This window comes from Bacillus sp. UNC438CL73TsuS30 (genome assembly GCF_000482325.1).
In the GTDB taxonomy this organism is placed as follows: Bacteria; Bacillota; Bacilli; order Bacillales; family Cytobacillaceae; genus Neobacillus.
Genome location: NZ_KI535295.1, coordinates 1,273,145 through 1,330,815, shown reverse-complemented (window position 1 = coordinate 1,330,815; position 57,671 = coordinate 1,273,145). Strand labels below are relative to the sequence as shown.

Genomic DNA, 57,671 nt, shown 5'->3' with positions numbered 1-57,671 from the left:
ATTTATTTGAGTATCCGACCCTCAACTTATTTCATGGCTATAGATACAAACCGTCAATTATGAAAAAGCGTGTTTTTGATACAATCTTAGGAGGCATCTTCTCACAAGCGTTTTATGTACCCATTACAGCTACTTTTCTAACTCTACTCAACAAAAACTGGAAATGGAAAATCAATTTCAGCATTTTTTATTATAGTATTGAGAAATTATTTATCCGATTAAATATATATAAAGTAAATTGGTGGAAGCCTATCTACACTTTTGTTTTATTAAATGTGTATTTTTATATTAGTGATGGGTTTTATAAGGCACTTTCAGCAAAAAAAAGATGGGCAATGAACATTGCTCATTTCTTGGCTATTGAAGTAGTTTGGATTACTTTAATGTACATTTCTGCAATGAAACGTCTTATTCGATTTGGGCGTGGATATTTTCATACGTGGACTGAACATTTTAAAATAATCCCTTTATACAGTTTGATACTCTCTCTAATCGCTACCATTACTTCTTCAAACGCAGGGTTGTTTTATAGGATCCTATTACCTCTCATCCATATTATTATGGATCTCATTTTGGTAAAAATGGATATCATGAAAGTGAATATCAAACAATATTTCGTCACTTTTTCTCGATACTTCCTAATGACATTTATTTCAAGATTATTTTATAAAACCATTCACAAAAAAACCTAGTAACCATTTTCTTGAATGGTTGCACACTCTGAAAATCATGTTTGACCTTCTTATCACACAAAAAAGACCGCCTGTTGACGATCTCCTATAGCCTGTTTATTTGAGGGACAGGTATTCTGTCCCCTCGGTTCACTTATTTTTTCCTTGTCTTTCTTGGGATTTCAAGGCTACTTTTTCCAGTCCATTGTTTGCAAATTCTACATCTGTCTTAGGCATAGCATGATTATTTCTTAATTCCTTGTTCTTTTTTGTAGACATTTTTGCACCTTCCTTCAATTGAGTTTGTTATCTTATCAAGGATGCCTACACCTATTTCCTCATTCAAGCATCCACCATTTTAGTTTGCTTTCTTTTTTGTGTGCTATGCTTCCTGCTTTGATTTAACGGACTGGTGTTAACGTTGTCTCTTTAATCTTTAGGCATTCCGTATTGAATTTTTCCACTTCTTCGTAGTTTAAAAGATGCCCTGAATTTTCAAACCAGATCCATTTTTTATGTGGACATTCCAATGTGTGGAAATATTGTTCTGCTACTATAGATGGGACTTGGTAATCATGTCTGCCTGCGAAAAGATAGACGGGAACCTCAAGCTTTGGAGCCGTCTCGATGAAATTAATATCCATTAACTGTTCCCATAAAGAATCCAAAGAAAACTTGCCCCCTTTGATAAAAACGAACCAATCTTTCATGGTATATTCTGGTGCAAATAGAATATTTGAATAGACAAGATTATACATGGTTACGCCGATGAAGGATCCTCCAAGTTTGGCCAGCCATTTTCTTTGAACTCCTAAATATTTCATATCTAATGGATTATATTCGATCTCCGCTAATTTTTTTAGTGCCTTCTTATGATTAGATTCTTTCGCTTTATTGAGTGTATATTCATAAGAAATTTTTTCGCCTTCCTTCATATTCACTACCTGACCAATCCCTATGTATCCATAGATGAATTCTGGTGCTTTTTGGGACACTAATACTCCTAGCACCGATCCCCATGAATGTCCTACTAAAAACAGCTTTGGTTGGTTAAAGCGTTTTAACAGGTATTGGATTAATTCAACTGAATCATTTACCATATTTTCAATCGTCAGGTCTTCTTTTTTTAACTCCTTGGAGTACGATAACCCTGCCCCCCGTTGGTCCCAATTCACTACGGTAAAGTGTTTTTCTAAGTCCCTTTGAAATTTAGGAGCCAAGCCTATTTGGGCGGTTCCAGGTCCGCCATGTAAAAACAGCATTAACGGGTTTTTTGTGTTTTCTCCTCTAATGAGAATAGTCTGATTAAATCCGCCAATCTGGACTTCTTCTAGCGTTGTGATCGCTTCGAATTGACTATCAATCTCCTTTGTTTTTCTATAAAACATGATCCCACTTCCCCCTTTATTTTATTTAACAACATTACTGAGACATTGATTGAATAATGAAGAATAGTACATAGGTATGTGACTGTGGGAGCATATAGAATGTTCCAAAAATAAAGAAAACCATCTTTCTATGTATTCATACTAAAAAGATAGTTTTATATATTGGAGTTATTTTTATTGCTTTTTTACTGGAGTAACTACTGCAAATAAATTTTCGCTTGGATCCGATACATTGAATTCTATTACCTTATAACCATTTTTCCCATCTTTACATATGTTTTTCGCTGGTATTATTAATTGAGTGTTATTCATTGTTCACTCTTCCTTCCTAACATTTTACCCACAGAAGCTACTATATGGGCGGTTGTTAGAAAATGTGCATGCGTTTTTTTAAATTCACTATAAAGTTTTGATGAACTATAACTGTCATAAGCCGAATGAAGGAGAAAATTAGGGATATCCCTTTGAAATGCTCTTCATTAGCTCGATGAAAGACGAAAATTGGGAATACCCTTTGAAATGTTCTTCATAACGATGATGAAGGACAAAATTTAGGGATATCCCTTAAAAATGGTCTTCATCACCTCGATGAAGGACAAAATCTGTGATATCCCTTTGAAAATGGTCTTCACCAGCCCGATGAAGGACGTAAATCTAGGATATCCTTTGAAAATGGTCTTCATAACGGTGATGAAGGACAAAATTTAGGGATATCCCTTTGAAATTGTTCTTCATCAGCTCGATGAAGGACGAAAAACTAGGATATCCTTTGAAATTGTCCTTCATAACCTCGATGAAGGACAAAATTTAGGGATATCCCTTTGAAAATGGTCTTCATCAGCCCGATGAAGGACGAAAAACTAGGATATCCTTTGAAATTGTCCTTCATAACCTCGATGAAGGACAAAATTTAGGAGATCCCTTTGAAAATGGCCTTCATTACCTCGATGAAGGACAAAGCTCTAGGATCCACCTTTTAAAATGATCATCTTCTTATTTCGATGAAGGACAAAAATAGGGATCCCCCTTGGAAAATGGTCTAAATAAGCGAACCGATCAGTCCGAGCAGTGCTCATGTTAGACAACGACTCAACAGCACCTTGAAACCTTTCCGCCCTTCGCGTTGTACCGTGCTTCCTGTGCATCACAGAAAAACTCTTTCCTGGATTTAACCGGCATATCAGGATGGTGCAATTCCATTTGTTCGACATAGGTTTCATAGCTTGGAACTCCGACCAACAAACTGATGAATTGCTTCCTGTAGGTGTTGAATTCTCTTATTTTGTTAAGCATAATGTTGAAAATCCCCTCCCGTATCCCGTCCAACATAAGGTGATTCGTGCAACGGTAATTGGTGGTTGGTAAGTACTTTAAACCAAATCCGAAGTGCAGAAATTAACACCACAATGACGACGATCATGAAAATAGCTGTCAGAGTCGCATCCACATAATCGTTGATGATAACTTGCTTCATTTGTGCTGCAGTGGTTGCAGGTGCAAGGACTTTTCCCATAGCATTCGCTTCACTAAAAATATCCGCATGAGCAAGGAATCCGATTTTTGGATTTTCATGGAATAATTTTTGCCAGCCTGCCGTTAATGTGACAATTAGCAGCCATGTTGTTGGCAATAGAGTGACCCATACATAAGCTTTTTTCCCCATTTTGTAAAGAATCGTTGTACCAAGTAGCAAGGCAATTCCTGCCAACATTTGGTTGGCAATTCCAAAAAGTGGCCATAACGTATTAATTCCACCTAATGGGTCAATTACACCTTGATATAAGAAATACCCCCAGCAAGCAACGCACAATGCCGTTGCAATAATATTCGGAATGAAAGCCTCTGTTTTCGCCAATGGCTTATACACTGTCCCAAGTAAATCCTGGATCATGAAACGACCAACCCGTGTACCAGCATCAATGGTTGTTAAAATGAACAAGGCTTCGAAAAGGATGGCAAAATGGTACCAAAAAGCCATTAAGGCTTTCCCACCGATTATTTTTGAAAAAATCACTGCCATCCCGATTGCAAGAGTTGGTGCTCCACCGGTTCTAGATAAAATGGTTTGCTCCCCCACATCCTTGGCAAGTGTTTGCAAAACATCTGGAGTGATGGTAAATCCCCAACTTGAAACGGTGGACGCTGCTTGGACCACATCGGTTCCGATTAGGGCAGGAGGACTGTTAATCGCAAAATAAACTCCTGGCGTCAACACACATGCAGCAATCATCGCCATGATGGCCACAAATGATTCGGTCAGCATCGCTCCATAGCCAATGGGCCTTGCATGTGATTCACGCTCGATCATTTTAGGGGTTGTACCCGAGGAGACCAGGGCATGGAATCCGGAAACCGACCCGCAGGCGATGGTAATAAATAAGAATGGAAACAGATTTCCTGCGAATACAGGACCGGTCCCGTCAATGAATTTCGTTAGGCCTGGCATTTCCAGATTCGGTGCCACGATGATGATTCCTAAGGCCAGCGCAAGGATTGTTCCTACTTTTAAAAACGTGCTTAAATAATCGCGAGGTGCTAATAGAAGCCACACAGGTAAGACTGAAGCAACAAAACCATAGATCATCATCATGATGGCGATGGTTTCCCCTTTAAAGGTAAACATCCTAGCTAATTCTGGAGTTTCCGCAACCGTTTGGCCATAGTATAGTGAAAAGAGCAATAATACAATTCCTATTATAGATGCTTCTCCAACACGGCCTGGACGAATATAGCGCATGTATATTCCCATAAAAATGGCAATAGGTATGGTGGCTGCAATGGTGAACATTCCCCACGGACTGCCTGTCAATGCTTTCACGACCACCAAGGCCAATACCGCTAATAGAATAATCATAATTCCTAAAATACCTATCATAGAGATGATCCCTGTTACTCGGCCCATTTCATCTTTAATCATTTCACCAAGTGACTTTCCATTTCGCCGCATTGAGCCGAATAGAATGATGAAGTCTTGAACTGCACCAGCTAGCACCACACCTACAACAATCCAGATGGTTCCTGGCAAATACCCCATCTGTGCTGCTAAGATGGGACCGACTAATGGGCCTGCCCCGGCAATGGCCGCAAAGTGATGGCCAAAGAGAACCCATTTGTTTGTTGGTACATAATCTTTCCCGTCGTTATTGATTTCTGAAGGGGTTTTGCGTGTATCGTCTAGCTGAAATACCTTACGTGCTATAAACCTGCTGTAAAATCGATAAGAAATGGCATAAACACAAACGGCAGCTGTTAAAAGCCAAACAGCATTAATGCTTTCACCACTGTTTAAGGCCATCACAGCAAATCCGGCAGCACCAAGGGCTGCGATTACCCCCCAAATTAGAATTGATTTAAGCGCTTTCAAAATACATCGCCACCTTTTCTAAAATCTACCAATATTGTAATTTATTCTTCAGAAAATTAAAATAACTCCTTCGACCTATTCTGTTATTTCTATCGGTTTTTCAAATATAAATACAGAAACAGCCATATCCTCTTCTACTTTTACATCTGAAAATAGATGAAGCAACTTTGAACCGACGAGCTCCTCCATCCCTACAGGCACTTGCTCCTTATATAGATCTTGAATCATTTGAGTTCTGGCACTATGAATCACTTTTTTACCCTCTTTGGTTTGAGCGATAAATTTTTCAGTCGGAGTTTGAATTCCATACATGGTGGTGACAGCCATATTCTTTACGAAATGAGTAAAAATTCGCTCTGGCCCCTTACCAAAGATCTCTTTCCGCATTTTCCGCACCATATCATTAAACGCTGTTTCCTTTTTCCCCATCTACTTGCCTCCTAAATTTTTTCCTATAAGGAAATTCAACAAATCATAAAGCTGTATCATTTTGTCTTGTTTTTTTGAGTGAAAGGTGTATAATCACTGTTGGACATAATTTTGACAAATTTTTGAATGGAATACGAATAAAACATTTTGTTCGTTTTCTATTTACTTTTGCCGATGGAATGATTTATTAGTAGGGATTGCTAATTGATTACTCCACCACAAGCATACATCTATTTGGATGTGAACTTGTGGTGGAGTTTTTTTGTTTTAGAAAGGATCATTCATCATGTTTTCCACTATTAGGATAATAATTTATGGAGGTTTTTAGAAGTATGTCTTGGATCGTCTTACATTTTATTGGAATTATTTCTTATGCCGCAACAGGAGCTTTTGTCGCTCTTGAAGCGGAATATTCCTTTATTGGAGTTTTTGCATTGGGTTTAACAACTTCCTTTGGTGGCGGGGTCATTCGAAACTTGATTATCGGAGTCCCTGTTTCTGAGTTATGGGATCATTCCACCATTTTAACGGTTTTAACAACGCTTATATTTATCTTACTATTCCCCTTAAAATGGCTAAATCATTGGAAACGGCGGAATTTATTTTTTGATTCCATCGGGCTTGCTTCCTTTGCTCTACAAGGAGCCATGTCGGCGAAAGAGGTTTTTGATAATGATTTGGGCGTGATGATTTTGGCCGCGATGTTTACCGGTGTTGGCGGGGGAATGATTCGAGACATCTTGGCATCCCGTAAACCACTTGCTTTAAAAGAAGAAATTCATGCAATTTTAACGATTTTATGTGCTATATGTATTTGGTTGGGTTGGAGCGACCCACTTCAGTTGAGTCTCATTGTCCTTGTTGTTATGACATTAAGAATGACAGCCGTTCGCTATCATTGGAGGCTGAATCTCCCCTGCAATCTAAAAAAGGTTAGTAAAACACAGTCAAATTTAATGACCCCATTTCTAGGTAAGCAGTCTGAGATGGGAACTAGGTTCTTTGCTAGTGAAGAGTGTGATGTACCATTATCATATAAAGAAAAATGAATCGACAGCCCCCTTTTTTACTAATTTACTTTAATAATCCATTGCATTAATTCGTTGCAATATGATTAATATATTGGCTCTTCAACATGACTGATGATCTTCGCTCCAGGCGCTTCGCTTTCCTCGGGCTTGCGCACCTGGAGCGGAAATTAACAGGCAGATTAGCAAGAAGAAGCCGACGACTAGTCGAATTGTGTTTTTCAGTTGACATAATATTATTATGAAAACCTGCATATCCGTAAGAATATTATCCTTTAATTCTGGATCTATATGAGAGCCTTATAAGATAGAAAATGCTAGTTTATTGCAACTCAATGGGATAAGACGCCAGGTTTTCCATGTTATTGAGATAGCGATCATATTGCACTTGAATCGTATATTTTAAAAAAATTCAAAAACCTGAATTTTTTTTGTAGTCTTTTTGTAGATTTTTGTTTATTTTTGTAGTCCGCAATTTATAGTAAAAACAGAATTTATAGTAAAGACAAATCCCCATCCAGATAGAATGAAAGCGCTTTTTTCAAAATAGGGGAAACTCTTTTATCTACAAGAGTTTATATAAAGCTACTAAAATTTTAATATGAGGTGATGGAATGCAAGAATTACTGCAAAATCTGGTTGGTGTAACAAACGATTTCCTTTGGTCAAAATTACTCATTATTATGCTTGTTTTCTCCGGTCTATATTTTACATTCAAATCGAATTTTGTACAGTTTCGAATGTTAAAGGAAATGGTTCGCGTTTTAATGGAAGGAAGAACGAGTTCTAAAGATCACGTTTCTCCATTCCAAGCCTTCTGTATAGGCATGGCCGCCCGCGTCGGGACAGGCAATATCACCGGAATTGCGATTGCAATTGCTTTAGGCGGTCCTGGAGCGGTATTCTGGATGTGGATTATTTCGATTATTAGCTCAGCATCCAGCTTTATTGAAAGTACGTTAGCGCAAGTATATAAAGTAAAAGATAAAAATGGCTTCCGCGGCGGTCCTTCCTACTATATGGAAAAAGGATTAAACAAACGTTGGATGGGCGTATTTTTTTCCATTTTAATTACTCTTTCTTTCGGTCTTGTTTTCAATTCTGTACAATCCAATACGGTTTCCATTGCTTTTGAGAACTCTTTTGGTACAAATCGTTTAACATTAGGGATTATCATGGCCATCGCTTTCGCTGCGATTATATTTGGCGGTGTAAAGCGGATTGCAAAAATGGCTGAATATAAAGTTATGGTTCTAGCCGTATTATACATTGGTTGTGCCTTATTTGTGGTAATCACGAACATCACAAAAATGCCGGAAGTTATTTCTCTTATTGTCAAAAATGCGTTTGGCCTTCAACAAATCGCAGGCGGTTCCATCGGTGCCGCGCTCATGAATGGAGTTAAACGCGGTTTATTCTCGAATGAAGCTGGTATGGGGAGTGCACCAAACGTTGCCGCAACAGCCACAACCAGTCACCCGGTGAAACAAGGACTGATCCAAGCATTTGGCGTATTAACGGATACACTGATCGTTTGTACAAGCACTGCCTTTATTATTTTACTTTCTGATGCTTGGAAAAAACCAGGGTTAGAGGGAATTGCCCTTACACAAGCGGCATTAAGTGAACATGTCGGTTCCTGGGCATCCGGCTGTCTTGCGATTTTTATTTTCCTATTTGGATTCGGTGCATTAATTGGTAACTACTATTACGGAGAAACAAATATTCGATTCTTAAACACTAACAAAGTATGGCTGATGATATACCGAATAAGCGTGTTAGCCATGATTGTATTCGGTTCGGTGGCAAAGATCCAGGTTGTATGGGATATGGCAGATTTATTTATGGGCTTCATGGTTATTGTGAACTTAATCGCCATTCTTTTATTATCAAAAGTAGCCTTTGCTGCGTTACAGGATTACGTGAAACAGAAAAAAGCCGGCAAAGACCCTGTTTTTTATAAAGATAGTATTGAAGGTATTGAAAACGTTGAATGCTGGGAGTATTCCGAAGAGGATTCAACTTCAAAAATTGCAAATTAGATGTCTAAAAAAAAGATGTTCAGACTTGGTCTGAGCATCTTTTTTTACTAGAAACATAGAATATAGTTTTTGCAATTGGTAGAAAGTTGACCTCAACTGGCGGATAAGCTGCTCCAACTAGCGATAGCCCCCTCAACTGGCGGATAGGGGCACATAACTAGCGGATAGGGGCACATAACTAGCGGATAGCTGACCTCAACTGGCGGAAAAGATACTCCAACTAGCGGATAAGCTGCTCCAACTGGCGATAACCCCCTACCCATGTTTCACAACCTGTTAAAGTGATGATTCTCCTAGCATGGAATCCATTTCATTCATCATTTTTTGCAGCGCAATAATTTTCTTATTCAATTGTTGGCTGATTTTTCTTACTTCTGGATCAGAGATCCCCTTCTTCTGTAATGCATCATACATAATCCGGCGGTCTTCATTTATACTCTTGCTCAATTCCAGTGCATTCTTTAGAAGCATTATCCCTAGTTCCTTTCTATACATCTTCATTTTTTTTAAGGATTCTAAGCAGTTGCTGAAGCGAAGCAAGGTCATTAAATCGTGATAATCTAAAAAACATCTCCGATAAACTATAACTATTCCCTTTTTGCCAAAAAATTCCACAAGTTGCAGAGTCTTTCATTTTAGCAAACTGACCTATAAATTATGAGTTTGGTTGATCCCAGGGATGATTCATTGTAAAATTGGTGGCCAATTCTTTACTTTTTTGCTTTCTTTCTACACGCATTACTTAGACCGCTCTTCATTGACCATGGAACTGGTTTTTTTTGCTTGCCGCGGCACTGAGACCGCGGATATGAATTTTATACCCAGCCACGATATTGGGAAGCTTCTGCCATCTTTCTGATTCCCACCATATAGGCAGCCAAACGCATATTTATTTGGTAATTTTGTGCTGTAGAGAAAACTCTCTCAAAAGAATCGACTACCTTTTTGCGTAATTTTTCAGCTACCTCTTCTTCAGTCCAATAATAACCTTGGTTGTTTTGTACCCATTCAAAATAGGAAACGGTTACCCCACCAGAGCTGGCAAGTACATCCGGGACAAGGAGCACGTTCCGTTGAGCTAATATGTTTGTCGCTTCAAGGGTTGTTGGTCCATTTGCTGCTTCTACAATAATTTCAGCTTTTATCTTATCAGCATTCTCACGTGTAATTTGATTGGAGATAGCAGCTGGAACAAGAATTTCACATTCTTTTTCAAGTAATTCTTGATTCGTAATGACATTTGTAAATAAATTCGTTACGGTGCCGAAACTATCACGCCGGTCAAGCAAATAATCAATATCAAGCCCATCTGGATCATAAAGTGCACCATATGCATCAGAAATACCGATTACCTTTGCTCCCGCATCCTTCATAAATTTCGCTAGGTAACTCCCGGCATTTCCAAATCCTTGAACAATCACCCGCGCCCCTTTGATTGAAATGCCTCTTCGTTTTGCCGCCTCTTCAATACAGATCGTCACTCCTTGTGCAGTCGCTGTTTCACGTCCTTGTGAACCACCGAGTACAAGAGGTTTTCCTGTTATAAATCCAGGTGAATCAAATTCCTGGATTCGGCTGTATTCATCCATCATCCAGGCCATTATTTGGGGATTTGTAAATACATCCGGTGCTGGAATATCTTTTGTTGGCCCGACGATTTGACTAACGGCACGCACGTACCCTCGGCTTAAACGCTCTAATTCAGAAAATGACATGCTGCGAGGATCACAGATAATTCCGCCTTTCCCGCCACCATATGGAAGGTCGAAAATACCGCATTTTAAACTCATCCACATGGATAATGCTTTTACTTCCTCCTCATCCACTTCTGGATGAAAACGCACTCCCCCCTTTGTCGGACCGACGGCGTCGTTATGTTGTGAACGGTAGCCGGTAAAAATTTTCGTTGAACCGTCATCCATTCGAACCGGGATTCGTACCGTGAGGATCTTAAGCGGTTCTTTTAATAGCTCGTACATGGCATCGTTATATCCTAACTTTCGAACTGCCTCTTTTATGATGGACTGAGTTGAACTTAATAAATTTAATGTTTCATTTTGCCTATTGTCTTGCTTTTGAACTTGATTACTGTTAACCGTGACTACCGTTTTCATGTTTACACCTCTTATTTAATAAATTGTCCTTAAGCGCTTTCAAATTTGGTCTAATAAGAACGTACCTATAATCTATAATGGGACCTACATCATTAGACAAAAAAACACAAAATATCTTTTAAAAATTTTAATGTTAATGAAAAAGAGGGTTAAAAAAATTTTCCAAAACGTAAAAAGGAGAACTTAAATAAAAGTCCCCTTTTTTTTCTTATAATAATTGAATACCGCCTTCTGCTTTTGTTTCAAATTTATTATGGTTCAATAGATCGATATTTCGTCCAATATTACTGGATTCTCGAAGGCGAATCACCCATAGCCCTGCTTTTAACATCCAAATCCCAGGATATGCTACCTTTTTACCGATTGCTTCAATCTCATGATTCCGATTGATTATGAGCTGCTCCCAATCAGATTCTTTTGCTGCAGCTAGTTTCTGCGCAAATTCCCATGCGTAATTACGGGCCTTCTCCATACTGAAATTGATGACCGCTTTTGAGGCATTCGGATCGATCCGGTCTAAAAATCCGATCCATGGCGAAATCTGATCCAGGTCACTTCTTACTTCATCGACGAGCGACGCCAAAATACTGTTTATTTTCATAAAATCCTCTTTTAGCGATAAAATATCAGCATTTTTACCGGTCATGGCTGCAGCAACCCCTAAATCGAGATTGATATGGGCATTCATGCCGAGCAGTAAATGCTGGAGGACAATCGGTCTTCGTTTTCGCGTGCAACGAAAGGCGACTTGCCAGCTGAGGCTGGTCGGTTTTCCGTTTAAATAGTCATTCAGCGCACTCAGATAGTAATTGGCGAAACATACATCCAAACGCTCCATTCTGACTCCGTCTTCAAATTCGTTATTCAGAATACCTGTTTTCACTCGAACGGTTACCATTCGGTACAACGAAGCAAAATAGCCGATTTTGCTTTTATTTTGGATACTCATTGCAATAATTTGGTCCAATTGCCAAATGACTTCATCAATTGTCCTGGCATTTCCCAACGTAATGGATGGTCGATTCATTTCTCATTCTCCTAACCTCATAAAATCTCTTTGGTGATATTCCAAATTTAATTACATAATCAAAGGGACGGATCCTTCCGCCCCTTGTTTGTTCAATATTATGCCATATCGATGGTTAAAATGAAGCTATTTTTTATGGAATAGGTGAAAAAATTGGACAAGGCTTAGTTACCCTACTAATATAGTAATAGTTATAATGATTAAAAAATCCTTGAGGTGAAGATCCATTGGAATATCATTCAGGTTCAGAAGAACAACATGAAGAAAAAATGAATGACGAAGAATATAGAGTTAGTGAGTACCCTTCTAGACAGGAAGCGAGAAGGGAACTTACTAGAGAATCAAGACAATCGTTTAAGGACAGGAAAAAAAGCCAAGAAGATGTAGAGGAAAAGACGGAGGGTGGCTCCCCATCTAAATCCAGATCGACAAAAAAGATAAAGAAAACGAAATCGCCGAAATCGAAGTTGGAGATGTCCTGGGTAAAGCTAGTCTTTAAGATTTTAGTAGTAGCAGCTGTGTGGTATAACATCCATTTCCTACTAAACTACATGAAAGGTCCTGCCAGCCCTTTTACCGAAACTTTAATGACTATTGGAATATGTGCAGGCGTTAATTTTGCTGCTGTTTGGATTCTTTTTTATAAACGTGCCTTTATTAGATTTTATCTTTCCTTAATAGCCGTTTTAGGATCATTCGCGTATTACGGCTATGTAAATTATACCCAACATTCCTTTTTGGGGAATAACAAGATTACTTCGTTGATTGTTGCTGTTTCCGTTTTGATGGCGCTAAATCCTAGAATATACTCTTTTCCGAGAGGCATCGTATTTCTATTGATTCCGATAGTAGGAATCTATTTTAGCGGCAATCAATTCGCACTTGTTTGGGCCCTCATGTTCAATGCAGGATTAATTCTAATGTTTAGAAGGTCTAAAGCAAATAAATCAAAAGACAAGAATTCAAAAGATAGAAAAAGGAAGAACGAGCAAGATAGAAAAAATAAAAAGCAAACAGCTTAAACTTAGCAAAACCAGTCTTATCATTAGGCTGGTTTTTATTTTTACTATTCATTTAATCGGACTGAAACTTTCATTATAAATTAACCCTTTAAATAAAGGAATATTGTCATGTTGTTCAGGAATAATCGACATTCCTTCATAAGGATGATCATTCATTTCTTGGTATCCAAACCAACCACCATCAACGAGTAAAATCATAAATCCAAAAAAATAAGCGTGGAATTGGTACAATTAATAAAGCGAAACCAATTATTAATCCATAAAAAAGTGTTCTTTGTCTATCCATTAAAAAAACTCCCCTTATAGAATTTTCCTAAATTGTATAATTTTCCATTTTGGGTTTAAATCCTTCTTACCGACCGTTATTTCATTGGAAAAGCCGCCAAAAAATGCAGCTGGATCTTCAAGCATTGCACCCGTTGGATTATTATTGACTATTTCTTTTTTTAAAAAACAAATAAATGATACGAATCAACAGAATTACTCCAATACAATATGGTAACACACGGTTATTCATTCTCCACTGGAAGTTCAACAGTAAATGGTTTTAATTCCTTAGCTGGGACAAAGCTTGAAAGGAACAACGTTGTTTTTTCTCCTTAGGACATGTCCCGAACATCGTATGACAATCCTGGTCAGCCAGGTCTTAAAATACTCCGGATTTTTTATTGAATGGATAGATGTAAAGGCCTGATAGGTTGCTTCTTGGACAACATCCAATGCATCTTCTTCGTTATGTACATAAAGATAGGCAGTTCGGTAGATTCTATCATAATGCTGCTGAACTAATTTTTCAAAGGCGCTCTTATTACCTTTGATTGCTTTTTTAACTAACCGGTGACTTTCATTTTCCATCTTTTTTGACCCCCTTTACTAATTAGTGGAATTTATTATCAAGAAAGGTTTCAAAATTTAAAATTTTTTCAAGAAAAGCATATCATGTACCCTAAATTGTCTATGGCTAGAAGTTTGCCACGGATTTCCCACCTTCTTTTTATCCCACCCATTCTGCCCCATTGTTTTTTTTAAAACTGTACCTTTTTCAAGTGACACTAGTATAATACAATTTAAATTAGCATACTGATTTTGAAGTTTTGTAGAAGTGAGGTAAATTTAAATTGAATCGAAAAATTATTAATTTAGCTGTTGGAAAACCGAAGGAATACAATTGGAATAATAAAAAGGAGTTTTCTGGAATAGGGAAATCGGCTGTAGAATCCTTTAGGGTAGAAAAATCTATCATTGTTGGTGATGATGTTGCAAATCACCAATTTCACGGGGGACCAGACCGTGTAGTATGTTTGTATCCATTCGAGCATTACTCTTATTGGGAAGAGGTATTTCAAAAAAAGCTTATTCTGCCTGCTTTTGGGGAAAATCTTACTGCAGCAGGGATGACAGAAGAACAGGTTTGTATTGGTGACATATATAAAATAGGGAATACTATTCTTCAAATAACACAAGGGAGGGTACCTTGTGTTACGATCTCCAATTATAACGAGGAAAAACAATTTTTAAAGAAAGTAATTGAAACTACTCTAACGGGTTATTTTTTTCGGGTATTGGAAGAGGGAACGATTATGTTCGATTCGGAAATAACTCTTTTGGAAAAACACCCAAAAGAAATATCCATATCTTTTGCCACACAAATTCTTTTTCACCAAAAACAAGATAAAGCATCAATTGAAAAAATATTGACAGTTGATGCCCTTGCAGAGGACTGGAGGAATAGATTTTTAAAATTGTTATGATTTTTCTGTTGTGTTGAAGACTGTGCAAAGCGATAAAACCTAGCCTAAAAAGCTAGGTTTTTTATTTATATCTTATTGTACCGAACTGCTACGTTAGATATAAAAAGATGATACCATTTAGGCATCATCCCTTTAAATATTAAGCTTGCTTCGCCTTTAAACCTTAAAGTTTATTCTTGATTCATTGCACTTTCATCCATATAAGCAACTTCCCATAAATGACCGTCTAAATCCTGAAACCCCCATATATACATAAATCCATGATCTTGAGGCTCACTAAAGGATTTCCCACCAGATGACAATGCCTTATTTACTATCTCATCCACTTGATCCCGACTTTCAGCTGAAAAGCTGAGAATTGCTTCGGCAGAAGTAGTAGTGTCCACAATTTCCTTGTTACTAAATCCCTTGAAACGTTCTTCAATCATAATCATAGCAAAGATGTTGTCACTGATGATCATACAAGATGTGGTCTCATCGGAGAATTGTGGGTTGAACTCAAAACCTAGCTCCTTGAAAAAATTGGTGGACTTATTCACGTCTTTTACTGATAAATTGATAAAGATATTTTTGGATGTGAATGCCATTTTTTATTACCTCCTAGAGAAATTTTTGTACAATAAACCGGCAGGAGCCGGCCTTTTTTATATCAACAATATCAGCTTTTTTGAGCATTCATTGCTTCCCATTCTTCTTTGCTAGGACCATATATGCCAGGAACTTTCAAGTTGGCTTGTCTCATAAGGACAGTCAATTGTCCACGATGATGAGCCTGATGTTGAATTAGCAGACGGAAAACAGCTTGTACTGGCATGTCCATTCCAAATAAATTCACCATTTTGTTCATTTTTTCATCTGAAACCTGTTCAGAAAATGCTTGTGTTAACCTCTGACTTACTATCATGTAGGTCTCACTGATTTCAGCAGCTGATGTCGGTGCCTCTTTTTGAAGATCAGGAATCTCAAATTTTATTCCAACCTGTGAAGGAAAGTAGTAAGCTGCTCCACTAATGTGCCAAGCCAAGCTTCCAATGCTGTATAACCCTGGAGAAACCTCCTGATGCAAAGATTCATCCGTAAGCACATCCAGCACTTTTTGGGTAACAGCTGATTCTTGCTTCCATTCTTTTAAGAAATCATTTACTGATGTAAACATTCCGCTTCCTCCTTAAATTAACATTTCACCAATTTTTTAGCAAAACCTACGAATTCATTGTATCATGCTCAGCTAACCAACACCTCTCTCAAAGGCTAATTATTCCAAGGATATTTTGCTATTCTTGTAAACCTCTCTTCAACAATCTGGCACGATTGTTGAAGATTATTGCAAAGACTATTGAAGAAAAGCACCCGTTCGTAGAACAAGGTACCTTCTTTTCAAATGCGTATTATCCTCGTAATTTACAGTATCCATTTTTATATAATTCCACGCTTGTCCATTTCGACGTTAATCGACAATCCATATAATGTAGTACCTCTAAATAAAGGTGGTGATTCATAATGTACGGTTACGGTGGATCAAGTTTTGTATTAATTGTTGTTCTATTTATTCTATTAATCATTGTTGGTACTTCTTTTATGAAAGGATACTAATCTTTTAAAGAAAAAAACGCCTAATCCGAAGCCATAGAGTTCATCTCACTTTTAAAAGAAGCGTAAATTCTACGCTTCTTTTTTGTCTTTAATGGCATTTATTAATATAGTAATATTTAGTCAGAATAGACCCAAAAAGGTTAATAGGTAAAATCTCTAATTCTAATAAAGTAACCTCCCTTTGTTTAACTAACCTGCCATTTAGGGACAAGAAAAAGAGTCGCAGCTACGACTCTTGGTTAAACTCAAGCACCTGTAAATTGAAAAAGAACTCATTAAATCCACTTAGCAAACCAAGCAACATAATATGCCGCGGGGATAAGTATTAGTTGAGCCACAATTGTACCCAAAAATTTTGAACTAATCATCGTCAAAGAGTAGCTTTTTAAGTAAATATAATTCGTTTGTTTTTTCATAACTCGATCAGCTAATACGGAAGCTTTAGGGTCAATAAACAATGTCAATAAGATAGTTGCTATACCATTTATAATCCCCGATGACATTAATGCAGCCTGTGCATAATCTTTGGGAACGATCATCGATGCATAAATGGAAGATAGTACCCCGATGGTAAATACAGCGGAAATGATGACATTAATCACAAAAAGCCGCTTTGGTATGGTTTTTAACGTAATTCCCTTTAGATATGAAAATCTTGGTAATCTAAAACAAGTTACTATTTTTCTGATGCTTTTTCGATTGAATTGAGTCACAAACAGTGTAATGATTGAACCACGTTGATTTGAAAGTTGTATGATGGCTCTTGAAAAAATATTTATGAACGTTGGAAAAAGCAGTATCCCGCACAACACTCCAATTGAGGTTACTGCGATTAAAATTCTATACTGTTCCTCTATGTAATGTAATTTGTTTAGATTAGGTGCTTCAGCGATAAGTTTTGCAGTAAGAGGTTGCTGTATCATTGTAGAAAACCTTGAAATAATTACTAGGGTACTAAACAAAGATAACGCAGTGGCAATCAATTTTACCCTTGCTCCCGAAATCCTTGTTGAATAAGCTAATGTCTCAATCATTGTGATTATCAATAAAAATAGAGATATTATTATGACCTTACCTGTTATTAACTCCATAAACATCTCCTTAAAAAATTATTATAGATGTATTATACACTAAATCTTTTGTTTCGGAATTATTTCGATGAGAGTAGAGTTATAAGTTGAAGAAGAGAAAATTGGGATCGCCGAAACGTCCCCTCTTGCCAGAGCATACTTTAACTAATTGCCAGAAACAGTTAAAGCGCCCTACCATTTTTTATTTCTTATCATAAATTGTAATGAATGAGTTTAAATAGGAGGAATTGATCTATAAAAAGAATAATTATGAACGAAGAGATTGAATCAAAAGTAGTGAGACTCGTCTCAGAGAGCGGTCAGCAAGTGTTACCCACCGCTCAAGCGCTTAACATGGCGATTGAAATGGGATTAGACCTTGTTCAAATCACTGAATCGGATCCACCCGTTTGTAAGATTTTAGATGGCGGTAAATACAAATTTGAATTGCAGAAAAAAGAAAAGCAGAACAAACAGAATCAGAAAATCATCGTAACAAAAGAAATACGTTTATCCATCACGATTGATGAAAATGACCTACAAACAAAAGTAAATAGCGCCATCACCTTTTTAACAAAAGGATTTCATGTAAAGGTAAGTGTTCGATTTCGTGGAAGAGAAATCACCCATTCAAAAATTGGCGAAGAACTCCTCGCTCATTTTTGCCAAGAAGTTAGCCACCTGGTAAATTCTAAAACAGACGCAATCTTGCAAGGTCGAGTGTTATCGATTTTGTTAAAACCATAATAAAGAACCCTAAAATCGGGAGCTTCAGTAAAAAATAGCGTGAGACTTTCCACGCTATTTTTTCTTTAGCTCTGGTTAAAATAAAGCCCTAACAGTAGCCATACATACGATACCTACTAAAACGGTAACGGATAAACTCTTTGTCCATAAGGCTATCACAAGTGTTGGGATAATAGCAGCAAGTACACCCCAATCAATTGATAGTAAGGATAATTGGTCTTTAACGATAAAGCTATCAACGATAAGTGCAGTAAAAATACAAATAGGGATAAACGAAAGCCATTTAATCACCACTTTTGGCAGATTTACATTTCTTATCACTAAAAAAGGAATGATTCTCGGAACGAAGGTGACAATGGCACACCCTAAAATGATGAATAAAATGGTTAAATTCATACTCATTTGTCTTTTAGCACTCCAATCGTTGCAACTATAATGGTCGATAATAGAATCGCTATATATGAAGGAACAAACATACATAGAACCAACATGGCAACCACAACATAAATAATTAATGATAGATAAAACCTTAACTTACTTTTTTGTATCGTTTGTAATTGTAAAACAAGTAATGCCAAAAACATCGCGGTTAATGAAAAATCTAATCCAAATACTTTTGGATTTGAAATCCATTTGCCAAAAATGGCACCCAGCATACAAGATACGATCCAGCATAAATAAGCTGTAACATTCAACCCATTCATCCACTTAGCATTAACACTTTCCCTTTTAGCCATTTTATTATAGGCAACACCAAACGATTCATCTGTTACAAGAGCACCGATCCCGATATTTTTCATTAAAGAATATTTTGTAAAGTGAGGAGCCAATGTCATACATAATAAAAAATTCCGTAAATTCACAATAAAAGTTGTAAATACAATCACTGAAATCGGACTTCCTGATACTAACAGTGCACAAATAATAAACTGAGCTGCACCTGCATAAACTAATGCAGCTAATAGAGTAATTTCTACAATACTTAGATTAGAGGAAACTCCAACAATCCCCATCGCAATTCCAATACTGATGTAACCTATTAAGGTTGGGATACAATCTTTTACACCCTGGGAAAATGTAGGGAGATTCTCTTCGCTGTTCACTTCGTTTACTAATTCAATCATCGTTCCCCCACTCTTTCGTCTGTTATATTGTTCATACGTATGTTATAATGAATACAATAAAGAGTCAAGGAGATTATGTATGGAGTTTATTCAAGAGGTTATAGCTAGTAATCTTGCCGAAATAAGAAAAAAGCGAGGATTGAGTTTAGATAGTGTAGCGGAACTAACTGGAGTAAGTAAAGCCATGTTAGGTCAAATTGAAAATGGAAAATCAAATCCGACGGTTACCACTCTCTGGAAAATCGCAAATGGATTACACGTATCTTTTTCTGCTTTTTTAAAGGAAAATGAAAAGCCGCAAATTGAAAAAATAAACATGGATCAACTTACTCCAATGATTGATAATGATGGAAATTATCTTGTCTATTCTCTCTTCCCATTTAACCCCGAAAAAAAGTTTGAGATTTTTACTGTGGACCTTAAGCCAGGATTTAGTCATCTATCTGAAAAACATATAGGTGAAGAATATGTACTGATCCAACGGGGAATCCTTACACTCGAAGTTCAAGGCGAGAAGCTTGTATTAAATACGGATGAGTCAATTAAATTTCATGCAAATACTGAACACATTTATATAAACGATTCTGATGAACTGGTTAGATTCTACATCATTATCTTTTATCCCGACTAATCTCTATGACTATTTGATATAAAATATAAATTGAGGAGAATTTACATCAGAATGAATGACAAAAAAATGTTAACCAATCCACTACCTCTCAGACCAATTATTGGTCTTTTTTTATGGCTGTTTTCGCAAAGATTGTTGTTTTTCGAACAGATTTAATAGTAAACTTTTTAACCTAAGGCATGCATTCGGACATGATTGCCATTGGATTCTTCGGCGTTTTCCGAATGAACCCCTCATTCGGACACGATTGCCCTTGGCTTCAAACAAAGCTGTCCGTATGAACCCCTGATTTGGACACGATTGCCCTTAGCTTCAAACAAGCTGTCCGAATGGACCCCTGATTTGGACACGATTGCCCTTAGCTTCAAACAAAGCTGTCCGTATGAACCCCTCATTCAGACACGATTGCCCTTAGCTTCAAACAAAGCTGTCCGTATGAACTCCTGATTCGGACACGTTTGCCCTTAGCTTCAAACAAAGCTGTCCGTATGAACTCCTGATTCGGACACGTTTGCCATTGGCTTCATCGAAGTTGTCCGAATGAACCCCTCATTCGGACACGTTTACCCTTGGTTGCTTCAATGTTGTCCGAAAAGAGCATCAATATTGAACAATTATTATATCAAGAACAACAAAGTTTAAGAAAAGAGCCTTTTTATAATTTTTTGTCTAGAAAAAGACTTAATAGATTGAAGTAATCTTTACTTAATGGTTCCCATTCCGCTAATGATTACATTTACTTTAACGTTTACATCTGCCTTAGAAAAAGTTTCATCCCATTGATTTTGTACTTTTTTCCACTCTGGATACGTATATGCTCTTGCATATAGACCATAGCCAAAAGGGTCAATTTTCGCTTCTTGCGTTTTCTTTATTAAGTGCTCAAAATCTGCTTTCATTTTTGTTTGAATACTCTTTTCGAGTTTGGCTGCATCTTTCCTTACATTGAAAGGAAAAAGCATTTCTGTAATAGAAACACGCATTTTTATATTGGTGTCAAAAATATAGTGGCCGTCATACCTTACCTTTGTTTTTACCTTGATGCTTTGTGTGCCAAAGCTTAACCAATGTTTCTCTTGTCCATTCGGTTTCAACGGGACTGAAAGGGTAAATGGAAAATCTCCTCTTTTTTTGTTCTGCAAGATTCGTAATAATTTGTTTTCGTGTGGATTGATCGTTAGCTTGTATAGGCCGTTTTCATCCAGAAGAGCCGTTCCGGTCAACATGATTTTGCTATTTTTTTTCATCTCGGTAATACTAGCGGTCTTCCCCTTTTCAATCATTTGCTCATGAAATTCTTGAAGGGTTGTTTTTACCGTTACATTTCTTCTGTAGGCGGTATCTACTAAATTTGCTAAATACAGTGGGAGACGAGGCTTGTCCTTCGGCCTAAAAAAAATTAGGTCCGATACAGGCCCGTCTACTGCAACGACTCGTGTGGTTACCGTATTCTTTGGGTCTCGATAGTAGGGATCGATGTACCTTATCCAGTTTTTTTGTTTTAAAAGCTTTTTCCCGATTAAAATTAATTGAGTTTTACTTCCAGATGTCAATGCCATCACCGTGGTATCAAATAGTTCCCTTGAATCTCTAACCGTATAGGCTTTTACAGCGACTTTCTCCTCCTTCATCTGCGCTTCTTTATTAAAGACAGGACTTGTCATGTACACCACTAAATGATTATCCTCATCCAAATCTAAACCAAGGATAAGTGTCAGAGTGACATCCTCCACATTGATTTGGTCCACACATCCGGTCAACATAAAAACCGAGAGCAATAAACAACCTAATATTTTTCTTTTCAAAGGTTTACCCTCCGACGGTACTTTTCATAGATCCAGCTATAAGCCCATAAACAAGGAGGAACAACATAAGCCAATTGCAGCCCGCCTTTAACAATCATCGTTTGCCATTTTTCAGATTCATTCCAGGTAGGCTGAAACCAAAATACCAAGCCAATAATGATTAATAATAAGATGATTACATGTGGGCTATGATCCTGTTTTCCCAGTAATTGACTAGAACAAAATGTTGCAAAGTATACGCAAGGCATCCATGCTGTAGAAACAACAATCAGATAATGGGCCAATAAAATCATGTCAAACCGCTCCAAAAAGCGAAATTCTATTAATTTAAGTAAATTCAGGACGGGTTGATTAAATTCTAATATCCCATCGGGGCTAAAATAGGCAAAACAGACAATCGTCACAAATAAATAGAACAACATAGTTAAGGTGTTTGCAATGGTAATTCCGAGAACAGCATGTTGCTTTTTTTGTAAAAAAGGGTACAAGAAGAATGCCACTTCAAATCCCAAAAAGGAAAAAGCTGTGGTAGGTACTGCTGATATTACTGGTTTCCATCCTTCTTTAAGTAATGGAAGAAAGTGCAGCCAGTTTCCATCCCTAAGCGGTATCAAGAAAAAAAGTGGAATCCACATCACCATGTAAAAAGATAACTCCGAATATCTGCCTAAAATGCGAATCCCGTTGCGGGCAACCAAAAAAGTCGGAATTGAGAATAATAATAATATGATGAAATCGGGGGTTCTAGGCAGAAACCATGCCTTGATATAAAGGCAGCCGTTTACAAGAATAGTCCCACCATAAAAAGCAAAGTACAACATGTAAACAATGACTACTGCTTTCCCAATAATCTTTCCGAATAATCGAATAAGAATCTCGTAAAGGGTATCGTTTGGGTATCTTTCCACCGTTTTAATAATAAAGATACTCGCCATTACAGAAAAAAACCATCCAATGAGTAAAGAAATCCAACCGTCTGTTCCTGCTTTTTCTGCAAGTACACGCGGAAGAGATAGAACGCCCGTTCCCACCTGCGTTCCATTAATTAGGAAAATATACTGCATAAGGGTGATTTCATTATAGGCATATTTTTTCATTTTCTCACCTTTTAGTGCGATTTTTCCCTTGCCGAATCATTCGATTAGCCCCTGTGCCTTTCGGGCGTTTTTTCATTACCCATAAAGGAAAACGCATAAAGGCATCCTTCATATCGGTAATTCTAAAAGGAGCTAAAGGACTTCCGTAAGGAGTGCCCAGCGATTCAAGACTGATTAAATGGCCTACTAAGGTCATCCCTCCGATTACAATCCCAATTACACCAAACAAGGAAGCCGCTAGCATCATCGGAAATCTCAATAGTCTAATGGAAGAACTCATATCATAATTGGGGATGTTATAAGAAGCGATGGCTGTAATGGCTACGACTATGATCATAATGTTGCTTACAATCCCTGCCTGAACCGCCGCTTGACCAATGATAATGCCGCCCACAATTCCAATTGTCTGGCCGATTGGAGTGGGAAGCCTGAGTGCCGCTTCCCTCATTAATTCTAAGGTCACTTCCATAAGAATCGCTTCCATCACAGGTGAGAGTGGAACTTGTATCCTGGACTCTGCAATCGATAACAAGAGCTTCATCGGGATGACCTCAAAATTAAAGGAGATAAACGCAACATACGTCGCGGGCAAAAATAGAGCAATCATTAAGGCAATGAAACGCAATAGTCGGATAAAGGAAGCAACTAACCAACGTGTTCCGTAATCATCTATCCCCTGAAAAAAAGACATAAAATTGGTTGGAGCAATTATTACGCTCGGGGAGCGATCCAAAATAATAGCAAATCTCCCTTGAAGAATATGGGATACAGCTGAATCAGGTCTCTCAGTTAAGATAAATTGTGGAAAGGGTGAAAATGGATTATCTTCAATGAACTCAATCAGTTCACCGGTATTAATGATGGCGTCCACATTAATTTTTTGGATCCGTGTTTCTAGTTCTCTTAGCACCTCTTCAGAAGCTACATCACTTAAATATAAAATGGAAACTTTTGATTTCCCCCTAATACCAACTGTCATCTCTTTCAATCGTAATTCCTGTTGGGGGATATACCTGCGAATTAATGCAATATTTTGACTCCCGGTTTCAACAAATCCTTGATGGGCCCCTTTTAGAGAGATTTCATTCTGAGGATCTTTTATTTCTCTTTGCGGCCAACCTTTTGTAGCTAATTGATAGGCTGAGTTTTGACCACCTAATAATAAGATGCTTTCTCCTCCTAAAATAGCCTCTTCGATTTGACTATATGTATAGGCGATTTCTATTTCTCCCAATGTGATTGGCAGTTCCTGATTTGGGTCGAAAGAGCTTTGCATCAGAGGCTTCAGAACGTGATAATGGATCGCATTTTTATCCGTCAATCCTTTCAAGTATACTAAAGCGGCATCTGTCGAATTCCCTGCAATTTTAAATCGACGAATGACTAAATCAGGTGCTTGAGAAAATAGCTGGAGAAGTTTTTCTGTATTTTGAGTTAAATCCGCAGAAAGGACATCATCTTGCCTATTTTTCAATTCAAGATTTAAATATTTGTTATTTTGTTTGCCCCCAGAAGAGCCCATGCCTTTTAAAAACTTCTTAAAATGAAACATCCTCTCCGTCCCTCTCAGCTTTTGCATTAAGATTATGTTTTTAATATGCATTCTTAAAGGAAAAATATTCTATTCGCTTCCCTATCCATTATTGCTGTGGTTCGGACTATAAAGCGAACTGTTTTTACACTTGACATAAAAAAACTGCTCATAGGAGCAGTTTATTAAAAAAAACAATGTTTTAAAAATATGTCACACTTAGTGTGAGTGTTTCGTTTTCGGACTAAGGCAACTTGAATAATTTGGTGGATATGTGACAACCTACCCAATATTAGGGAAAATATTTGGAGATGTTTTCAAATTAGGACAAAAAAGGTGCAAAATGAGGAGAGTATGTTATTCCTATCGATTTGATTAATATTGCTGTGTTAAAAAATTAATCAACTGGTTGAAAAGAAATTCAGCGGGAGCCCAAGAAGCAATTCGTATAATAAAGAAGAAAAAGTGCTTTGGAAAAGTACAAAATAACCCAAAGCCAAGGGGAAATATAGTAATGGATAAGATTAAAATTAGCGCATCCCAGCTTTTCGTTCTAGTATTTTTATTTGAAATGGGTAGTTCCATCCTCTTTGGTCTAGGAGCAAATGCAAAACAGGATGCATGGATTGCCATTTTATTAGGGTTAGCAGGCGGGTTGATCGTATTCTTTATACACTATCGTCTGTTTCTGTTTTATCCAGAATTAATTCTAACCAGCTATATACAAAAAATTGCCGGAAAATGGCCTGGCCGGATTATAGGTTTATTCTATATCAGCTATTTTATTTATACTGCTTCCGTTGTATTACGAGATTTTGGGGAACTCTTGGTAACGACTGTTTATACAAGTACGCCGTTATTTATCATTAATTCATTGATGATTCTGACCATCCTCTATGGCATACATAAAGGCTTGGAGGTAATCGCAAGAGTAGGACAGATTTATTTTGGCATTATTTATTTAATGGCCATATTTGGATTTCTATTAATTATTTTTTCCGGGTTAATCCATTTTGAATTTCTAAAGCCTATCCTTGAAAATGGATGGAAACCAATATTTAAAGAGTTTCTCCCTGGCACACTTACATTCCCTTTTGGAGAAATAGTTGTTTTCACGATGATATACCCATTTGTGAAGGAACGAAAGAAAATAAAATTTGTTTGCATTGGCGGGATGATTTTAAGCGGGATTAATATTATAATTACCGCGATTATTACCATTTCAACCATAGGGCCAGAAATGTATACCCGCTCAAACTTCCCATTGTTAACAACCGTTTCAAGAATTCAACTGGCCAATTTTATCGAGCGGCTGGATGTTCTTTTTTTGCTCTACCTGATCATTAGCGGTTTCTTTAAAATATCATTGTATTTTTATGCAGCAGTTGCGGGTACAGCAGATCTATTTCAGTTTAAAAAAAAGGAAAAATTGTCGTTTCCAATTGGAATGATTGTGGTATTTGCATCCATAACCACGGCATCGACGTATGCTGAATTTGTCAAGGAGAATTTTAACTTTTATCCATACCTTTTAAATTTGCCTTTACAAATTATCATTCCAAGCATCTTACTGCTTATCGCATTCTTTCGAAATAGGAAGAAAAAACCTGATAAAAATATAAATTGAAAAAACAGCCATTTATATTGCTAATGGCTGTTTTTTAAAGGAAATTATCGCTACTTAATCATTTGCTGGTAATCATTCTTTTATTTTAATCTAGTATATGCTTATCAATTCATCTGTTTACATAATATTTTTATAATAAATTATAGTAGCATCTAATTGTCCGTTTTCCGACCTTGCGTAGTTAGGAATCCTGCCGCCTTGAATAAATCCTAATGAAGAATAAAGTAAATTAGAAGGATCCCCTTCCCTAGTATCGAGAACTAATAGGCTTCTCCCCATCTTTATAGCTGTTTCCTGCGCTTCTTCCATTAATAAACGGCCAATCCCATTCCGCCGATAATTAGGGTGCGTCATTAATTTGGCAATTTCTGCTCTATGTCCGCCATTCTGCTTTTGGCATAGATGCAATTGTACGGTTCCAGCTATTTCATGGTTCATCTTAGCTAAGAATAAGATCACTCCAGGGTTTAGCACATTTCCCCAATACTGATTTGCCTCTGAACGATCCAAGGGGGGTAAAAAGCCAATTGAAGCTCCATCTGCAACGACCTGTATGAGAAGTGTTGAAAGTTCATTTACATGTTCCTCAATGGAGATACAATTTTCTATTTTTATGGTATTTGCTGTTTTTGATCTATTTTCCATATAAACAACCTCCAAATTTCGTAAAATATGATTTTACTTTACTAAAAATACTTATTCTGTAAAAGTCTTATGTAAGAAAATCTTACCATGTATCTTCGTTGCTGTAGATAAATGAATTAACACATTCACCCCAATCTTAGATTGTTTATTCTAATCTATTAAGCGTTTTTTCATAGATAAAAGCACAATTGTAATAAAAAAGGGTACAAACCTAAAGCATGTCTTATCCGTGATACATATAAATACAGTACAACATCACAAGAGGGACAGATGGAAGGGAGGGACAAGCGCTTACTGACGATAGAGGAGGTAAAGAACTCTCAAAACTTAGTAAGCAAGAAAGGAGAAATAATATGCTTCAACCAATGGCTTGGATCACCATTTTAGCCTTTTTGGGTACCCTGGTATTTATTCTATGGAGACCCAAAGGGATGAATGAAGCCATACCTGCTGCAATTGGTGCATTGATTGTATTGCTTAGCGGCAGTGTTTCATTTTCAGACTTAGGTGTCATCGCGGATACCATTAGTGGTGCTGCGATTACCATCATGGCAACCATTGTCATGGCGATTGTCTTAGAAAGTTTTGGATTTTTTAACTGGGTTGCAGATAAATTAGCTGAAATATCCAAGGGGTCAGGCGTACGATTATTTTGGTATGTCAACCTTCTTTGTTTCCTGATGACACTCTTCTTCAATAATGATGGAAGTATTTTAATCACCACACCGATTTTAGTGATGCTATTGAACAACATGGGATTAAAAAACCATCAAAAAATTCCTTATTTACTTTCTGGAGGCTTAATTGCGACAGCTTCTAGTGCACCAATCGGTGTAAGTAATATTGTAAATTTGATTGCACTGAAAATCGTGCATATGACGTTGTGGCTGCATACAGCGATGATGTTTGTACCAGCTACACTTGGTTTACTACTCTTAGTCGGGCTCCTTTTCGTTTATTTTCGCAAAATCTTACCAAAGACCATTCCTACTAGTGTATCGGGTCTAAACAATCCTTCTGATTATGCAAAGAAACTGGGACCTAAATTTGATTCGGAGAAGAAACGGACAAGATTTATGCTATATGTCCTTCTATTCGTATTTGCTGTACGTGTCAGCCTCTTTGTTGCATCCTTTTTCGCCATTCCTGTTTCCCTTGTAGCTGTACTTGGATCGCTTGTTCTCCTAGGTTGGCGCTGGGCCTATCTAAAGGTTTCACCTGGCGATATGCTGAAAAAAACGCCGTGGTATATCCTCATTTTCGCTTTTTGTATGTATACTATCATTTACGGTCTAAATAACATTGGTTTAACCGACTGGTTGATTGGATTCATGCGTCCACTAGTTTCTGGAAGCCTGCTCCATGCAAGTGTCTTAATGGGGACACTTTTAACGGTACTGTCGAACCTATTTAATAACCACCCGGCACTAATGGTGGGGACCCTTACCTTAACTCATATGAACCTGGATTTACTATCCTTAAAAATTGCTTATTTAGCAAACATTGTTGGAAGTGATATGGGCTCGTTACTACTTCCAATGGGGACGCTCGCTACGCTCATGTGGATGCATATTTTAAGGCGTGGAAAAGTAATGATTACTTGGTGGCAATATATGAAAGTTACATTTGTCGTGATTCCACCAACTGTATTGTTCACATTAGTGATTTTATATTATTGGGTTTCTTATTTTTTTGGAGGTGTCCTTCAAAGATAAACCAATTTGAAAGGGAGAATATAGGTGAATTAACATGCTTTTAGATTTCATTGAAAAAAATATTGAGGTGGAGATAACAGGAGGAATTTTTCACAGAGGAATCTTAATTGATTCCGGCTTAGACATCCTTGTTTTGTATCATGAATGTACCCACACCTTTCTCTATATTCCATTCGTTCAAATACAAAGAGTGAAAGAAATCAATTTTATCGAAGAAGATCTCTGTTGCGAACCTCCATACGAAAAACCCATTGATACAGAGGTAATTTCCTATCGCCAAATATTAAATAACGCTAAAGGATTATTCGTTAAGGCATATGTTTCAGGTGAAAAAACCATTAATGGCTATATAACCAGCATCATGAACGATTATGTTGTTTTTCACTCACCAGCCTATAAAACGATGTTCATATCGATGAACCATTTAAAATGGCTCATTCCTTATCCACCTGGTACAACTCCTTATAAGCTGGACAAACAAAACCAACTCCTTAAACCAGTATCAAACCAATTTGCTAGAAGTTTTGATGTCCAGTTGAAAAAGTTAGAAAATCGATTGGTTATTCTGGATTATGGTGACCACCCCGAAAAAATAGGCTTACTCGTAAAGGTACAAGATAACAAAGCAACCTTGGTAACAGATGAAGGTGAAACAGTGGTCTGGAATTTAGAGCATATCAAAACCATTCAGGTATCTTATTAATTAGGACTTAGGATACGGGGACAATCTCCTTCATTTAAATCTTAATATATTGGAAGGTGTTTAATGGGAAATATCAAAGTTACATCAAAAGAAAAATCCACCCATTGTTTAGCGACGAGGATGGATTAATCATACACTTCTAGACTTATTTTTTAGACCGTGTGAACCAAACACGGTCTATTTTTGGTGTATCACCTATTATTAGAATATGTAATTGGGGTATTTTTTGTTCTATATGTTTAGGATTAATGTAAAGACACAATTATTATTCATAACCCCAAAATCCTCCAATTATTCAAGGTGAGTCAACTGAGGCACTAGCCCTTATATATTGAAGATTTCAAATATTTGAGGTGCCTACATTTCGCTTGTGTCTACTAATAGAGTTCTACCATAAGGTAACTCCTTAAGGAATTAATAAGATCTTACCCGTACTTTTCCGGCTTTCTAGATATCGATGCGCTTCTTGTCCATCTTTCAACGCAAATGTTGTAGGTTCTAATACTTTTAATTTTCCTTCTTGTAACCATCTGAATAGCTCGTTTGATCGAGTGATTCGTTCTTCCATAGAAGTGAGAACATTCCAAAGGTCTCCCCCAGTCAGGGTTTTTGATTCATCCATCAGCATACGAGGATCAACTGGAGCAGGATCTCCACCTGACATGCCATAAAATACAACCGTACCCCCAATGCGCGTTACAGCAAAGCTGTCCATGAGTGTAGAACCTACCGACTCATAAACAATATCCACCCCTTTGCCGTTCGTTACCTCCAGTACTTTCTGTTTCCAGTCATCCTTATACAGAGCAACGAAATCCGCACCAGCTTTTTTTATTACTTCTACTTTTTCATGGGAAGATGTTAAACCGATTGCCCTACCTCCAAGAAGCTTTACAATTTGAACCAGTAGCTGCCCGACACCTCCGGCTGCTGCGTGTACTAAGATAACATCGTTATTTTTCACAGCATAACTGTCCCGTGTAAGATAATGTGCAGTTAGCCCTTGAAGTAGTATAGATGCAGCCTGCTCAAATGAAACTAATTCCGGCAGAGGTATTAATTTTTCATATGGAACAGCTACTAGCTCTGCATTGGCAAACGGAACATCTGCAAATGCAATCCGGTCTCCTATGCATATGCCTTGCACCTCTGCTCCTACCTTTTCTACAATTCCTGCACCCTCATAACCTAAAATATATGGAGGCTTTCCAGCAAGATGATAATTTCCTTTCCTCCTATAAATGTCGGCAAAGTTTAGACCAATTGCTTTCATTCTTATAAGTATTTGATCCGGACCGATGATAGGATCCGTTATTTCTCGATATTCCAGGACTTCCGGACCGCCATATGTATTAAAAACGAGTGCTTTCAAAATTTGGTAACCTCTTTTCATTGAACTTTTACAAACCATTTTATTAAATATTAGTCCATTATAAATGCACGTACTACTCCCCCTTAATCTGTTTTAGTTCCCAAATCTGTCTCTTCGAAATATGGGTTTGTTTTATCACTTTATATACGTCAGCTACTCCATTAACACCTTATACCAAGATTTACTTTTAGTATGCTTTGAAACATAACAATGTATTTCATATTAATTTAACATGAAAAGCGAACCAGTACTTCCACTATACCCTTCTCGTTCTTTCGCCTCCCTGTTTGTATAATTATTTTCGTTTCTCCAACACTCCTGAGGTTCTTAAAATATCCGACAAGCCATTATCATTTATATGTTCAAATCCCTCGATTTTTCCTTCTTCTTTTGAAGAGAAGATGACCTCGCCTTCTACATTTGCAGTTTTTTCTTCATTGTCATTTTTCTGATAACCAACTACTGCTATGAAGGTATAACGATTTGAATGATTCTCACTCTGATTAATCGTAATGTGCTTGAGACTTAACTTATATCCATTATCGTGAGCAAAAGTTGCATATTGAGAACCAATTGTAGAAAGGAAAGGATTGAGATAAGAATCTGTCATGTATGGTCCGTATACTTCTGATACATACTTATCTAACTCCGGGTTCTCTTCTTTATTATTCACAACAGTCCTATATTTTGGATTCCACATTAGCTCAATAAACTTCTCATCTGGACCAGTGAAGAGGTGCTCTAGAACTTTTTTTATTGCTGTCTTATGCCGATCCTCCTCTTCTTTTTGAGAGCAAGCAGCTATTAAGAACCCTGACATTATCAAGATTAAACATATAAAAAAGGTTTTTACACTGTCATTATTTTTTGACATAACTCCACCCCTTTTTACTTATTTAACCTAATAGACGGTATAAATGAATATAAGTTTCAAGCATTTTTCTTCCACTATCTCATTATGAATTGTTATTTAAATTAGTGATTTTAAAAACTAAGTTTTATCTAATGAATATTATTCTTTCTGAAATTACCACCCTTCACTTCTGCTACATCATAAACGGTAACAAAAGATTTTGGGTCAATTTCATTAATAATTTCCTTTAGTTTGGTTTCTTCTAACCGATTAATGACACAGGTAATTTCTCTAAATTTTTCGTGAGAAAAGCCACCATAAACCTCGTTAAACGTTGCACTTCGTCCCAAGCGGTCACGTATAGTCTCCACCATTAATCCAGGTTGAGTTGAAATAATTTTAAAGGTTTTAGAGCCGCTCAAGCCTTCTTCTACGATGTGAATCACCTTAGAAGCAATAAAGTAAGCAATTGCCGAAAGAATTGCTCCTTGTAAACCGAATACGGTTGATACGATCATAAACACAAATACGTTTAAGAAAAGAATAAAATCGCTTGTCCCAAACGGTAATTTTCGGGATAGGAGTACGGCAAGCATATCGATTCCATCTAATGCGCCGCCATTACGCAAGGCTAATCCCATTCCAAAACCAAGGATTATACCCCCAACAACGGTGATTAATAATGTATCCCCTTGAATAATAGCCGGCGTATGATGAAATAAAATGGTACCAATCGAAAGCGATACAATTCCGATAATCGAAAAGAACGCAAAAGTTTTTCCGATTTGTTTATAACCTAACCAGATAAATGGGATATTTATGATTGCAATCAGGGCTCCTAATGGTAAATCGAATAGTTCAGAACCAACAATACTTAAACCGGTAACTCCCCCATCTGATACGTTGTTAGGGATTAATACTGTTTCTAGCCCATATGCAGCAATAAATCCCCCAATAATCACTAATAATCCTCGTAAAATCATTCTTAGTTTATTAGTCTTTTGCTTTTGGATTAAACTCATAAAATTCCTCTCTTCCTATTTAGGCATACCATAAAATTGTTGGCATGAATTTTTGCAATCAGCTTGTACCTTAGTTTCACGCTGATGGTGTTATTTCATTCTCGTATGGTTTTGTGTTGGTGTAAAAAGTGATGCCATAACTTAAACCAAATAAAAATGAAAGAGTAATGAAAATGCTTATTAATTATTTCCTAACACTCCCCCCTAATAATTAGCTTCCTATATTACGAAACTTCTACAAAATGGTTTCAACCTTTTTGACCAACAATTAATCCTTATTGGACTAAACTACACTTTAATCCAATAAAAAAAAAGCTGCCAAATTGACAACTTGATCTTCAACCATTGCACCCGTTAATTCTACAATTCATCGATTCTGACACAAGCCATCCCCCGGCTTGAAAGATCTTTCAAGACATCTTTTAATGCATCGATCGTGTTCATTGGTGCATGTGCATCTGCCCCAAAAGTTTCCCCGCAATCATGCAGGAGAATGACATCGCCATGTTTTATCTTCTGTAACAGAATGTTTTTCACCTTTTCACTGCCGCCTCTACTTTTCCAATCTTCCGCCATGACCGACCAGTGAATGATCTTATAGTATTTCATAAGGAAAAAGTCAAATAAGTTCATTAACCCCCATGGCGGACGATAATAGATCGGACGTTCCCCCGTGATTTTTTCAATAATCGAAGAGCTCTTCTCGAGATCCTCTCGAATCTTCCATGGGCTCATGATCCAGTTCGATTTGTGAACGTAATTATGGATTCCGATTAAATGTCCCTCTTCATGCATTCTTTCGATTAACTCCGGGTATTTTTCCGCCTTAGAACCGACAACAAAAAATGTCGCTTTTATATTATTTGCTTTTAACACGTCCAACAGCTGTGGAGTGAAAATCCGATTGGGACCGTCATCAAACGTAAATGCAATTTTTGCAGAAGAATCCTTTCGTTTTAAAACCCCGATCCCTAAACCGGCAGTAAGAAAATAAGGAACCAGCCAGTAGAATACAAGGACCAATAATAAAAGTAAAATCATCATAACCATATCTGACCCTCCCCGTTCAAAGATTTAATCCATTTTTCTCCGGTAGACGATACTTAAAATAGAGGACAAAATAAAGAGTCCGCCGCCAATAATAAAAGGTAGGAATTTTCCATAACGAAATCCTGCAAATATGCTGCTAATCGTGATGGTATAAGGCAAGATCCCTAAAGCGGTTGTCCAAATAAACGCCATTTTGTTTACGCGCAATATCCCGGCCGCATAGTTGATGAAATGATAAGGAACCAATGGGACAAAACGGATGATCAAAAGACCAATATCTCCCCGCTTTTTTAGCCAGCGATCGATTTTTTCCAGATAGGGCTTAGCCATTGGTTCAATGATCGGACGAGCAATCCAATCAGACAAACAATACGCAAGGATGGCCCCTAAGACTCCTCCAATGAAAGAATAGAATCCACCGGCAACCGGACCATAAATTTCAATTAGAAAAAGAGAAACAAATTCGCCTGGTGCCGGAATGACATTCACCAAACTTTGAATCATAATCCCTAACACGATACCGAAAACACCAAGCTGACGAATCGATTCAAGCCATCCTTTTGCTGCTCCCGTATGAACAAAGTATAAATAAATTCCCGTAAGCAATAAGAAAATCATCAAACTTCCGATGGAAAGAGTGCGGACTGTTGGTTTTTTTAACTTTAACGACAAAAACATACTATTTTCCATTTTCCCACCTTCCTATTTGCTTATAAACCGAAAGAATACATAAGGGTTTGCAAACGGTTATAGGTCTCTTTTGTATCGATAATGATTTCAACGGATGCAAACGCGGATTCTTTCGGATGGAATTGTTTCGAATTCTCTCTCATTTGTTGAAGAAGTTCAGCATTGCTCAGTAATGTGGATAAATGATCCGTTAGATCACTTTCCGTTTCAGCCTGAATCGCCACCCCTGAACGAACTAAAAATTTAGCGTTATCCTGTTCTTGCCCAGGAATCGGTTTATGAAGAAGCATTGGCAATTCCATGGCAATCGCTTCAAAAGTAGTGACTCCGCCCGGTTTGGTAATCATTACATCGGAGATCGCCATTAACTCATGAACGTAATCGATATAACCCGTAAGATGGATACGGTGTTTGGAACCCTTTAGCTTCTCCTTTAATTCCACCCGGAGTTTTTCATTATGTCCACAAACAATGATCAATTGAATCGGCTGTGGCAATGCATCAAACTCCTGAATTGTAGAACTTCCTTCGCCAATCAAGCCGCACCCGCCTCCCATCACTAGAACGGTTGGTAAATGCGGATCTAGACTATGTTTCTTAAGAATTTCCTCCCGCTTAAAGGATTGAGAAAATTGCTGGCGGATCGGAATCCCGATATCGGCAATTCGATTCTTTTCCACGCCTAATTGAATCAAAGAATCGCGGACAACCTTCGAACCGACGATATATTGATCAGTATGAGGATAAATCCAGCAACTATGATCGGTATGATCCGTAATGGTTGTGACAGTAGGGATATTTGTTAACCCATAGGATTTCACCTTGGACATCACAGCAGCTGCCAAAGGAAACGTACTGACAACAACAGCTGGCTGCACCTCCTCAATCAATTTAACCATCCGTCCAATTCCTGTTGAAAAAATGGTCTTCATCACTTTAGAAAAAGTGTTCATTCTCCGTGTTTTTTGATAAAAGTATCCATACACCTGCGGGAATTTTTTCACTCCTTGTAGATAAAGATAGCGACTGACCTGATTGGAATAAGGATGAACCCATTCCATAAAATCAAATACCACGGGTTCTAAGGATGGAAATCGAATCTGTATCGCTTCATTTAATGCCTGAGCAACTTGAATATGGCCATCTCCATAATTACCAGTAAGAATTAAAATTTTTTCTTTATTGATTGCCTTCATGGATCTCCACTCCTTTAAAATGTATCTATTTCAAATGCCCCGTCAGCGGGTCATCTTAAGTCATCCTGGCTATACTGAAAAAGACTTCTTTGCAACAGCTTTTACTTTTTGTTTTGGTACGAATAACCAGCTAAAACCGAGTTCTACCATTTTAAATAAAACCTCAACCAAGAAAATGGCTGCTGCAACATCTATCATCAAATGCTGTTTAATAAACAAGGTGGCAAGGATAATCGAGATAGAGAAACCTCCAATGAACCATTGAATCCACTTGTTTTTCCACGAGCAATTCCGAATGGCCCGCATCATTAAATAACTGCTCATGACATGAATGCTTGGAAAGCTATTGTATGGTTGATCAATTTGATACACATACTGCAATATTCGCGATAGAACATCATGCCCACTAATCACAGGGCGTACAGGCCCCACCGTTTGATAAAAATAATAAATAAGAAAACAAACCAATAATCCAAGGTCAAAAACAAGAACCGTTTTGAATGCCAATGTACGATCCTTGAAACAAAAGTAAATCAACGTCATCGTTATATAACCAACCCAGGCAACATAAGGAATTACAAACCATTTCACAACAGGAATGGCTTGGTCTAAACTCGTTACAAGCGAATGAACACCGCGAATGGGTGTATTCAAGGATGGATAAACCAACATCATCGCTGGTATACTGAGCAAAAAGCAAAGCATACCAACTGTTTTCCATTTTTCATGCATTTCCGAATACCTCCTCGTCTGCATGTATGTATCGTACAAAAAACTTCTTAAGGAAAAATGCCGTTCTTTCTGAAGATTTTCTTAAAAGTTAATGAAGAACTTCAGAAAATCTTCAGAAATTCTATTGTTTTTTCTTAAGAGGATTAGAGTAAAATTTAGGCATTAGAAAGGAGAGGTTTATATGTCACAAGAAACCATTCTAATTATTGATGATGAAAAAGAAATAAGAGATTTAATCGGGATTTATCTTACGAATGAGGGATATAACGTATTGAAAGCAGCCGATGGCATCGAGGGGTTAGAATACCTTGAAAAGGAAACGGTTCATTTGGTGGTTTTAGACATCATGATGCCTCGTTTAGATGGAATTCAAGCCTGTATGAAGATCAGAGAAAGCCGAAATGTTCCTATTATTATGTTATCGGCAAAATCGCAGGACATGGATAAGATCATGGGGTTAACAACCGGTGCAGATGATTATGTCACAAAACCTTTTCAGCCTTTGGAATTAGTGGCAAGAATTAAATCGCAGCTTCGACGTTATCTTCGTTTAAATCAAACAGATGGAAATCGACAAATCAATCCAACTAGTCAGATGGATGTGATTTCCATCGATGAGCTTACCATTAACATTTCGACACACGAGGTTACAGTCGAAGGTAGGGAAGTAAAATTAACACCAAGGGAATTTGCCATTTTAGAACTTTTAGCGCGGAATGTCGGTGTTGTGTTTAGTACGGAAAAAATCTATGAACAGGTTTGGAATGAACCATTTTATGAATCAGAAAACACGGTAATGGTTCATATTCGTAATTTGCGTGAGAAACTTGAGAATAACCCACGGACACCTCGCTATATAAAAACGGTTTGGGGAGTGGGCTATAAAATTGAACAATAAAAAACCTTTTCTAAAAGGAAGGTATTGGGATAAACTGATTTATCCAGTGAAGTCAAGCATACGAATTCAGGTGATCATCGCGTTTGCATTTTGTATTCTTGTTTCACTCATTGTCGGTTTTGCCTCAAGCCCCTTCTTTGTGAATAAAGATCGAAGGCTTGATTTTACTGAAGGAATTGTAACGATTGATGAAAGTGCTCGAAATATGGTCAGACAATTTAAGCAAATGAATGAGGATACGAACGGGCTTGTTAATGAATTGGGAGACGAAGATCCTGTTTTTAAAAATAAGTTTCTCAACCGCCCTCTCCCCTCCTCAAAAGGAAATGAGGTATGGTTATCCGTTCCGAATGGTGAGAATTCTACCTATCATTTAACCAAGAACGAATTGATTCTCTATTTAATCCGCACACCAAAACAAAAGAATCATCTCACTACAGCGATTACCAATTTAGATGGGAATGTCCTTTATCAATCGGGAGGCATGGAGAATACGCAGGTAGATCTTCAAGATATAATGGAGAAGGCTCAAAAGGCTTTTGTTGAAAAAGAGCATGAGGAACACCCAACCGTTACAAGAATCTACCCCATCACCCTAAATGGAGGTAAAAACTATTTAATGGTCAGTGGCGTCCCTAAATCAAAAACTTTATACGTGGAAGAACCCGGAGTTACCCCCTACCTTCTTGGACTTATTACGTTTATTCTCTGTTTTTATTTAATAACTAAACGGAAAATGAAAGAAATTGAGGAGATTGCATTAGGTTTGATGGAAATAGCAAAAGGAAATTTACACTATCGGATTCGCGAGAAAAGCACTGATGAATTAGGGTCTCTTGCAACTAATATCAATTATATGGCTTCGGAATTAAACGAAATGATTGAAAGGCAAAGGCAAACGGAAAAATTAAAGGATGAACTGATCACCAATGTCTCCCATGATTTACGCACCCCGTTAACTTCTGTAATGGGCTATTTAAGACTAGTGAAAGATCATCAATACAAGAATCAAACACAATTAGACGAATACGTAGATATTGCATACGGAAAATCGGAGCAATTAAAAAAATTAGTAGAGGATTTATTTGATTTTACCCGCTTAAATTATGAGGGTGTACAGCTCAAAAAGGAAAAAGTCAGCCTAAATCAAATGCTGCGACAGCTTATGGATGAACTGGATCCAATCGCGAAAGATCATCATGTGGTATTTAGGAACGAACTTCCGAAAGAACCCATCCTGATGGAGGTCGACCCGAATCAAATGGTTCGTGCCTTGGAAAACGTGCTTACGAATGCCATCAAATATAGTACACCCCCTGGAAATATTCATGTTAACATGGTTAAAAACAAAAAATTTGTGCAAATTTCTGTTTCAAATCCATGTGAGTCCCTCTCTGAAGAAGAGGTAACGAGATTATTTGATCGTTTTTATCGAGTGGATGCTTCTCGGTCATCCAATAATTCCGGGGCGGGATTAGGGTTAGCCATAACCAAAAGCATTATTGAATTGCATCACGGCACCATTCATGTCGATTATAAAAATCAAGTCATTCACCTTTTGATACGTTTACCGATCAACGAAGATTATAGTATGGATCCGAAATACTAAAAACGATATAATCAATTGGCTCATCAGAGGTTAATCTGATGAGCAATTGGATAAACGAAAAAAGACCTGAAAAGGTCTTTTTTAACAACATCTTCCCGTATTACCTATCAACGAAATCCCTCTTCCATTCCCGCTTCGATCAAGAATAAGGTCTTCTGTATTCGGTTCTATAATTGGGTCGATTGCTACTTTTATATCATTTATCATGACAATCATATCGTCTGCTTCTGGCTCATCCAGAGCCAGTCCAATCCTTGGCTGTCCTCAGCCAAAGCCGTCAAAAAAGATACGAATATTCTTGGCATTCTCTTCTTTGAACATTTTTTTAAATTCATCACGAGCTTCGTCAGTGATTTTCATGTCCATTTCCTCCTTCTGTTTTCATACTTTGTTACTGATTTTTATTATTCTCCAGTTTCAGCAAAACGTTTAATACGGCCTTTTATTTCATCACGGACACGTTGGAAGAATGCCCATTTTTCTTCTTCTGTTCCCTCTGCTTTTGCAGGATCATCGAATCCCCAATGCACGCGTTTAACGTTGGGAGGTGTTACGGGACAGTGATCTGCTGCATGTCCACACAATGTCACAACTAAATCAGCATGATTTAGAATTTCAGGGTCGATTACATTGGATGTTTGTTTAGATATATCAATCCCGGATTCATTCATTGCTCTTACGGCATTAGGATTCAATCCGTGTGCTTCAAGTCCAGCACTTTTAACTTCCCATTCATCACCTAAAAGTTTATTAGCCCAACCTTCTGCCATTTGACTGCGGCAAGAGTTCCCTGTACAAAGAAAATAGATTGTTTTTTTAGTCATGATGTATTCTCCTTTATTTTTCGTGTAGTTGTTTATAAATAACTGCCGCGATACTGGCACCTACTATCGTTGCGACAATATACACCCATAAATGCTGTGTTGTTCCTGATACAAGGGCAGGACCAATTGACCTTGCAGGGTTCATGGATGCACCACAAATTGGTCCTGCGAACATGGCTTCTAACCCAACTGTTGCACCTATCGCAATTCCTGCAAAGGATTTGACAGCTTTACCATGAACAGCTGAACCAAATATAACCATCATCAAGAAAAATGTAAGGATCAATTCCAAAATGAATGATTGTTCCCATGAACCTCTTGGTATTGTGGTGCCGAGTGTTGCGACATTACCAAATAAACCTAACAACGTTGCACTTGCAGCAATCCCTGCAATGATTTGAATGATAATATAATTAATTGCTTCCCACTTATTTATATCCCCATGAATTAAAAATGCAATCGTAACCGCTGGATTAAAGTGAGCACCAGAAAGGTGACCAAACGCAAAAATTAATGCCATGACGACAAGTCCAAATGTTAGGGCTACACCTACATGGGTTAAACTCTTCGTAATGTCGTCAATTACAACGGCACCCGTTCCAGCAAAAACCAAAAAATAGGTTCCTAAAAATTCGCTGATTAACTTTTTTTTCATGCTGTTCTATTCTCCTTGATGATTTAATTGCTTAGCAACCACAACGAAGCGTAGGATTGCTTTTTTCAATTTGTTTGATTTTTTCAGCTTGTTCAGGCACATGCTTTAAAATTTCATCGATAAGGTCATATAAATCACTTTGGTGATTTAAGGAATAATAAACCCATTGACCCCTTCTTTCTTCTTTAAGAAGTCCTGCATCTTTTAATTTGCGAAGATGTTGGCTGATGGACGGCTGACTCGTATCAAAGATTTCGAGTAGTTCACAAACGCAACATTCACGTTGTTTTAAAATGCCAACAATGGTTAATCGTGTTTTATCACCTAATAGTTTAAAAACATTAGCAGCTTGGTCTATATCGACGGTGGATTTTAACATGATTGCACCTCTTTTTTTCATATAAACATATAACTAACCGCTTATATAATAAATCACTTATATACTTGCTTCAAGAAGTTAAATGTAAAGTTATTGTAAATAAAAAAAGATCGCCGCAGCAATCCTTCTGAACACAGCCCTCCATCATCTACGATAAATGAAATTGAACTTTGTCCAAAATAATTATTTTACCGCACACTAGGGTTTACTTTTGAGGTATTTCTAGGTTTGAACCTTTTATCCTGTCTGCTTTTCCAATGCTTATGAACTCTTTTCTTTCTTCATTTCACGTATTTCTATTTGCGGTTTTTTCCTTATAAAAGTTAAAGCCTTCATCATCCATTTCTTCCATTTTCTTTGACTTTTATTACTGGGCCCATATAAATATTGTTTCCAAAAATAGCTGGCTGCCTCTTCAAATACTATTATTAAGACGATTAATAGAACAACCATTATCCAAAACACAATTCTTCCCCTCCTTTGGTATTGAATCTCTACAAAAAGAGATCCAAACCCAAACCATTCTGCTAATCTCCATATATTAGTAATATTTTAACAGATTTTGGATGGTATATAAATGCAGTTTTGGGGTAATTAACAAAATTGGGGGTAAACTAAATTTCCTACAACATTTAATAGAACGGCTCTGTTAGTATTTAATGTTGATAATTCCATAATATTAAGGGGAACCCATTATTTATGGATTCCCCTTAAGTTCAATAGGTGAAACTACTGTCGAGTATTACCATGGAATGAAAGATTGTTTAGTCAGCATTCCAATGATAGATTATTTGCACAACGCCTGAGGAAAATGTTCTTGTATTAACCAATTTTAAATTTATCCTCTGTTTTAAATCAATAAACAACGGTTTTCCTTCTCCCAAAACAACAGGGTGAATAGATAATCTAAATTCATCAACAAGCCCCAAATTTATAAAATTTGTAATGAGACTTGCTCCACCATATAGCCAGATGTCTTTTCCGGACTTTTTCTTCAATTTATTTACTTCTTCAAGAATATTATCATTTATAAATATTGCTTGATCACCAGTCTCTTTTTGTGTTCTGGAAAAAACATATTTCTTTTTACTATGAACCAATTTCCAAATTTCCTTTTCGGTATCAGGGTCTTCATTTTTCGGAATATATTGTCCCCATAAATCGTAGCTTTTTCTACCATATAAAATCGTATCAATTTGATTTAAGAAATCAGTAAACCCCATTTCAGGGTCCATAATACACCAATCAACTTCTCCATTTTTCCCTTCAATAAAACCATCTAAAGTAACTGCTAAATCTAAAATTATTCTTCTCTGTTTCACGTTATTTGTCACAACTATACATCCTTTTATCCTCAGATTTTGATTCTTCTGCCCCCTCATTTGATCAGTAATGCTTTTAATTTACGCTTCCATCACATTTTTTAAGCTTTTTAAATCTCGTTCCACCATCTTTGCATCTTCTAAAAACTTAACATCAGACATACCAGAAACCTGAAATATAGTAAAAATCACTTCACATCCGGAATTGTTCGGGAACACTCTCATTGGATTATATATTTTTTGCCCTTGTGGTGTGATTACATAATGGTCTGCCACTCCAAAATCATTCTTTTCAACATATTCGATTTTCATTTCGCCTTCTGGAGTTTCTACAATCCATTCACCGCGCGCAGACTTTTTGACTGAAAAAGAAAATGTTATTGCCCATTCTGAAAGGTTTTCAGGATTTGTTATGTATTCATAAACTTTTTTAGGTTGGCACTTAATTGATATTCCCAATGTTTTTGCCTTCATAACTGTCATTACTTAATCTCCACCTTTTATTTTTAAAAATCTAAAAATGTATTTATGAAGTACTCGTTAGTTTTGGAATTATTCTTGAAATCTTCCCATTATATACGTATTATAGTATTTTCCATCAGAAAGGATTCTATCTTTTTTCATTAAGCCTTCAATTTCAAAACCGAGTTTTTTGTACAGTTCAATCGCTTTATTATTCGTTTCCAGAACACCATATAACACAATTTTTTTAATATCGTTCTCGTCAGCCCAAGTAATCGTTTCTTTCATGAGATTTTTCCCAATCCCATATCCCCAGAAAACCTTCAATACTCCTAATCCAAATTCCACCTTATGTACGAATCTTTTTAAATCATTACCTTCGCAACGAGAATACCCTACTAATCTCCCATCCATTTCTGCAACAAGAAATAAGTTTTTAGGATGGATTGTATCTGTTTCAATTATTTTTTCAAAACCAGCTTGGTCAATGAACGCTTCTCCTTTTTCTCTGTCCATATTTTCAGTTTCTCCATCAATTTGCAATCTTAATTCTGGTAAGTCTTTGGCATCACTTTTAATCGCAGATCTAATCGTGTAGGTTAGCTCTTTCACATTGAATTCTTTCTTGTTGATAACCATAAATACACTCCATTCATATTTAAATAAATCATTTATTATCAGATTGTATTTGAGTCTTTTATCCGAATCACTTGAAGCGGAATCCTATTATACTTATAATTTTGAAAATGATAAAGCAAAATCATTTTCAGCTTACACTTTACTAAAGACCCTATCAACATATAACTAATACTTTTGAACTACATTAATAACAAAATGTGTTAAAAAATGATTCTTTAGAATCTATTTTAAAAAAATTCATCAAAACTATATCAATTATTACAACAATGTTACATAATTGTTACATAAAATCCTGATAGGAATTCGCTTTCCTCTTTCATTTGGGTAAAGGAGTAAAGAAATGAAGGTTTCTATACATGACATACTATTAATTTGTTTAGGTTTTGTCTATGGTACGTATGAGATTTTTTTAAATCAGAAGCATCGGGTAAGTAATGAAATTGCAGGTATACTATCCATCATTATTTCACTATGGATTGTAGTTTCATGTGTAAGGTCTTTGAAAGGCAAAACTAAATAATAACGAATCTCTTAACATATATGAATTTTATAAATGTACTTTTTCAAAAGATGACGTTCTTTTTGTCATCATCATGATAATAGAAAGGAAAATTAATGTTGAAGGAATTTACAGTTTGCTATACGTTTGATCATGAAATAATTACCGAAAAATTGATAAAAGAATTAGATGTGAAGAAAGATGATGTTGAACAAGAAATAATTGAGAAGATGGATCATAACAAATACTTTATTGTGAACAATGAACATGGTAATTATATGATCAATTCAACTTTAGTTCGCTATGTACGGATTGTTAGCGAAAAGATATTGGTCAAATAAATTTCTATTAAAATAGTGAGGGATTGAATTTTTAAGCGCATCCGTTATTTGAACAGGGGTCTTATTTTGTTGTTACCCTTTGTATGAAATTGTTCCTATAACAACTGTTGCATCTAATTCTTCATCCCTCACTATTTCGGCCATGAGTCCAGCATTAGAAAAGATTTCAAAGGTTTTAGCTGCTTGCCTTTTGCTCGTCTCTACCAAAAGATGTCCTCCAGGAGCAAGCCAGTGAGTAGCCTCTTCCGCTACCCTATGCTGGAGGTCTAGTCCGTCCTCTCCTCCGTCAAGTGCCACTTTTGGTTCATATAAACGTGCCTCCTGAGGGAGCAGCTTTATTGCATCAGTCGGAACATATGGTACGTTGGCCACTATTATGTTCACACGACCTCTCAATGAACGGGGCAATGCATTGTACAAGTCCCCTTCATAAACGTGTCCTTCAAGGTCTGCTATGTTACGGGAGGCACAATGTACTGCGACTGGATCGATATCAACGGAATGCAATAAAATTTTATGCAAGTCAGTTGCGATTGCAGCACCAACAGCACCCGACCCGCAACATAAATCAACAACAATATCATCGATACGGGTTAATGCTTCTGCTTGCTGGACCAAAAACTCTGTACGTTGGCGGGGTACAAAAACTCCCCGTTCTACTACTATCCGTAGGCCGCAAAACGTTGTAAATCCAAGTACGTATTCAAGTGGTAATCCACTGGCACGAATTTCTACCATTTTCATTAAATCTTCTACACTGCTAGCTTCTGAGATCAGTAACTGTGTTTCCTCTTCAGCAAAAATACAACCTTCACTCCGTAGTTTATCGATTATGCCTTTTTCTATCTTACTATCTAAAGAGAACGTCATTTTCTGTCCTATTTATCTCACCACTTCTTTTTTTATCATCTTTATTCAAGAATTAAAAGAAATATCCCTCTCCTATTAAACTAACTTCAGTTAAATCAATAAGGCTATTTTCGTATACTTTGATGCTCTCCTACTAAATTTATCGCATAAATACTATTGTTCAAAGCTGATGATTTCCAAGGCGATCGAGTCTGAATGGAGCTCTGATTCAGACAGGGTTGTTGATTTCGAAAACGACTGAGTCCGAATGGAGCCCTGATTCAGACAGGGATGGTGATTTCGAAGCTGATTGAGTCCGAATGAAGCTCTGATTCGGACAGGGATATTGATTTCAAAGATGACCGAGTCCGAATGGAACTCTGATTCGGACAGAAATTTTAATTTCGAAGCTGATTGAGTCCGAATGGTACCCTGATTCGGACAGGGATTTTGATTTCAAAGATGATCGAGTCCGAATGGAGCCCCGATTCGGACAGTGATGTTGATTTCGAAGCCGCTCAAGTCCGAATGGTACCCTAATTCGGACAGGGATTTTGATTTCAAAGATGACCGAGTCCGAATGGAGCCCTGATTCGGACAGGAATGTTGATTTAGAAGCTGATCGAGTCCGAATGGTACCCTGATTCGGACAGGGATTTTGATTTCAAAGATGATCGAGTCCGAATGGAACTCTGATTCGGACAGGGATTTTGATTTCAAAGATGACCGAGTCCGAATGGAGCCCCGATTCGGACAGTGATGTTGATTTCGAAGCCGCTCAAGTCCGAATGGAGCCCTGATTCAGACAGGGATGGTGATTTCAAAGCCGATCGAGTCCGAATCAACAGGCCCTCTAAACTATTCTAAAAACAACAACCTTTGTGAAAACAGCCTCAAGTAATTACTCAACTGTTTTACATTTGGATGCTTTATTCGCGTTGAATTTAAAAAGAATATGAGTCCATATAAAAAAATCGGCTGCCTAAATGACAGCCGATATCTTAAACAATATTTTCTGTTAGCCTAATATGTATGTAGACCAACAGCAGTTATTTAACCCATTAGGATTTATGCCAGATAAGAATAAAAATAAGGTCTTTCCCCAAGTGATTCATTCTAAAATTCAAATTTAGCTGTCTAAGTAAAATTTAGACCACTAGCGAGCCACGGAAGCCCCTGGCCGCATAGTAGGATTCTGCTCCATTGTGGTAAACAAAGACAGTGTCGTAGCGACGATCACAAAAGATAGCCCCTTTGAGTTTTCTTATATTATCAGGGGTTTTTACCCAACTTGATGTTTTCGTATCGAAATTTCCAAGTTTCTGCAACTCGCGGTATTGTTCTTCCGTTAAAAGCTCAATGCCCATGTCAGCAGCCATATCAATCGCGTTATTTTCTGGTTTATGTTTTTTCCTTGACTCCAGCGCTTCACGGTCGTAACAAACATTTCTTCGACCTATTGGACTTTCCGCTGAACAGTCATAAAAAACAAATTCGTCCTTCTTTCTATCATAACCAACAACATCGGGTTCACCGCCAGTTCTCTCCATTTCATTGAGCGACCACAATTTTTCAGTATTAGCTTCTAGCTTTACTTGGACTTTAGCCCATTCAAGATCAATATGGCGGTTCATGTTTTTCTCAAAGCGAGCTTTCAATGCTCTAAGTAATTCTTCACGTTCTTCTAGTGGCAACTCCTTATTTCTATTTGTCATATTCATATCCCCCTTTTTGTATTTATTCATAATGGTTATGGACTAAGTGATCGGCTACTTCAATAAAGTTCAACAAAAAGAAGCATTAATCCTTCTTAGATAAAGGCTACCCACTTGTTCAAAAAAAAGGCTTCCTAAATTACAATATTTCAATAAATCCTTCTGTCCCATGCACGCGAATCCGTTGCCCATCTTTTATCAGTTTGGTAGCATTTTCTACTCCGACCACGGCTGGTAAGCCATATTCACGTGCAATCACTGCTCCATGTGTCATCAGTCCGCCAACTTCCGTGACTAAGCCTTTTATGGATACAAACAATGGTGTCCAGCTAGGGTCAGTAAAGGAGGTGACTAATATATCTCCATCTTCTAGATCAGCATCTTCCATGTTTAAGATGACACGTGCTCTCCCCTCTATCACTCCGGAAGAAACAGGTAGACCTACAATCGCTTCGGCTGGTAGATTTTCTCGTTCGTATTTACCTGCAATAATTTCACCATCAGATGTGATCACACGCGGAGTAGTCAGTTTTTCATATAATTGATACTCGTCTTTTCGTTTGCTGATGATCAAGGAATCCAGTTTATTTGTTCGTACGACTTCGCGAAGTTCTTCAAAAGTGAGATAGTAAATATCTTCTTTTTCATGGATAACGCCCGCTTGCACGAGTTGTTCAGCTTCTTTTAGTATTGCCTGCTTATAAACGAAATAGCGATGAATCATGCCGTATTTTGGATACTCACGATAGCCGATGAAATTCCGGATTCGATCAATCATTCGTTTTGTTTCTTTGCCCTTTTGTTCACCATCCGGTAATTGTTTCAACCGGTCTAATAACTCTTTTTCCTTTTCCAAAGCAACACGAAGCCCTTGCTCGAATTTGCGCTTGCCAGCATTCGGCTCAAAGTTTTTGATGTTGCCGAGAATCAAGGGGACAAGTGTAGTTGGTTTTTCGCTCCAACGGCTTCTGGTAATATCGATTTCTCCGGCACATCGCATTCCGTATTTGTTGAGATAAGCTATTATTGCGCCTCTAGCTTCCTGTCCACCATCAAACTTAACCAGTTCATCTAAAAAGTTATCATCTTTTACATGTTGTAAATAATCAATTACTTCTGGATAAGGACGAATCACATCTGCAACGTCCAATAGAGCCAGACCCATTTCCGAAGTAATATTGTTTGGTACAGATTGAGATACCTGGTCTGCTGCGTTTTTTTCTCCTAACCACTCGTTCATTTTTTCATTGATCCATGTTGAAGCATTCATAGCAGCCATAAATACTGCTGTACTTTGTGGGTCAAATAAAATCTTCTTTAATTCCTGTATATCTTCTAGAATAAAATCAAACAAATCAGATCCTGACTTCGTTTGGATGTTTTGTTTTAACTCTTCTATGGATGTTTGATTTTTCTTCATCAAATCAGAAACGATGGTTGGATTGTTTTCGATTTGTGCCAGCCTATCGATATTGCCACTAACGGGCCTCGGTGCTTCATTTTCATTTGGTAATAATTTTATAAAATCTCCACGATCAATGATGCTCATAATGGCGTCTTTCATGAGTGGATCGTGTTGTCCCATCATATTTAATAACATGTTTCTACTAGCTGGCGAAGCCAATTGACGTGCGATATCAACAAACAACCTTCCACCGGCTTTCCGCATCGGTGCATTAGTTGTGAAGAGGAAAAAAGACAATCCCAATGGTTTGATAGGGTCGGTCATCATTTGCTGATGGCCGACAGATATAAATACGTGGTTTTCTTGATCATTCACTTCAGGGATGGGAAAAAGAGTCGTGACTGGACGGCTCTGGACAATATAAAAAGTATCATCAGCCAAACACCATTCGATATCTTGTGGACAACCAAAATAAGCTTCAATTTGTCTTCCGATGCGTGCTAGTTGTAAAATTTGTTGGTCAGTAAGTGTTTGTGTCCTTTGCTGATCAGGATCGATCGGAACGGACTCTGTTCCGCCTTCTTTTCGTCCATAGATAGCTAATTTTTTGGTTGATATCATCTTATCGACGATTTTATTTTCCTGTACTTTATAACAATCGGGGGATACCAAGCCAGAGACCAGAGCTTCTCCAAGCCCAAAACTGGCATTGATGGATAGTAATTTTCGGTTAGAAGTAATCGGATCAGCAGTAAATAAAATTCCTGAAGCCTTTGGGAAAACCATCCTTTGGACGATAACGGATAAATAAACTTGACTATGGTCAACTCTATTTTGTATACGGTAGATTATTGCACGATCCGTGAATAGAGAAGCCCAACATTTTCGAATATGCTGCAAGATGGCTTCTTTTCCGATGATATTTAAATAGGTGTCTTGTTGACCGGCAAAAGAGGCATATGGTAAATCTTCAGCGGTCGCACTAGAACGAACTGCATATGCATGTTCATCGCCATACTGGGAGAGATAGTCAGCAACTGCACACACAACGTCGGAAGGAATTTCTACCTCCATAAGCATTTGTCGAATCCTCTTACTGATTTCACCAATTTGATCTCGATCATCTACTTTTAGCATAGTTAGTCGATTCAACAAAGCATGATACATTTCGTTTCGTTCGATCGCTTTTTGAAATCCCACTGTTGTCACACAAAATCCTTCTGGTACTGGTATTCCTTGAATATTTGATAATTCCCCCAAATTTAACCCTTTTCCGCCAACGAGCAAAAGCAGTGTTTTATCTATCTCCTGAAAACCGAGAACCAAAGAACTCATTCATATCTCTCCTCCCCATTCATGTTCTTTTGATTTTAGCAGTACTGAATGGGAATAAAAAGTCTATATTAACCATTTTTTAAATGGTATAATTAAAGTAGGAAGAGTAAATAAAAAAATGCCTTGCCATATTGAAGCAAAGCATCCGTTATAAAATAATTAACACTCTAAATATTGATCACTTAGACTTGGATTTAAATACCTCGCCATTCCAGTTTTCAGCTTTTTAAATCCATGTTTTCGATAAAATCCTTCGTTACCTTCTGTAGATATTAAATGTACACAAGAAACATGATTTAGCTGATCAAGTAAAAACTCCATAATTTTTTTAGCTATTCCTAGTCTTTGAAAATCTCGATGAACAACTACATCATAAATTGCAGCATTAAAAACCCCATCTGTCATCCCTCTACCCATTCCAATAATTCTTCCATTTACTTTCACTAAAGCTATGACATTACTTGCTTCGAAAACTTGTTTAATAATCTCATTTGAATGCTTCGTCCACCCGACAGAGACATAAACTTCCTTCATTTCATCGAGATTTGCATTGGAAAAATCACTATGAATTTCTATATCCATATATACCACCCCATAACTGCACGTATTTCTACCATTTTCATTATATATTTTAGAACGAACCGGGCTACAAATATTAAAGTTGGGACCATTATGATAGATAAGAAAATCCTCAGTTTCATTTCATCTAGATAAAAATAGGTATTACTCTTATTGAAGTAATACCCCTTTACCTAATGTTGTTTTTTTATTAATTTTCTTAAACATTCGCTATTGAAGATTTAGTTGCCACGAAACTCCGAAGCGGTCATTTACCCACCCAAACTTTTTACTGAAACCATAATTGTTTAAAGGCATAAGTGTTTGCCCACCTTCACCCAGTTTCTCATAAAGATTAACAAGTTCCTCATCTGTATTACAAGTAACAAATAGTGAAAAAGAAGGTGTAAAAGAGAACTGATGTTTCACAAAACTATCAATACACATAATTTCTTGCCCTTTCAAGGTAAAAGTAGCCTGCATTACGGTGCCTTCTGGTCCAGCTTCATTAGCTCCATATCTAGAAATGCTTATAATTTGAGAATCCTCAATGATGGAAGTATAAAAATTCATTGCTTCTTCCGCGTTGCCTTCTTGAAACATTAAAAACGGTGTTACCTTTTCCATTTTTATCCCCCTCCAAAATATATGTACGATCACAAATAGAAAAAAGCTCCCACAAAACTATTTTATCATTCTCCAATATGATGCAGTGCATCAGTAATGTAAGACAATGGTCCTTCAATTCTTTGGAGATTTGATGCCTCCTTCGAGGAGTTCCAAGGAAGAATTGATAAACTAATCGCTATTATAACAAAACTTGCAACCTTTATGTATTCAAGTCCTTCCTTTTTCATAATTTTCCCCCCTCTTAATATTTTTTCTCTATAAAATTTAGAGCAATAATGAACAATATACTAAAACATACTTCTTACTCATTAATTTCGTAAATTAATGTATCAAATAATTTTCCATCCGTATAAAGCAATATTGCCCATTCTCCTGCCTCTGGAATGTTTACACTTGAAGGTACGTGTGCATCTGCTCCATTATTCTTTCCACCAAGATCGATTGTCCAACCTGTTGTTAAAATTTGATGCACAGTTCTCGTTTCTCTGTGAAACCCAATGACGGTTAGTTTAGTTCCTATGGGATTATCATTTGCCCAAAGATGCCACATCCATTTCTGGTTAATGTTTATGCTTGGCATATCGGCACCAATAACCCCTGATTTATTTTTATTCCCGATAATATTGCCATTAAAAGTACCGGCTTTTTTATCCCAATCAATGTTTTCAAAATCATTCCCACTAACAAAATCTGGAATATCCTCAGGTAAAGTTAACTTACTATCTACCGTTTTATTTTTAGAGCAACCTCCAAGCAAAAAAAGGATACACAAGAATATCAAAACCATAGATTTTCGTTGCAAAAATAACCCCCCCTTAAACAAATTAAGGTTTCCCTATAATTCCAATAATACCAATTTTTATAACAAGTGTTCAATTAACCTGCACTCTGAGAGCAACTATTAGGAATCACACTAGTTTTTTATGAAGAAAAATAAAATATCCCACAAATATGTGGGATTAGTTTTTACCAACTATACGCACCAGGACATTCCTTCGGCTTCTGCTCGCATCATCCTTGCCATCAGACTAACATCCGATGTTCTATAATTTGCTCTTGGCATCCTATTCACCCCCGATTTAAATGTATGATAAAAAGCCTCTATTATGTTATCGGGTTCTATTTTGAAGTTCAAAAAATTTCTAAACAGTTATTTAAATTGATTTACCATCTATCCGAACGGAATCTTTCCCTTTAATCTGCTTTAATGTCGCTACGATAAGAAAGCTAACAATCACTAATAAAAGCCATGAACTCACCTTTCCTAGATGAACCATACTCCATGCGCCAACTTGGTTTGGATATTGCCACGCTCCAAAAAACGTTGCGATATTTTCGGCTATCCATATAAAAAAACCGATGAGTACAAAAGACAGTGCAAGTGGCATACGGTAACGAGTCCCATCCACCTCATATGTGACCCAAGATTGCCAAAAGACAATCATTACAAGACCAGATAACCACCAGCGAATATCCATCCAGTAATGGTGAGTGAAAAAATTCAAATAAATGGCTGCTGCAAGAGGTACAACCACCAAAAACGGCGGCCACTTAACCAGTTCAACCTTTAATCTCCTCCATGCCTGGCAAAGATAACTCGCTACACTTGCATACATGAATCCGCTATACAAAGGCACTCCAAAAATTTTGAAATATCCTTCCTCTGGATAGGACCAGGAGCCCATATGTACCTTAAAAAGCTCAAGACCAAGGCCAATCAGATGGAACAATGTGATCACCTTTAGTTCATCCCATGTTTCAAGGCCCGAACGCACCATCGCCCACTGCATCAGTAGACAGATGATAAGAAGCCAATCATACCTTTGCAGAAAGGGAAGTGGCATAATTTTTGTAATAGCAAACGACGCAAAAATCACGACAGGAAACAAACAGGATAGTGCTTGCTCCCAACCAAAACGTACAAGTTGTTTTAGTGCTCTCATGATTAGGGCCTTCAAAGGTTTTTTCCGAGAAACATTTTGAATGGTTATATTCATGATGAACTCCCCTTAATCTTTTTAATGTTAAATATCCCCATTTTATTATTCTTGGGTGTCTCCATCACTTCGATATTCTAAAAGATCTCCTGGTTGACAATCTAAAGCCTTACAAATTGCCTCTAAAGTTGATAATCGAATCGCCTTTGCCTTTCCATTTTTCAATATAGAAAGATTCGCCATCGTTATTCCAACCCTCTCTGAAAGCTCCGTTACACTCATTTTCCTTTTAGCCAGCATCACATCAATATTAATTATTATCGCCATTGTTTTCACCTCAGACCGTTAAATCATTTTCTGATTTTATATCAATCGCCTCTTGTAAAAGCCTTTGGAGAACCGCCGCAAAAACTGCTATCACCATGGAAGCAAAAGGAACAACCAATCCGACAAAAATGACACCCGGGGCGTCGTCCTTCTCCGCAAAAAGATAAAAAAGCGGCACGACTAGCACGTGCAAGGTACTGATTGCAATGGCGTAGTATTTGATTTTCTTTAATGCTTCTACAGAAATTTGCGAGAACGCTTTATTTTTATCAATATAATGTAAAAGTTTGAAAGCCTGATACAAGGCAAAGTAAAAAGGAATCGCTGATGCGTAAAAAACGAGGAAAACGAGATATTTTATAAAAGCAAACTCTGGAAGCAATTTTGCTGCAAGATTCCCTAAGTCAGGCACCAAAAAGATGCACAAAGCAAGAACGGGGATCCCAATAAGAATAACCGTTATCTTTAAAAATAATGTTGTTCCTTTTTTCATAAAAGCACACCTCACTGATTTATGGTTATTTTGAACTTAACACATCGTTTATCGATTTACAATAAATTTTTATCACCTTTAATGATGTTTTTATTGTAAATTGAATTTTTCATTATAAATAAAGGGTTACGTTTTGAGGTGCTTTTCTTAAAATACTACCTACTAAAGAACATTCGTATTGGCATCGTTATTGGTATATAAAAAAGTTAAACTCGCCTTAATAAAGATACAAAAACCTTACCGTAATGCATCCGATTGAGGTTCTCTTGGATTCTTGGGTAAAACTCACTACTTTTTAAAAGAAGTCTTGTCCTTAATCTAGTAAGCAGAAAAAGAAAATAAGCGGAGATTTTTCGGTTAAATGTAGAATGGAGCTCATTTCGGGGTAAATAAAGGAAGGTTTTCCGATTATGCAAAAAAAATCCCCCATTTTCACGTTTTTCGAGTCAATAGAAGAAAAATCTTCCTCTATTTAAAGCTTTTTTTATCAATATTTCTAATTAAGCGAAATTGTTCCGTTTATTTTCTGATCGGGTGCTTAACCTAATCCCCTAATCTATAAACGGTGCTGCAAATGACAGAAGTTTGACCTTATTTTTCCAATTGTACATTACTTATTGTCCATCATAATAATGATATCAATTGCTATGTCAAAGGTAGAAACCTTGATAAATAAAGAAAATGACGTATGCCAATTCATACGTCAATTCTTGTGCCTTTTAATAAGAATGCACTCCTTAACGGAAGCCTGGAGGATGAAATAATGCTGAATCGTTTGCACGATAACGTTTATCCATGGAGACAAAATAAATCATATACCTATTTTCATACGCATGCACCCTAACAGACGTATGCTTTTTTGATTTCCCAGGTAGTTCACTCCAATAAGTGGGTAGGATTACAGGAACATGTGTATTTTGTTTCAGGTTCTTTGCAACAGGTCGTAAAAAGGACACGACTTCCTGTGGCTTCACCCATGCAGTAAGAAACAATAGACTAATAAGGGATAGCAGTGCCAGTTTTTTCAATAGTTTCCCTCTTTCAAAACATGTTTATATTATTATTCGCTTTAACGAAACGAACTATATTGGAATTATTTTAATAAAAAGTCTTTAAATTAATTTTTGCCATCCAATATCGGCCATTCCTTCATTTGCTCGAACCAATCTCTCTTAAATAAATGGACGCCACAATATATTTGACAGTAGAATAACTATAGAAAAGAATGAATTATTCATATTCTGAGAAAGGATGAGACCATGGGAGAAACAGTCCTTGAAAATATCGTTGTTGCCTTTTCATCCGGAAAAGACTCCGTTTTCTTAGTCAACCAATTGTTAAAGGATCAGAGGTATAAAATTATATCGTTAGTGACCACCTGTACGGATAACGGAAACGTCACAAGTCACCACATTGATGAACAGCTAGTAGAAAAACAAGCGGAAGCCATCGGATTGCCTCTATATAAAATAAAAATGAGCGAATTTACCACAGAGAAGTTTGAAGATGGTTTAATCAGCACCATGGTTTATTTCAGAGCACATTTCGGAGTCACGAAAATTGCATATGGGGACTTATTTTTGGAAGAGGTCAAGACCTATAAAGAAAAATTACTTGCCAAACACGGATTTGAATTGTTGCTGCCATTATGGGGACAGGATACGAAAACATTAGCTCAGCAAATGGTGGAAGAAGGATGGAAAGCTGCCGTCATATCCATAGATTCAACGAAATTGTCTTCCGGCTTTTTAGGGAAAACCTTAACGAAAGAATGGCTCGAAGCATTGCCCTCCGATGTAGACCCATGTGGAGAGTACGGTGAGTACCATACCTTTGTATATCATGGACCTATCTTTAAATATCCTATTCCTATAGAAATTGACAATAAATTTATAAACGCAATAGATCGTTGGAAGTTTGTTGGAATAAAATTAAAAAGTAATGATTTGTATAAAAACAAGATTTTAGCGATCATAAATCAGAATGAGTAATTGTTTACAAAAATACAACTTTTTATTTCACTAAGCTGCCCCCTTAGAAAATAAAAAACGGGGCAGCCGCAGCCACTCCATCTATACTATAAGATACCGTTGCTTTAGGTATAATCGTTAACAAAACTAACTCTGAAATATAAAAAGAGGTACAACAACTACCTCCATCGTTAAATTCTAATTTACTTAGTCTATGCTTGTGTCATCTAGGCGTATTTCCGATACCTTTCCGCTTTCTACTACCCAGAATTCAATCGTTGCACCTAGTTTATGGTCTACGTATCCGACAATATCCACACCTTGTTCTGTCCTTTTATAATATTTTGGACCATACGAAGCGATAACATCTTGTTTCTTGCTACCAATTTCGATTCCTTTTGCTGTTTTAAGACTATTTTTCGCTTTTATTCCTTCTTCAACTTCCCCAATTATTAAACGAACAATATCCCCTTTTTCTTTTCCATTGATGATAGATGCCGTTTCTAATCCACCTTCCCAATGGTAATAATCGTATAAATCGTTATCCTCCCTACTAAGAGGTGTTCCATAATTCTTTACAAAAGATAGCTGATGAATATTATCATGTAGCCGTACCTTTCCAAAAGATTCATTTGTAAGATTAGTTGAATCAATTTTTTTAAAATAATAGCTTCGTCCCTCTGTATAAAGAGAAATTATTCGATAGCCGACAAACACTATTAAAATAATTAAAGCTGGTAATATAATATATTTTATTCGCATTTTTACTCCTAATTTTATCAATGTATCATTGAAATTTTAAAATAGGTGAAGAATTCTTTGAAAGACCGTTCTTGCAAATCAGATAGAATTGATGAGTTTTTCACTATTTACTTATTAAATGAAATATTCTTAGAAAAAGGAAAAAGCAACGCTGCTTTCTTAAATAAATATCCCGATTGGTTCAAAATAAACACAACCTTTCAACTGAAGTCATCTAACTTCAACTTTCAAACAAATCTTTTCTCAACAGGACTATCCGATATGATCTTAACACAATTTTCCATTCATTTGGGTAAAAAGGTGAATTTTATTAAACCAACTGTCCCGATACATCAATCCAAGTACCCATAAAAATACATGAATTAATAATACATACAATTCCTACAATAATAAATCGGTAATATTCTTCAAATCGGTGCTAATAATAAGATGGTTAAATAATAAATTCAGGAGGATTTGTATGCAACAGGATCAACAAGCTAAAGAGAATTTAGGGTCTATTATGAAACCAGAATTTGCTGGAACGGATGCACAAAAAGTCAAACAGGAAATTCAAAAAGATGTAAGCGAAGGAGAAGGTTCAATGACTTCCCGTGAGGCAGGCGCAATGCGTGATTAAAAATCAACTTTGTTGCTTTATTTAAAATCTTAAAACTCTAAATAAAATTAAATTCTTATTTAATGTCGGCATGATAAAGCAAAAATAAAAAGGGATAGGTGAGCAGGAAACATAGGCTCTACCTATCCTTTTTTACTGCAAATGATCCCATTTACATTGCTTGATCTTTTTTAGATCGTTTTTCCCTATCTTCATAAAAGCTCCAATTTCATGGAAAAAATAGCCGTCAAATGGACAGCTAACTCTTTTGTTTCTTTATAAAGTGAACCTGATTCCAGTTAGTAGACTGAAAAGAGCAATGATTAAAGCGATACGAATGACCATTCTTACTCTGCGGCCTCTTACTCTAGTGTTCAGAATAATACTATCACTGCCAACATACTCTAAAGTCCCTGTATATGTTCCGTTATTGGTGACCACTTCTACTTCTTGACCAACAAGTTGAGAAGCAAAACGGTTAAATTCCTTACTACTCATCTTCCTATCATCTCCTTTCTAATTCTATTAAATGATTTCCCTTATTAATTGATTGGATGTTTATAGCACAATATAAAAATATTTTTGAGCAAATAAAAAATGACTGCAACATTGCGGTCATTTTTATTATCTAATCAGATGGTTTATTTCTCCAGTTTAGCCCATTCTGATCGTACGAAGATGAAACATGGAAATGCGAACAATTTCATCATTAAAAATCAAAGTAATCATGTCATCACTAATATCAAATAAAATTCCTTCTATTTTTTCTGGGCCATCATGGTTTATTTTGATCCACTGGAGTTTTAGATTTTCTAACAAACTTAGTAAATTATTAGCTTTTTTATACTCAAAATCTTCAGGAAATACATTCTTGAATCCCTTCGTATTCTCCGTCACACTTTTTATATGCTGGGTATTATAGTAAACGACCCCATCCTCTTCAGTGAGTAGGATAAAATAATCATTATAAACATCTAATAACTTTCCAACCTTAGATTCGCGACCACCTCGATCAATATTGATTACTTTCCCTACAAAAGACTTCAACAAGTCTAGAAACATAAATGATTCCCCTTTTCAATTAAACAAGCATATTTCTTTTTTATTTATATGAAATATGTAGGGGGGCTGTACTAATAAAAAAGCCTCTTTTGTAGCGGAAGGGTTGTTGTTTTAAGTATTTATTCCTATTTTTGTTGAACTATCGAACAACAGTAAGACCAGATCAATTGAATCCTTTAGTTGACTTACCAATATCCATTGATAATATTATCAATCTTGTGGATGCTGTGATTGTCACACATCTGCATTTAGATCACTGGGATGATACAGCGAAAAAGGTGTTACCAAAAGGTATAAAGATGTTTGTACAAAATGAGAAAGATGCTACAGAAGTTAGAAACGCTGGTTTTATAGATGTAGAAG

63 protein-coding genes and 2 pseudogenes (2 of these 65 running past the window's edge) are annotated in these 57,671 nt (G+C 36.9%); 16 read left to right on the top strand and 49 right to left on the bottom strand.

The genetic code is table 11. The annotated features are described in order from the left end of the window. Positions 1–692, top strand: the 3' portion of a protein-coding gene (locus M028_RS0120470) for a hypothetical protein (RefSeq protein WP_026575530.1). It extends 148 nt beyond the left edge of the window; only the last 692 of its 840 coding nucleotides appear in the window; its start codon lies off the left edge, out of view; it ends in the stop codon at positions 690–692. 129 nt (positions 693–821) lie between these two features. Here the strand turns inward: M028_RS0120470 and M028_RS33895 are convergent, their stop codons facing one another. From M028_RS33895 to M028_RS0120440, 6 genes are all read right to left on the bottom strand, one after another. Beyond that, positions 822–950 (bottom strand): hypothetical protein, encoded by a 129-nt coding sequence (locus M028_RS33895; protein ID WP_269320948.1) that lies wholly within the window; start codon positions 948–950, stop codon positions 822–824. Positions 951–1,072: 122 nt separating this feature from the next. Then, entirely contained in the window at positions 1,073–2,059 is a 987-nt protein-coding gene (locus M028_RS0120460; RefSeq protein ID WP_051591125.1) for an alpha/beta fold hydrolase, read from the bottom strand. A gap of 174 nt (positions 2,060–2,233) precedes the next feature. Next, entirely contained in the window at positions 2,234–2,371 is a 138-nt protein-coding gene (locus M028_RS32955; RefSeq protein WP_155925682.1) for a hypothetical protein, read from the bottom strand. Between the two features lie 777 nt (positions 2,372–3,148). Then, positions 3,149–3,352 carry a YbdD/YjiX family protein gene (locus M028_RS0120450; protein ID WP_026575528.1) on the bottom strand — a complete coding sequence of 68 codons (204 nt, stop codon included), beginning with the start codon at positions 3,350–3,352 and terminating at the stop codon, positions 3,149–3,151. Then, positions 3,345–5,423: a carbon starvation CstA family protein gene (locus tag M028_RS0120445; protein ID WP_026575527.1), complete on the bottom strand. Its 2,079-nt coding sequence runs from the start codon at positions 5,421–5,423 to the stop codon at positions 3,345–3,347. The genes M028_RS0120450 and M028_RS0120445 overlap by 8 nt, the downstream gene beginning before the upstream one ends. 75 nt (positions 5,424–5,498) lie before the next feature. Beyond that, a complete protein-coding gene (locus M028_RS0120440) occupies positions 5,499–5,852 on the bottom strand; it encodes a DUF2294 domain-containing protein (RefSeq protein ID WP_026575526.1) in 354 nt (117 codons plus the stop codon). A gap of 332 nt (positions 5,853–6,184) precedes the next feature. Between M028_RS0120440 and M028_RS30550 the strand changes: the two genes are divergently transcribed. Together M028_RS30550 and M028_RS0120430 are read left to right on the top strand one after the other, a co-directional pair. Then, complete coding sequence (locus tag M028_RS30550; protein ID WP_081810798.1) at positions 6,185–6,901, top strand: trimeric intracellular cation channel family protein; 717 nt, start codon at positions 6,185–6,187, stop codon at positions 6,899–6,901. Positions 6,902–7,494: 593 nt separating this feature from the next. Then, positions 7,495–8,922: an alanine/glycine:cation symporter family protein gene (locus tag M028_RS0120430; RefSeq protein ID WP_026575525.1), complete on the top strand. Its 1,428-nt coding sequence runs from the start codon at positions 7,495–7,497 to the stop codon at positions 8,920–8,922. Between the two features lie 92 nt (positions 8,923–9,014). Here the strand turns inward: M028_RS0120430 and M028_RS32950 are convergent, their stop codons facing one another. The 4 genes from M028_RS32950 to M028_RS30540 all read right to left on the bottom strand — a co-directional run bounded on the left by M028_RS32950 (position 9,015) and on the right by M028_RS30540 (position 12,063). After that, positions 9,015–9,185, bottom strand: a complete 171-nt coding sequence (locus tag M028_RS32950) for a hypothetical protein (RefSeq protein WP_155925680.1) — start codon at positions 9,183–9,185, stop codon at positions 9,015–9,017. A 13-nt stretch (positions 9,186–9,198) separates the two neighbouring features. Next, positions 9,199–9,393 (bottom strand): aspartyl-phosphate phosphatase Spo0E family protein, encoded by a 195-nt coding sequence (locus M028_RS30545; protein ID WP_026575524.1) that lies wholly within the window; start codon positions 9,391–9,393, stop codon positions 9,199–9,201. Positions 9,394–9,737: 344 nt separating this feature from the next. Next, positions 9,738–11,036 (bottom strand): Glu/Leu/Phe/Val family dehydrogenase, encoded by a 1,299-nt coding sequence (locus tag M028_RS0120415; protein WP_026575523.1) that lies wholly within the window; start codon positions 11,034–11,036, stop codon positions 9,738–9,740. 208 nt (positions 11,037–11,244) lie between these two features. Beyond that, positions 11,245–12,063, bottom strand: a complete 819-nt coding sequence (locus M028_RS30540) for a DUF5995 family protein (protein ID WP_051591124.1) — start codon at positions 12,061–12,063, stop codon at positions 11,245–11,247. 227 nt (positions 12,064–12,290) lie between these two features. Between M028_RS30540 and M028_RS0120405 the strand changes: the two genes are divergently transcribed. Then, positions 12,291–13,085, top strand: a complete 795-nt coding sequence (locus M028_RS0120405; protein ID WP_026575522.1) for a hypothetical protein — start codon at positions 12,291–12,293, stop codon at positions 13,083–13,085. Positions 13,086–13,640: 555 nt separating this feature from the next. Here M028_RS0120405 and M028_RS30535 read toward each other — a convergent pair. After that, positions 13,641–13,940 (bottom strand): sigma-70 family RNA polymerase sigma factor, encoded by a 300-nt coding sequence (locus M028_RS30535; protein WP_051591123.1) that lies wholly within the window; start codon positions 13,938–13,940, stop codon positions 13,641–13,643. A 263-nt stretch (positions 13,941–14,203) separates the two neighbouring features. Between M028_RS30535 and M028_RS0120385 the strand changes: the two genes are divergently transcribed. Beyond that, entirely contained in the window at positions 14,204–14,836 is a 633-nt protein-coding gene (locus M028_RS0120385) for an MOSC domain-containing protein (protein WP_026575521.1), read from the top strand. Between the two features lie 170 nt (positions 14,837–15,006). Here M028_RS0120385 and M028_RS0120380 read toward each other — a convergent pair whose 3' ends face one another. Together M028_RS0120380 and M028_RS0120375 are read right to left on the bottom strand one after the other, a co-directional pair. After that, positions 15,007–15,423, bottom strand: coding sequence for a VOC family protein (locus tag M028_RS0120380; RefSeq protein WP_026575520.1), 417 nt, complete (start codon positions 15,421–15,423; stop codon positions 15,007–15,009). Positions 15,424–15,494: 71 nt separating this feature from the next. Further along, positions 15,495–15,992 (bottom strand): DinB family protein, encoded by a 498-nt coding sequence (locus M028_RS0120375; RefSeq protein WP_026575519.1) that lies wholly within the window; start codon positions 15,990–15,992, stop codon positions 15,495–15,497. 344 nt (positions 15,993–16,336) lie between these two features. Between M028_RS0120375 and M028_RS32220 the strand changes: the two genes are divergently transcribed. Further along, entirely contained in the window at positions 16,337–16,429 is a 93-nt protein-coding gene (locus M028_RS32220; protein ID WP_081810797.1) for a YjcZ family sporulation protein, read from the top strand. Positions 16,430–16,704: 275 nt separating this feature from the next. Here the strand turns inward: M028_RS32220 and M028_RS0120365 are convergent, their stop codons facing one another. Continuing rightward, entirely contained in the window at positions 16,705–17,520 is an 816-nt protein-coding gene (locus tag M028_RS0120365) for a lipid II flippase Amj family protein (RefSeq protein ID WP_026575518.1), read from the bottom strand. A 249-nt stretch (positions 17,521–17,769) separates the two neighbouring features. Here M028_RS0120365 and infC point away from each other — a divergent pair, with 249 nt between their 5' ends. After that, entirely contained in the window at positions 17,770–18,246 is a 477-nt protein-coding gene (gene infC / locus M028_RS0120360) for a translation initiation factor IF-3 (protein WP_051591122.1), read from the top strand. 75 nt (positions 18,247–18,321) lie between these two features. Here infC and M028_RS0120355 read toward each other — a convergent pair whose 3' ends face one another. After that, positions 18,322–18,648, bottom strand: coding sequence for an AzlD domain-containing protein (locus M028_RS0120355; RefSeq protein ID WP_026575516.1), 327 nt, complete (start codon positions 18,646–18,648; stop codon positions 18,322–18,324). Next, a complete protein-coding gene (locus M028_RS0120350) occupies positions 18,645–19,370 on the bottom strand; it encodes an AzlC family ABC transporter permease (protein ID WP_026575515.1) in 726 nt (241 codons plus the stop codon). The genes M028_RS0120355 and M028_RS0120350 overlap by 4 nt, the downstream gene beginning before the upstream one ends. A 79-nt stretch (positions 19,371–19,449) precedes the next feature. Here M028_RS0120350 and M028_RS0120345 point away from each other — a divergent pair, with 79 nt between their 5' ends. Further along, a complete protein-coding gene (locus M028_RS0120345; protein WP_026575514.1) occupies positions 19,450–20,001 on the top strand; it encodes a helix-turn-helix domain-containing protein in 552 nt (183 codons plus the stop codon). Between the two features lie 701 nt (positions 20,002–20,702). Here M028_RS0120345 and M028_RS0120340 read toward each other — a convergent pair. The 3 genes from M028_RS0120340 to M028_RS0120330 are packed head-to-tail and all read right to left on the bottom strand — an operon-like array spanning position 20,703 to position 24,425. Next, positions 20,703–21,806: a Ger(x)C family spore germination protein gene (locus tag M028_RS0120340; RefSeq protein ID WP_026575513.1), complete on the bottom strand. Its 1,104-nt coding sequence runs from the start codon at positions 21,804–21,806 to the stop codon at positions 20,703–20,705. Then, the gene (locus M028_RS0120335) at positions 21,803–22,903 is read right to left on the bottom strand and encodes a GerAB/ArcD/ProY family transporter (protein WP_026575512.1); all 1,101 of its coding nucleotides are present in this window, start codon (positions 22,901–22,903) and stop codon (positions 21,803–21,805) included. The genes M028_RS0120340 and M028_RS0120335 overlap by 4 nt, the downstream gene beginning before the upstream one ends. 4 nt (positions 22,904–22,907) lie before the next feature. Continuing rightward, a complete protein-coding gene (locus tag M028_RS0120330; protein ID WP_051591184.1) occupies positions 22,908–24,425 on the bottom strand; it encodes a spore germination protein in 1,518 nt (505 codons plus the stop codon). Between the two features lie 523 nt (positions 24,426–24,948). Between M028_RS0120330 and M028_RS0120325 the strand changes: the two genes are divergently transcribed. Beyond that, entirely contained in the window at positions 24,949–26,061 is a 1,113-nt protein-coding gene (locus tag M028_RS0120325; RefSeq protein ID WP_026575510.1) for a GerAB/ArcD/ProY family transporter, read from the top strand. A gap of 117 nt (positions 26,062–26,178) precedes the next feature. Here the strand turns inward: M028_RS0120325 and M028_RS0120320 are convergent, their stop codons facing one another. After that, positions 26,179–26,706: a GNAT family N-acetyltransferase gene (locus M028_RS0120320; protein WP_026575509.1), complete on the bottom strand. Its 528-nt coding sequence runs from the start codon at positions 26,704–26,706 to the stop codon at positions 26,179–26,181. 353 nt (positions 26,707–27,059) lie between these two features. On the opposite strand from M028_RS0120320, the gene M028_RS0120315 reads away from it, so the two are divergent. Continuing rightward, complete coding sequence (locus tag M028_RS0120315; RefSeq protein ID WP_026575508.1) at positions 27,060–28,421, top strand: arsenic transporter; 1,362 nt, start codon at positions 27,060–27,062, stop codon at positions 28,419–28,421. 34 nt (positions 28,422–28,455) lie between these two features. After that, positions 28,456–29,124, top strand: coding sequence for a hypothetical protein (locus M028_RS0120310; protein ID WP_051591121.1), 669 nt, complete (start codon positions 28,456–28,458; stop codon positions 29,122–29,124). Between the two features lie 406 nt (positions 29,125–29,530). Here the strand turns inward: M028_RS0120310 and M028_RS0120305 are convergent, their stop codons facing one another. From M028_RS0120305 to M028_RS30530, 7 genes are all read right to left on the bottom strand, one after another. Then, positions 29,531–30,496 (bottom strand): quinone oxidoreductase family protein, encoded by a 966-nt coding sequence (locus tag M028_RS0120305; protein ID WP_026575506.1) that lies wholly within the window; start codon positions 30,494–30,496, stop codon positions 29,531–29,533. 295 nt (positions 30,497–30,791) lie between these two features. Beyond that, on the bottom strand, positions 30,792–31,370 hold the full coding sequence (locus M028_RS0120300; protein ID WP_026575505.1) for a hypothetical protein: 579 nt from the start codon (positions 31,368–31,370) through the stop codon (positions 30,792–30,794). 128 nt (positions 31,371–31,498) lie between these two features. Continuing rightward, positions 31,499–32,371, bottom strand: coding sequence for a YitT family protein (locus M028_RS0120295; protein ID WP_026575504.1), 873 nt, complete (start codon positions 32,369–32,371; stop codon positions 31,499–31,501). A gap of 360 nt (positions 32,372–32,731) precedes the next feature. Next, entirely contained in the window at positions 32,732–33,421 is a 690-nt protein-coding gene (locus M028_RS0120290; RefSeq protein ID WP_026575503.1) for a polysaccharide deacetylase family protein, read from the bottom strand. A 24-nt stretch (positions 33,422–33,445) separates the two neighbouring features. Then, on the bottom strand, positions 33,446–34,111 hold the full coding sequence (locus tag M028_RS0120285; protein WP_026575502.1) for a TVP38/TMEM64 family protein: 666 nt from the start codon (positions 34,109–34,111) through the stop codon (positions 33,446–33,448). A 20-nt stretch (positions 34,112–34,131) separates the two neighbouring features. Then, positions 34,132–35,307 carry an MGDG synthase family glycosyltransferase gene (locus M028_RS0120280; protein ID WP_026575501.1) on the bottom strand — a complete coding sequence of 392 codons (1,176 nt, stop codon included), beginning with the start codon at positions 35,305–35,307 and terminating at the stop codon, positions 34,132–34,134. Between the two features lie 69 nt (positions 35,308–35,376). Then, positions 35,377–36,039: a phosphatase PAP2 family protein gene (locus M028_RS30530; RefSeq protein WP_051591120.1), complete on the bottom strand. Its 663-nt coding sequence runs from the start codon at positions 36,037–36,039 to the stop codon at positions 35,377–35,379. A gap of 181 nt (positions 36,040–36,220) precedes the next feature. Here M028_RS30530 and M028_RS0120270 point away from each other — a divergent pair, with 181 nt between their 5' ends. Then, entirely contained in the window at positions 36,221–36,937 is a 717-nt protein-coding gene (locus M028_RS0120270; RefSeq protein WP_026575500.1) for a response regulator transcription factor, read from the top strand. Beyond that, positions 36,927–38,546, top strand: coding sequence for a HAMP domain-containing sensor histidine kinase (locus M028_RS30525; RefSeq protein WP_051591119.1), 1,620 nt, complete (start codon positions 36,927–36,929; stop codon positions 38,544–38,546). Before M028_RS0120270 ends, M028_RS30525 begins: the two co-directional genes overlap by 11 nt. Positions 38,547–38,950: 404 nt before the next feature. Here the strand turns inward: M028_RS30525 and arsC are convergent, their stop codons facing one another. From arsC to M028_RS0120160, 19 genes and pseudogenes are all read right to left on the bottom strand, one after another. Beyond that, positions 38,951–39,370 carry an arsenate reductase (thioredoxin) gene (gene arsC / locus M028_RS0120255; RefSeq protein ID WP_026575499.1) on the bottom strand — a complete coding sequence of 140 codons (420 nt, stop codon included), beginning with the start codon at positions 39,368–39,370 and terminating at the stop codon, positions 38,951–38,953. A gap of 13 nt (positions 39,371–39,383) precedes the next feature. Continuing rightward, on the bottom strand, positions 39,384–40,025 hold the full coding sequence (locus M028_RS0120250; protein WP_026575498.1) for an aquaporin: 642 nt from the start codon (positions 40,023–40,025) through the stop codon (positions 39,384–39,386). 31 nt (positions 40,026–40,056) lie between these two features. Next, positions 40,057–40,404, bottom strand: a complete 348-nt coding sequence (locus tag M028_RS0120245; RefSeq protein WP_026575497.1) for an ArsR/SmtB family transcription factor — start codon at positions 40,402–40,404, stop codon at positions 40,057–40,059. Between the two features lie 261 nt (positions 40,405–40,665). Continuing rightward, positions 40,666–40,869, bottom strand: coding sequence for a hypothetical protein (locus M028_RS0120240; RefSeq protein ID WP_026575496.1), 204 nt, complete (start codon positions 40,867–40,869; stop codon positions 40,666–40,668). A gap of 299 nt (positions 40,870–41,168) precedes the next feature. Beyond that, complete coding sequence (locus M028_RS0120235) at positions 41,169–41,738, bottom strand: dihydrofolate reductase family protein (RefSeq protein ID WP_026575495.1); 570 nt, start codon at positions 41,736–41,738, stop codon at positions 41,169–41,171. A 69-nt stretch (positions 41,739–41,807) separates the two neighbouring features. Then, on the bottom strand, positions 41,808–42,209 hold the full coding sequence (locus M028_RS0120230) for a hypothetical protein (protein ID WP_026575494.1): 402 nt from the start codon (positions 42,207–42,209) through the stop codon (positions 41,808–41,810). 69 nt (positions 42,210–42,278) lie between these two features. Next, on the bottom strand, positions 42,279–42,827 hold the full coding sequence (locus tag M028_RS0120225; RefSeq protein ID WP_026575493.1) for a GNAT family N-acetyltransferase: 549 nt from the start codon (positions 42,825–42,827) through the stop codon (positions 42,279–42,281). 912 nt (positions 42,828–43,739) lie between these two features. After that, positions 43,740–44,537, bottom strand: a complete 798-nt coding sequence (locus tag M028_RS0120210; protein ID WP_035424221.1) for a putative protein N(5)-glutamine methyltransferase — start codon at positions 44,535–44,537, stop codon at positions 43,740–43,742. A 1,127-nt stretch (positions 44,538–45,664) separates the two neighbouring features. Then, complete coding sequence (locus tag M028_RS0120205) at positions 45,665–46,231, bottom strand: DUF4256 domain-containing protein (RefSeq protein WP_026575489.1); 567 nt, start codon at positions 46,229–46,231, stop codon at positions 45,665–45,667. A 139-nt stretch (positions 46,232–46,370) separates the two neighbouring features. Next, entirely contained in the window at positions 46,371–48,971 is a 2,601-nt protein-coding gene (gene ppsA, locus M028_RS0120200) for a phosphoenolpyruvate synthase (RefSeq protein WP_026575488.1), read from the bottom strand. A 159-nt stretch (positions 48,972–49,130) separates the two neighbouring features. Then, entirely contained in the window at positions 49,131–49,553 is a 423-nt protein-coding gene (locus M028_RS0120195) for a GNAT family N-acetyltransferase (RefSeq protein WP_026575487.1), read from the bottom strand. A 207-nt stretch (positions 49,554–49,760) separates the two neighbouring features. Next, on the bottom strand, positions 49,761–50,156 hold the full coding sequence (locus M028_RS0120190) for a VOC family protein (RefSeq protein WP_026575486.1): 396 nt from the start codon (positions 50,154–50,156) through the stop codon (positions 49,761–49,763). A gap of 65 nt (positions 50,157–50,221) precedes the next feature. Next, a complete protein-coding gene (locus tag M028_RS32935) occupies positions 50,222–50,386 on the bottom strand; it encodes a hypothetical protein (protein ID WP_155925668.1) in 165 nt (54 codons plus the stop codon). A 74-nt stretch (positions 50,387–50,460) separates the two neighbouring features. Further along, on the bottom strand, positions 50,461–50,961 hold the full coding sequence (locus tag M028_RS0120180; protein WP_026575485.1) for a hypothetical protein: 501 nt from the start codon (positions 50,959–50,961) through the stop codon (positions 50,461–50,463). Positions 50,962–51,150: 189 nt separating this feature from the next. After that, a pseudogene (locus M028_RS33655) lies at positions 51,151–51,222 on the bottom strand (cell wall hydrolase); the annotation flags it as partial. 91 nt (positions 51,223–51,313) lie between these two features. Continuing rightward, a complete protein-coding gene (locus M028_RS0120175) occupies positions 51,314–52,102 on the bottom strand; it encodes a DUF817 domain-containing protein (protein WP_026575484.1) in 789 nt (262 codons plus the stop codon). Between the two features lie 99 nt (positions 52,103–52,201). Further along, entirely contained in the window at positions 52,202–52,423 is a 222-nt protein-coding gene (locus M028_RS0120170) for a helix-turn-helix domain-containing protein (RefSeq protein WP_026575483.1), read from the bottom strand. 10 nt (positions 52,424–52,433) lie between these two features. Next, positions 52,434–52,916, bottom strand: coding sequence for a DUF2975 domain-containing protein (locus M028_RS0120165; protein ID WP_026575482.1), 483 nt, complete (start codon positions 52,914–52,916; stop codon positions 52,434–52,436). Positions 52,917–53,653: 737 nt separating this feature from the next. After that, positions 53,654–53,944, bottom strand: coding sequence for a hypothetical protein (locus M028_RS0120160; RefSeq protein ID WP_026575481.1), 291 nt, complete (start codon positions 53,942–53,944; stop codon positions 53,654–53,656). 231 nt (positions 53,945–54,175) lie between these two features. Between M028_RS0120160 and M028_RS30520 the strand changes: the two genes are divergently transcribed. Further along, positions 54,176–54,907 carry a diphthine--ammonia ligase gene (locus tag M028_RS30520; RefSeq protein WP_051591118.1) on the top strand — a complete coding sequence of 244 codons (732 nt, stop codon included), beginning with the start codon at positions 54,176–54,178 and terminating at the stop codon, positions 54,905–54,907. A 186-nt stretch (positions 54,908–55,093) separates the two neighbouring features. On the opposite strand, the gene M028_RS0120150 is transcribed toward M028_RS30520, so the two are convergent. Further along, the gene (locus M028_RS0120150; protein ID WP_026575480.1) at positions 55,094–55,648 is read right to left on the bottom strand and encodes a hypothetical protein; all 555 of its coding nucleotides are present in this window, start codon (positions 55,646–55,648) and stop codon (positions 55,094–55,096) included. Positions 55,649–56,108: 460 nt separating this feature from the next. Here M028_RS0120150 and M028_RS33410 point away from each other — a divergent pair, with 460 nt between their 5' ends. Beyond that, positions 56,109–56,267, top strand: a complete 159-nt coding sequence (locus tag M028_RS33410; protein WP_197031435.1) for a hypothetical protein — start codon at positions 56,109–56,111, stop codon at positions 56,265–56,267. A gap of 255 nt (positions 56,268–56,522) precedes the next feature. Here M028_RS33410 and M028_RS0120135 read toward each other — a convergent pair whose 3' ends face one another. Together M028_RS0120135 and M028_RS30515 are read right to left on the bottom strand one after the other, a co-directional pair. Continuing rightward, entirely contained in the window at positions 56,523–56,744 is a 222-nt protein-coding gene (locus tag M028_RS0120135; RefSeq protein WP_026575478.1) for a hypothetical protein, read from the bottom strand. 156 nt (positions 56,745–56,900) lie between these two features. Then, entirely contained in the window at positions 56,901–57,308 is a 408-nt protein-coding gene (locus M028_RS30515; protein ID WP_051591117.1) for a hypothetical protein, read from the bottom strand. Between the two features lie 155 nt (positions 57,309–57,463). Between M028_RS30515 and M028_RS30510 the strand changes: the two are divergent. After that, positions 57,464–57,671: pseudogene (locus tag M028_RS30510) on the top strand (MBL fold metallo-hydrolase); its annotated part runs 440 nt beyond the window's last position; the annotation flags it as partial.

Bases quoted from the DNA above. Each gene is read 5' to 3' on its own strand.
- M028_RS33895 (WP_269320948.1), bottom strand. From the start codon at position 950: ATGTCTACAAAAAAGAACAAGGAATTAAGAAATAATCATGCTATGCCT.
- M028_RS0120460 (WP_051591125.1), bottom strand. From the start codon at position 2,059: ATGTTTTATAGAAAAACAAAGGAGATTGATAGTCAATTCGAAGCGATC.
- M028_RS32955 (WP_155925682.1), bottom strand. From the start codon at position 2,371: ATGAATAACACTCAATTAATAATACCAGCGAAAAACATATGTAAAGAT.
- M028_RS0120450 (WP_026575528.1), bottom strand. From the start codon at position 3,352: ATGCTTAACAAAATAAGAGAATTCAACACCTACAGGAAGCAATTCATC.
- M028_RS0120440 (WP_026575526.1), bottom strand. From the start codon at position 5,852: ATGGGGAAAAAGGAAACAGCGTTTAATGATATGGTGCGGAAAATGCGG.
- M028_RS30550 (WP_081810798.1), top strand. From the start codon at position 6,185: ATGTCTTGGATCGTCTTACATTTTATTGGAATTATTTCTTATGCCGCA.
- M028_RS0120430 (WP_026575525.1), top strand. From the start codon at position 7,495: ATGCAAGAATTACTGCAAAATCTGGTTGGTGTAACAAACGATTTCCTT.
- M028_RS32950 (WP_155925680.1), bottom strand. From the start codon at position 9,185: ATGGGTAGGGGGTTATCGCCAGTTGGAGCAGCTTATCCGCTAGTTGGA.
- M028_RS30545 (WP_026575524.1), bottom strand. From the start codon at position 9,393: ATGCTTCTAAAGAATGCACTGGAATTGAGCAAGAGTATAAATGAAGAC.
- M028_RS0120415 (WP_026575523.1), bottom strand. From the start codon at position 11,036: ATGAAAACGGTAGTCACGGTTAACAGTAATCAAGTTCAAAAGCAAGAC.
- M028_RS30540 (WP_051591124.1), bottom strand. From the start codon at position 12,063: ATGAATCGACCATCCATTACGTTGGGAAATGCCAGGACAATTGATGAA.
- M028_RS30535 (WP_051591123.1), bottom strand. From the start codon at position 13,940: ATGGAAAATGAAAGTCACCGGTTAGTTAAAAAAGCAATCAAAGGTAAT.
- M028_RS0120380 (WP_026575520.1), bottom strand. From the start codon at position 15,423: ATGGCATTCACATCCAAAAATATCTTTATCAATTTATCAGTAAAAGAC.
- M028_RS0120375 (WP_026575519.1), bottom strand. From the start codon at position 15,992: ATGTTTACATCAGTAAATGATTTCTTAAAAGAATGGAAGCAAGAATCA.
- M028_RS32220 (WP_081810797.1), top strand. From the start codon at position 16,337: ATGTACGGTTACGGTGGATCAAGTTTTGTATTAATTGTTGTTCTATTT.
- M028_RS0120365 (WP_026575518.1), bottom strand. From the start codon at position 17,520: ATGGAGTTAATAACAGGTAAGGTCATAATAATATCTCTATTTTTATTG.
- infC (WP_051591122.1), top strand. From the start codon at position 17,770: ATGAACGAAGAGATTGAATCAAAAGTAGTGAGACTCGTCTCAGAGAGC.
- M028_RS0120355 (WP_026575516.1), bottom strand. From the start codon at position 18,648: ATGAGTATGAATTTAACCATTTTATTCATCATTTTAGGGTGTGCCATT.
- M028_RS0120350 (WP_026575515.1), bottom strand. From the start codon at position 19,370: ATGATTGAATTAGTAAACGAAGTGAACAGCGAAGAGAATCTCCCTACA.
- M028_RS0120345 (WP_026575514.1), top strand. From the start codon at position 19,450: ATGGAGTTTATTCAAGAGGTTATAGCTAGTAATCTTGCCGAAATAAGA.
- M028_RS0120335 (WP_026575512.1), bottom strand. From the start codon at position 22,903: ATGAAAAAATATGCCTATAATGAAATCACCCTTATGCAGTATATTTTC.
- M028_RS0120330 (WP_051591184.1), bottom strand. From the start codon at position 24,425: ATGGGCTCTTCTGGGGGCAAACAAAATAACAAATATTTAAATCTTGAA.
- M028_RS0120325 (WP_026575510.1), top strand. From the start codon at position 24,949: ATGGATAAGATTAAAATTAGCGCATCCCAGCTTTTCGTTCTAGTATTT.
- M028_RS0120320 (WP_026575509.1), bottom strand. From the start codon at position 26,706: ATGGAAAATAGATCAAAAACAGCAAATACCATAAAAATAGAAAATTGT.
- M028_RS0120315 (WP_026575508.1), top strand. From the start codon at position 27,060: ATGCTTCAACCAATGGCTTGGATCACCATTTTAGCCTTTTTGGGTACC.
- M028_RS0120310 (WP_051591121.1), top strand. From the start codon at position 28,456: ATGCTTTTAGATTTCATTGAAAAAAATATTGAGGTGGAGATAACAGGA.
- M028_RS0120300 (WP_026575505.1), bottom strand. From the start codon at position 31,370: ATGTCAAAAAATAATGACAGTGTAAAAACCTTTTTTATATGTTTAATC.
- M028_RS0120295 (WP_026575504.1), bottom strand. From the start codon at position 32,371: ATGAGTTTAATCCAAAAGCAAAAGACTAATAAACTAAGAATGATTTTA.
- M028_RS0120290 (WP_026575503.1), bottom strand. From the start codon at position 33,421: ATGGTTATGATGATTTTACTTTTATTATTGGTCCTTGTATTCTACTGG.
- M028_RS0120285 (WP_026575502.1), bottom strand. From the start codon at position 34,111: ATGGAAAATAGTATGTTTTTGTCGTTAAAGTTAAAAAAACCAACAGTC.
- M028_RS0120280 (WP_026575501.1), bottom strand. From the start codon at position 35,307: ATGAAGGCAATCAATAAAGAAAAAATTTTAATTCTTACTGGTAATTAT.
- M028_RS30530 (WP_051591120.1), bottom strand. From the start codon at position 36,039: ATGCATGAAAAATGGAAAACAGTTGGTATGCTTTGCTTTTTGCTCAGT.
- M028_RS0120270 (WP_026575500.1), top strand. From the start codon at position 36,221: ATGTCACAAGAAACCATTCTAATTATTGATGATGAAAAAGAAATAAGA.
- arsC (WP_026575499.1), bottom strand. From the start codon at position 39,370: ATGACTAAAAAAACAATCTATTTTCTTTGTACAGGGAACTCTTGCCGC.
- M028_RS0120250 (WP_026575498.1), bottom strand. From the start codon at position 40,025: ATGAAAAAAAAGTTAATCAGCGAATTTTTAGGAACCTATTTTTTGGTT.
- M028_RS0120245 (WP_026575497.1), bottom strand. From the start codon at position 40,404: ATGTTAAAATCCACCGTCGATATAGACCAAGCTGCTAATGTTTTTAAA.
- M028_RS0120230 (WP_026575494.1), bottom strand. From the start codon at position 42,209: ATGACAGTTATGAAGGCAAAAACATTGGGAATATCAATTAAGTGCCAA.
- M028_RS0120225 (WP_026575493.1), bottom strand. From the start codon at position 42,827: ATGGTTATCAACAAGAAAGAATTCAATGTGAAAGAGCTAACCTACACG.
- M028_RS0120210 (WP_035424221.1), bottom strand. From the start codon at position 44,537: ATGACGTTCTCTTTAGATAGTAAGATAGAAAAAGGCATAATCGATAAA.
- M028_RS0120205 (WP_026575489.1), bottom strand. From the start codon at position 46,231: ATGACAAATAGAAATAAGGAGTTGCCACTAGAAGAACGTGAAGAATTA.
- ppsA (WP_026575488.1), bottom strand. From the start codon at position 48,971: ATGAGTTCTTTGGTTCTCGGTTTTCAGGAGATAGATAAAACACTGCTT.
- M028_RS0120195 (WP_026575487.1), bottom strand. From the start codon at position 49,553: ATGGATATAGAAATTCATAGTGATTTTTCCAATGCAAATCTCGATGAA.
- M028_RS0120190 (WP_026575486.1), bottom strand. From the start codon at position 50,156: ATGGAAAAGGTAACACCGTTTTTAATGTTTCAAGAAGGCAACGCGGAA.
- M028_RS32935 (WP_155925668.1), bottom strand. From the start codon at position 50,386: ATGAAAAAGGAAGGACTTGAATACATAAAGGTTGCAAGTTTTGTTATA.
- M028_RS0120175 (WP_026575484.1), bottom strand. From the start codon at position 52,102: ATGAGAGCACTAAAACAACTTGTACGTTTTGGTTGGGAGCAAGCACTA.
- M028_RS0120170 (WP_026575483.1), bottom strand. From the start codon at position 52,423: ATGGCGATAATAATTAATATTGATGTGATGCTGGCTAAAAGGAAAATG.
- M028_RS0120165 (WP_026575482.1), bottom strand. From the start codon at position 52,916: ATGAAAAAAGGAACAACATTATTTTTAAAGATAACGGTTATTCTTATT.
- M028_RS30520 (WP_051591118.1), top strand. From the start codon at position 54,176: ATGGGAGAAACAGTCCTTGAAAATATCGTTGTTGCCTTTTCATCCGGA.
- M028_RS0120150 (WP_026575480.1), bottom strand. From the start codon at position 55,648: ATGCGAATAAAATATATTATATTACCAGCTTTAATTATTTTAATAGTG.
- M028_RS33410 (WP_197031435.1), top strand. From the start codon at position 56,109: ATGCAACAGGATCAACAAGCTAAAGAGAATTTAGGGTCTATTATGAAA.
- M028_RS0120135 (WP_026575478.1), bottom strand. From the start codon at position 56,744: ATGAGTAGTAAGGAATTTAACCGTTTTGCTTCTCAACTTGTTGGTCAA.
- M028_RS30515 (WP_051591117.1), bottom strand. From the start codon at position 57,308: ATGTTTCTAGACTTGTTGAAGTCTTTTGTAGGGAAAGTAATCAATATT.